Here is a 57,671-nt window from a genome sequence, read left to right on the forward strand (position 1 = left end):
TCGAAGACGCTGCGCAGGCGGGTGCGCGCGGTCTCGGAGTCGTCGGAGGTGCGGATCACCTGGATGACCTCGTCGATGTCGACGATGGCCAGCAGCAGACCCTCCACCAGGTGCAGGCGTTCCTGGCGCTTGGCCAGGCGGTGCTCGCAGCGCCTGCGCACGACGTCCAGGCGGTGGTCCACCCACACCGAGAGCATCTCGCGCAGGCCCATCGTGCGCGGCTGGCCATCGACGAGGGCGACGTTGTTCATGCCGAAGGAGTCCTCCATCGGCGTGTAGCGGAAGAGCTGCTCGAGGACGGCCTCGGGGTTGAAACCGGTCTTGATCTCGATGACCAGGCGCAGGCCGTGGGTGCGGTCGGTGAGGTCGGTGACCGCCGTGATCCCGGAGAGCTTCTTGTTCTGGACGCCCTCCTTGATCTTCTCGATGACCTTCTCCGGGCCCACCAGGTACGGCAGCTCGGTGACGATGATGCCCTTGCGCTTGGGCGTGACGTTCTCGATCCGCGTGGTCGCCCGGGTGCGGAAGGAGCCGCGGCCGGTGCGGTAGGCGTCGCGGATGCCCTCCAGGCCGATGATCTTGCCGCCGGTGGGCAGGTCGGGCCCCGGCACGAAGCGCATGAGGTCTTCCAGGTCCGCCGCGGGGTTGGCCACGAGGTGGCGGGCGGCGGCGATGACCTCGATGAGGTTGTGCGGTGCGAGGTTGGTTGCCATCCCGACGGCGATCCCGGACGCGCCGTTGACCAGCAGGTTGGGGATCGCGGCGGGCAGCACCTCAGGCTGGGTCAGCTTGTTGTCGTAGTTCGGGACGAAGTCGACGACGTCCTCGTCCAGGCCGGCCGTCATGGCCAGGGCCGCGGGAGCGAGGCGGGCCTCGGTGTACCGGGGGGCGGCCGGGCCGTCGTCGAGCGAGCCGAAGTTGCCGTGCCCGTCGATCATCGGCAGGCGCAGCGAGAAAGGCTGGGCCATGCGCACGAGGGTGTCGTAGATCGCCGTGTCACCGTGGGGGTGCAGCTTGCCCATGACCTCGCCGACGACGCGCGCGGACTTCACGTGCGCGCGGTCGGGCCGCAGGCCCATGTCTGACATCTGGTAGAGGATGCGGCGGTGGACCGGCTTGAGGCCGTCCCGGGCGTCCGGCAGCGCGCGCGCGTAGATGACCGAGTAGGCGTACTCGAGGAAGGAGCCTTCCATCTCCGCCGAGACGTCGATGTCGACGATCTTCTCGGTGAAGTCCGACGGATCCGTCGTGGGACCGGCGGCGGTCGACTTGCGTGCCATCGGGATCGGCTCCTTGGTGTCGGTGGGCGGGCAGTGTACATATTCCCACGGTTGACGGTGTGCCCCGTCTCCGGTGGCTGCCGGAGGTCATAGCCTGTACGGGTGACCAGCGCAGCGGATGCCCCAGCGAGCCGACCGGCGCCAGGCCGTACGTATCCCCGCGAGTGGGAGGCCGACGTCGTCCTGCGCGACGGCACGACCGCCCGGCTGCGCCCGATCCAGGTGGGCGACCGTGAGGCCCTGCAACGCTTCCACGTCCGCCAGTCCGAGCGGTCCACGTACATGCGGTTCTTCGCCGCGATGGAGCGACTCTCCGCTCGGGACCTCACCCGCTTCACCGTCGTAGACCACCACGACCGGGTCGCGCTGGTCGCCGTGGTCACGGCGACCAGGGAGGAGGGGGACGGTCCCCACGAGGAGATCATCGGAGTCGGACGGTTCGACCGGATCGGCCCCGGCGAGGCGGAGGTCGCCTTCAACATCTCCGACACCCACCAGGGACGCGGGCTGGGGTCGGTGCTCCTCGAGCACCTCGCCGCCGCCGCCCGTGAGGTGGGGGTGCGCCGGTTCACCGCCGAGGTGCTCCCGCAGAACGGCAAGATGCTCACGGTGTTCCGCGAGGCCGGGTACAAGACGTCCCAGCACGTCGACGACGGCATCGTGACCGTGAGCATCGACCTCGACCCCACCGAGCGCTCTCGTCAGGTGATGGCCGACCGCGAGCACCGCGCCGAGGCGCGGAGCATGCGCGGTCTGTTCACCCCGCGCTCGGTGGTCGTGGTCACCTCCGCCGAGGCGGACACTTATCACTCTCAGCTCGCCGACCGCGTGATCGAGTCGCTGCTCAACGCCGTCCCCGCCACGCAGGACAGCGAGCCGGTCGCCCTGACCGTCGTCGGGCGGGCCGCCCCGAGCATCCCCGACGCAGACGTCGCTGCGTACCCTGCCCGCCCTGCCCGACCTGCCCGCCCTGTCACCTACGTCGACTCCCTCGACGCCGTGCCCGGCGCCGCGGACCTCGCGGTGCTGACCGTCCCCGCCTCCGAGGCCGCCGGCGTCGTGCGGGACCTCGCGCGGTTGTCCGTGCGTGGCGTCGTGGTGACCGGCCCCGGCTACGCCGAGACCGGGGAGGACGGCCTCGCGCTGCAGCGGGAGGTGGTGCGCTCGGCGCACGCCGCCGGCATGCGCGTCGTCGGCCCGGGGTCCTACGGGCTGTTCGCCCAGGGCACCGAGGCGACGTTCAACGCCTCCCTCGCCCCGCACCTGCCCCCGCCGGGCCGGGTCGGGCTGTTCTGCCAGTCCGCGCCGATGGCCGTGACGGTGCTGGCCACCGTGGCGCGCCGCGGGCTGGGGATGTCGACCTTCCTGTCTGCGGGCAACCGCGCCGACGTCTCGGGCAACGACCTCATGCAGTTCTGGCAGGACGACGAGTCCACCGACGTGGTGGGGCTGTACCTAGAGTCCATCGGCAACCCTCGTAAGTTCTCCCGGATCGCCCGCCGCCTCGGCATGGTCAAGCCGGTCGTGGTGGTCACCGCCGGCCGGTCCGGGCACATCGTGCCGCCCGGGCACACGGTGCGTACCACCCGCGCACCGCGCCGCACCCTGGAGGAGATGTTCCGGCAGTCCGGGGTGATCCGCGCCGAGAACACCCACGAGATGATCGACATCGTCCAGCTGCTCGCCCACCAGGGGCTGCCGCAGGGCCGGCGGGTCGCGATCGTGGCCAGCTCGGCCCCGCTGGCCGCGGTGGTCGCCGAGGCGGCCGGCTCGGCTGGGCTCGTGGTCACCGGCCGGACCGGCATCATCCAGGACGGCGCGAGCGACGCCGAGGTGCTCGACGCCGTCGACGCCGTCTACGCCGAGGGTGCCTGCGACGTCGTCGTCGCGGTGCACGTGCCCGTGCTGGGGCGCCACGACGACCGGTTCTGCGCGGCGGTCGCCCGGGCTGCCGCCCGTACCGGGCGCCCCACCGTGGCCTCCATCCTGGGCCTGCACGGCCTGGTGCCCCAGCTCACCGCTCCCGGACCGGACGGCACCGACGTCACCGTCCCGGCCTACTCCACCCCCGACGACGCCGTCCAGGCGCTGGGCGCCGTCGTGCGGTATGCGGCCTGGCGCGGCCGGGACCACGGCGAGGCCCTCGTCTACCCGGACGTGGACGTCGCCGGCGCACGGCGGATCATCGAGGGGCACGTGGCGGAGTCCCACCGCAGCGACCTCACCCCCGAGGAGGTCCGGGCGCTGCTGCGCTGCTACGGCATCGACCTGTGGCGCTCGATCCGTGTCTACGACGTGGACGAGGCGGTCGCCGCCGCCACCGAGCTGGGCTGGCCGGTCGCGCTCAAGAGCACCGCGGAGTCGTTGCGCCACCGGGCGGACCTGGGCGGGGTACGCCTGAACATCGCCGACGCGGACGAGCTGCGCGCCGACTACGAGCAGATGCACCAGACGCTCGCCGAGCACCTGCCGCCCGCGCGTACCGGGGACGCCACGGCGCCCTTCGAGGTGCAGCGGATGGCCCCCAGCGGGGTCGCGTGCGTGGTGCGCTCGACCGAGGACGTGCTCTACGGCCCGGTCGTGTCCTTCGGGCTGTCCGGGGACGCCACCGACCTGCTGGGCGACGTCAGCTACGGGGTCCCGCCGCTCACCACGACGGACGTGGCGCAGATGGTCCGGTCCATCCGCGCCGCGCCGCGTCTCTTCGGCTACAAGGGCCTGCCCGAGGCCGACGCCGGCGCGATCGAGGACCTCATCGGACGGGTCTGCGAGCTGGCCGACGACCACCCCGAGGTGCAGTCCCTCGAGCTCTACCCGGTCGTGGTCGCCGAGCACGGCGCCGCGGTGCTCAGCGCCCGGATCACGGTGGGGGCGGCCAACCGCAAGGACGGTCTGCGCCGGGCGCTGCCCGACTGAGCCAGGGTGACGGCGGCGCGTCCGCACGCCGCGCCCTGTGGGCGCGGCCCCCGCGCCGACGGCGGCGCTTACTATGGGTACGTGTCTTCGACCAGCCCTGACCTCCGTACCGACCTGCACCGCCAGCTCAACCGCGCGGGCTACTACCCTGACCTCGTCGCCGATGTCCTCGACGTCGCGCTCGCGGACGAGCCCGTCGAGGGGCATCTCGTCCACGTCGAGACGACGTTCACCACGTCCGAGGTGCGCCGCCACGTCACCGTGCTCGTGCTCACCGCCTCCCGGCTCGTGCTGGCCCACGTCGACGACCACTCCGAGGAGCACTCCGGTGCGCACGAGGGAGACGAGCCCACCGCGGTCCAGTCCAGCGCCGCGGCGACCACCGAGGCCGTCCCGCTCGCCCAGGTGAAGTCCGTGGTGCTCACGCACATGGTGAACTCTCCCGAGAACCACGTCCCTGGCGCGCCTCCCGCCGAGCTCACCCTCGCCGTCGGCTGGGGCGCGGTCTCCCGCATCGACCTCGAGCCAGCTCAGTGCCCCGACCCGCAGTGCGAGGCCGACCACGGCCTGACCGGCTCCCTCGCCAACGACGACGTCCTGGTGCGGATCAGCGCCCAGGCCGAGGGGCAGGAAGCCGTCCGGTCCGCCGTCGCCTTCGCCAAGGCGCTCTCGGCCGCGACCGGGCACGCCGCCCGGGGCGCGGTGCGGTGACCACACCGACCACCACGCAGCTGAGCGAGAGCGCCCAGCGTCTCGGCTTCCTGATCCCCGACACCACCGGACGCAGCCTGTCCTCGGTGCTGCCCGGCGTCGCGGCCAGCCTCGGTGTCCTCGACGAGGCCGGACGCAACGAGGCCGCCCAGCAGGCGCTGGGCCTCGCCCCGGCGGAGCGCGTGTGCGTCGTGCTGGTGGACGGCCTCGGCTTCGAGAACCTCTCCGAGCGCAGTGGCCACGCGCCGTTCCTGCGTTCGCTGCTCTCCGACGACGCCCACCTCACGTGCGGCTTCCCGTCGACGACCGCGGTGTCCATGGGCATCTTCGGGACGGGGAGCTCTCCTGGGCGCACCGGGATGCTCGGTTACACCGTCCGCAACCCCCACACCGGGGTCATCGCCAACATGGTGTCCTGGACCGGCCTCGGGGAGCCCGAGGCGGTCCAGCGTGAGACGACCGTGCTCGAGGAGATCACTGCGGCTGGCGTCGCGGTGACCACGGTGGGACCGGCGCGGTTCGCCCAGTCCGGGATGACCCGTGCGGCGCTGCGTGGTGGCCGGTACTGGGTCGCGGAGTCCCTCGCGGACCGGGTGGACGCCGCGGCATACGAGCTCATCCAGCCCGGTCTGGTCTACCTGTACTGGGGTGACGTGGACAAGGTGGGGCACCACGAGGGCGCGCAGTCCTGGCAGTGGGGCGACGAGCTCGAGGCCGCCGACCGGGAGATCGCACGGCTCGCGCGGATCCTGCCGCCCGGCACCCGCCTTGTGGTCACCGCGGACCACGGCATGATCGACGTCGACTTCTCCCGCCGCTGGGACGTGGCTGCGGTGCCCGGGCTGAGTGAGGGCGTCAAGGTCGTGGCGGGGGAGCCGCGTGCCGTGCACGTGTACTCCCGCAAGGCCAGCGGCGCCGCTGCGGTGGCCAGCCGCTGGCGCGACGTCCTCGGTGACGGCGCCCTGGTGGCCACCCGGGACGAGGTGATCGAGGCTGGATGGTTCGGACCCGTGGCCGACCACGTCGAGGCGTACATCGGTGACGTCATCGTGGCTGCCACCGGAGCCGGGACCATCGTCGACTCCCGGACCCAGAGCGCCGCGTCGCTCACCCTGCGCGGGGTCCACGGGTCGCTCACCCCGCGCGAGATGCGCATCCCGTTCCTCACGCTCACGACCTGATCGCGACCTGGACAGCCGGTGACCGCCTGGATATGCCTCTTCTTCGTCATGTATCTGGTGGTGCTCCTCGTCGACTATCGAAAACGGCGTGCGACCGAGTCGATCACGCGGGTGCTGTTCCGATTGAGTCCGCTGGCATGGGTCGCCACGCTGCTCTTCTGCATCGCGACGATCGTCGCGATCCTGGGTCCAGACACGTTTGCGGCGAGCTCGTGGACGGGCATGGACCTCACGAAGATCGTGGTGGCTTTCGCATCCGGTGCGCTGGGCGCCGTGGCATGGCTGGTCTTTGAGGCACTCAGTCGCAGGAGGGCCGAGGCCGGGCCTGTCGACCCGCTGCACGACCCACCGACGTCGCGCTCGTCAGAATCGGATCTCCCTGCGTTGGTAGGGATGGCCACCGGGGGGATGCTGAAGGGGTATCGGATCGAGATCTGGCCGGCGGAAGTCGAGGGGTGGGACACCTTCTACTTCGCCCCGGACGGAGAACGTCCCGAGTACAACTCCTACGCCGAAGACTGGGCGACGGCTCTCATGCAGAGCGATACGTTCACAGTGGTCTGGCACGGCGGCCTGGAGTGGGACGAAGGCTGGACGCCGGAGGGGCAGACCTGAGCGAACGACGGCGCACCCAGGAATCGTCCTTGGATGCGCCATCCGTGTGAGCTGTTCCGGTTTGCCGGTGGGCTACTCAGGCTTGGCGCCGAAGACGATCTCGTCCCAGCTGGGCACCTTGGACCGGGCCCGGCGGCTCGAGCGGGGCTTGGCCGGGTCGGCGTCAGCCGGGGCAGCCTCGGCGGCTGGCTCGGCCGGCTTCGCGTCTGCTGCGCCGGTGGTGGCGTCGGTCGTGTTCGGGTTCTGCGGCTCGGAGGACCCCGACGTGTCTGGGGCCTGCGGTCCCGCGCCGGTCGCCGGCGCGGTGGTGGCGCCGTCGGCAGGGAGCGCCGGCTGAGCGGGCAGGGAGTACACCCGTGCGTCCCGGTCGTCGCCGCCCGCCGGGTGCGCGCCGGGGACGTCGTCCTCGCGCGCCGGGGGCGTGTCGAGGTTGAAGGTCGACGGCGGGCCGAAGCCCTCGAAGCCGCTCTCCTCGTCGATGTCCATCTGCTGACGGACCCCGCGCCGTCCGCGCAGGTCGTCCAGCAGCGCGGAGGTCTGGTCCAGCGCGGCCTCCCGCGGGTCCGGCGTCACGGGGGCGAGGTCGCGCCGAGACTCCGAACGAGAGTCGACGGCGTCCAGCACGGGGCGGATCGAGCCGTCGGCCTCGACGTCGAACACGGAGGCGCGGACCGAGGCGAGGTGGCGGCGGGGGATCGGCTCGTCGGCGATCTCGGTCTCGGACAGCCAGCGGGCCTCGTCCTCGAGCGCGTGCAAGGAGCGGGCCGGTGCGTCGAAGGTCCAGCGGGCGATCCGCTCGGCGCCGCCCACGAGGAAGGTCACCGTGACGATCCAGCCGTGCCCGTCCGGGCGCGCGGCGTCCCACTCCAGCGTCTCGGTGTCCACGCCACGAGCGGCCAGACGGTCGGTGACGAGGTCACCCAGGCTCGGGGAGCTGTTGTCGCGGCCCACCCGGGTCGCGGCGGCCTGCTGGGCGATGAACGCGCGCTCGGCGAGCACGGGCCCTTCGTAGCGGCGCACCTGGGCGACCGTGATGCCAGACTCCTCTGCGATCTCCTCAGCGCTCTTCCCGGCGCGCACGCGCGCCTGGATCTCACGAGGGGGCAGCGCCCCGGCGCTCTGAGACTTCAGGTGCTCCAGGCGCGGGCGGTCCCCGCGCACCGCAGCGCGCAGCGCGTCGGTGATGGGCAGCTGGAAGCTCTTCCCACCCGGACCCGCCAGCACGAGGTGCTCACCGTCGTCGTGCAGCCCGACGAGCCGTAGTTCACCAGCGTTCAACTCAACCATGTGTGCCAGCGTGCCATCTCGATGGTCTCTCGTGGCGCACGTGACACGGTGCGCCGCACCAGAAGATCACCACTGCCGCCCCTGCCGGGCTCGCTCAGCCGCCGGTTCGCACGGCATTGCGGCAAGATGGGCCCATGACTGACCACCCCGGTGCCCCCGCACCCACTGACGCACCCGCCCTGCCAGACGCCGCGACGCTGGCCGCGTTGCGCGACCTCGCCGAGCGCGTCGCCCTGGCCGCGGCGGACCTCGTGCGGCGCACCCGGCCCGACGAGGTGACGGTCGCGGCCACCAAGTCCTCTCCGGTGGACGTCGTGACAGCGATGGACGCCGCGTCGGAGGCGCTGCTGCGCGAGCTCATCCTTGCCGAGCGTCCCGACGACGCGATCCTGGGCGAGGAGGACGGGCATGTCGACGGCACCAGCGGGCTCACCTGGGTGATCGACCCGATCGACGGGACGGTCAACTACCTCTATGGCATCCCGGCCTACGCCGTGTCCGTCGCGGTCGTGGCCGGGACGGCGGACCCGCTCGAGTGGACGGCCCTCGCCGGGGCCGTCGTCGCGATCGTCGGCGGGTCCGCCTGGACCGCCGCGCGTGGGGGCGGTGCGACCCGCGACGGACAGCCGATCACGGTCAACGCCGCCAAGGAGCTGTCCCAGAGCCTGGTCGGGACGGGCTTCGGCTACGCCAGCGAGCGTCGCGCGGCCCAGGCCCAGGTGCTCGTGCACGTGCTGCCCCAGGTCCGCGACATCCGCCGGATCGGTTCAGCGGCGCTGGACCTGTGCATGGTCGCCGAGGGGACGCTGGACCTCGTCTACGAGCGCGGTCTCAACCCCTGGGACATGGCGGCCGGCGCGCTCATCGTCGAGGAGGCCGGGGGAGTGGCGACGGGGCTGCGCGGGATGGCAGCGAGCCCGACGATGACTGTGGCCGGCCCGCGCGAGTCGGTCGCCGCGCTGGCGGCCCTGCTCGAGCAGCACGGCGCTGACCAGGGTGCCTGAGACACAACGACCAAGGGGGGCGGACTGGGGACGAAGACGCTTTCAGAGGGTAAGGGCGCGAATCCGGCGCGGGTGACCAACGTCATAGGACCGAAGATATGCGATCGGGCCAAAAATGTTGCACAATCCCTTCGCCACCTGGGAACAACCGGAGTGGCTCGAGCATTACATGCGTAAGCAACTGAGTTGCGTCTCACCGAAGGGCCTCAGAGGCCGCCTCGGCACCCACCAATCATCTGCAATGGAGTGTGAGCCCACACATGGCAACCGACTACGACGCCCCCCGCAAGACAGAGGAAGACCTCAGCGAGGACTCCCTCGAAGAGCTCAAGGCGCGTCGCTCTGACAAGAGCTCCGGAGTCGTGGACGAGGACGAGACGGAAGCTGCCGAGGGCTTCGAGCTCCCGGGAGCGGACCTCTCCGGCGAAGAGCTCTCGGTTCGAGTGCTTCCGCGGCAGGCGGACGAGTTCACCTGCTCGAGCTGCTTCCTGGTCCACCACCGCAGCCAGCTGGCCGTCGAGAAGGACGGCAAGCAGATCTGCTCGGAGTGCGCTGCCTGATCCTCAGGCTCGCACTCCCACCCGCAGCACAGCTCCACAGACCACGCACCACCCAGCACCACCCAGCATCACCCCGCGCGATCGTCTGACGGTCGCGCGGTCGCCTACGACGCGGCGGCTGCGACCGACTCCTCACCCCTGGTGGGTGAGAGCAGCCGCCAGGTCGTGGGCGCGCCGGCTGGACACGATCCAGTACGGCGTGGGGTCGCTCGGGTCGACGATCTCGACCCGCACCCCGCCCCCGGCCCACGTGCGCAGGCACGCGAAGGCCCGCGGGTCCCACTGCGTGCCCATCGCCTGGTGCACGCCGTCACGGTCCAGCACCGTGACCTCCCCGAGCAGCTCCAGCGGGATGTGCGCGCTGCCCGCCACCAGCTCGCCGTCGCGCACGGCAACCACCGGCGAGGTCCACCACGCCAGCGCCACGCCCACCACGAGAGCCACCACGGCGCCTACCGCGGCGGTGAGCAGATTGACCACGCTCAACGCGACACCGAGCACCAGCGCGAAGATCACCACACCGAACCACCCACCGACGCCAGGCAGCAGCCGCTCGGTGAACACCGTCCCCCCGGCGCGCGGCGCACCGACGGGGTGTTCAGGACGGCGATCAGGACCAGGACGCGAGGCAGCGGAAGTCATATCTGTCATTCTGCCAGGCGGCGCTGACCCCCAGCCCGCGCCGGGCTAGAGTTTCTCCCCGTGACCACGCACTCCCCAGAGATCCTCATCACCCTGCTCGACGACGGCATCCCCATGCCCGCCTACGCCCACCCCGGCGACGCCGGCGCGGACCTCGTGACGACCGTCGACGTGACCCTCGCGCCGCTGCAGCGCGCCACCGTCCCGACCGGGGTGGCCATCGCCCTGCCCGACGGCTACGCCGCCTTCGTCCACCCGCGGTCCGGGCTCGCCGCCCGCCACGGCCTGACCATCGTCAACGCGCCGGGCACCGTCGACGCCGGCTACCGCGGCGAGATCGCCGTCACGCTGTACAACTCCGACCCCACCGAGACGATCACGCTGTCCCGGGGCGACCGGATCGCCCAGCTCGTCGTGCAGCAGGTGGCACGGGCCCGGTTCGTCCAGGCCGAGCGGCTTCCTGGCTCCGCGCGGGGCGAGGGTGGCTTCGGTTCAAGCGGTGGTTGGTCTCGTTCACCCGTAGCGGAGAACTAGTCCGCCCCCCTGCCCGCGGCCTAGTCTGGTCTCGAGATGGTCACGGACGCCTTAGTGTTGTCCTGCTCACAGGGCGATGCTTGCGCCTACCAGCACAGATCTGAAGGAGACGAACCAGTGGCTCTGTTCCGACGCGGTTCCAAAGAGACCCCTGCACCGACGCAGGACTCCGGGACCGACAGCGAGTCCAGCTCGGACCTCGCACCGGCCGAGCCGGCTTCGTCCAGCTCCACCAGCGCAGACGCCTCCGCCGGTGCGGTCGGCCCGTGGGACGTCTCTGAGGTCCCCGAGCTCGGTCAGCGCATCGACCTGGGCGCCCTGCGCATCCCGGGGATCAACGGCATGGAGCTGCGGATGGAGGTCGACCAGAAGACCAACCGGGTGACCGGCGTCGGTCTCTCGGTCGACGGCTCGGCCCTGCAGGTGCAGGCCTTCGCCGCGCCCCGCTCCGAGGGCATCTGGGACGAGATCCGTGCTGAGATCGCGGAGTCGATCGTCAAGCAGGGCGGGTCCGTCGACGACGTCCCCGGCCCCTACGGCCGCGAGCTCCTCGCCCGGCTGCCCGCCCGCACCCCCGACGGTCGCACCGGGCACCGCCCCGCCCGGTTCATCGGTCACGACGGACCGCGGTGGTTCCTGCGCGGCGTGATCAGCGGGAAGGCCGCCGTCGACGTCGAGGCAGCAGCCACCCTCGAAGAGCTCTTCGGCAAGATCGTCGTCGTGCGCGGTGACGACGCCCGGCCTCCGCGCGACCTGCTCGCGCTCACCCTCCCCACCAGCCCTGCGGTCCCCGGTGCCGCTGCGGCCACGGATGACGGCACCCCGGCCGCTGACGGCGCTGACGGCGCGGCGCCTGCCAAGCACGCCGCGCCCGACTTCGACCCTCTGACCCGCGGCCCCGAGATCACCGAGATCCGCTGATGAACCTGCGGTCGACGCTCAGCCACGTGCTCGCCTCCCAGGAGGAGATCGCGGCCGACGAGGAGCGCACCGACTCCCTCGCGCAGGTCGGCTGCATCGCGGCCGCGACAGCCGGCAACAGGGTGCAGGTCGCGTTGTCCGGCGTCATCCGCTCGGTCATCCTGCGTCCGCGCCAGGGAGTGCAGGCCTTCGAGGCCGAGCTCTTCGACGGCAGCGCCTCGGTGGACCTCGTCTGGCTCGGGCGCCGGCGCATCGCCGGGATCGAGCCCGGACGCCGGGCCCGCATCGAAGGTCTGCTGTGCCAGATCGACGGTCGCCCCACGATCTTCAACCCGCGGTACGAGCTGCGGGTCCGCCCCGGAGAATGAGCGCACGATGACCACCGATCCCGCGGCACCCGCTGCGCAGCCGAGCCCGTCCACGGGCGTGCGCGCCCTCACCGCGCAGGAGTTCTCGCTCAGCGACTCCGTCGGCGGGGTGCGTGGCGCGATCGAGGCCATGCTCCCCGGGCTGGTCTTCGTCGTCGTCTACGTCATCACCCGTGAGCTGTCCCCGGCGCTGTACTCCTCCCTCGGGGTGGCGCTGCTGGCAGTGGCTGCCCGTCTCGTGCAGCGGACCCCGGTGACCCAGGCGTTCAGCGGGCTGCTCGGCGTCGCCATCGGTGTGTTCTGGGCCTGGAAGTCCGGGGACGCGACCGACTACTTCGCCTACGGGCTGTGGACCAACGGTGCGTACCTGGCTGTGCTGCTGGTGACCGTGCTCATCGGCTGGCCGGTCGTGGGCGTCGTCGTGGAGGGGCTCAAGGCGGGCTTCGGCCTGTCGGCCGGCGCCCCCGCCGCTGACCCGCAGACGCCGTCGACGCCGTCGTCGGCAGAGGCTGCCGCGTCGTCGGACACGACCGAGGCGACCACGGACACGGCGCAGGCCGGGTCGCTGTGGTCGACCGCGTGGCGCAAGGACCGCGTCCTCATGCGCCGCTACACGATCGCCACCTGGCTGTGGATCGCGATGTTCGCGCTGCGGCTGGGGGTCCAGCTGCCGCTCTACCTCAACTCGTCGGTGGGGTGGCTGGGGACGGCGCGACTGGTGATGGGGATCCCGCTGTGGGGACTGGTGCTGTGGGCGACGTGGGTGCTGGTGCGCCGACCAGCAGTGCATGCAGCTCAGCCTGCGGGGCATCACGTCCCGTGACGATGAGCAGCTCGTCCCCGACCTCGAGGGTGTCGTCGGGGCTCGGTGCGATGGGCTGAGCGCCCCGCACGATGGTGGCCAGGACGGTGTCCTCGGGCCAGGTGACCTCGCCGACCCGCAGGCCGGTGAGCGGGGAGTGCTCCGGCAGGGTGATCTCCAGGATGTCCGCACCGGACTGGTGGAAGGTGAAGATCTTCACCAGGTCGCCCACCGCCACGGCCTCCTCGACCATCGCGGTCATGATCCGCGGGGTGGAGACGGCGACGTCGACCCCCCAGGACTCGTCGAACATCCACTCGTTCTTCGGGTTGTTGACCCGCGCGACCGTCCTGGGAACCCCGAACTCGGTCTTGGCCAGCAGCGAGATGACGAGGTTGGCCTTGTCGTCGCCGGTCGCGGCGACGATGACGTCGCACTCGTCGACCTTTGCCTCGGTGAGGGTTGACAGCTCGCAGGCGTCGGCGAGCAGCCAGTCCGCCTCAGGGACCTGGGCGACGCGCATCGACGTCGGCTGACGGTCGATGAGGGTGACCTCGTGGTCGGAGACGAGCAGCTCGCGGGCGATCGAGCGTCCGACCGATCCGGCACCTGCGATGACGACGCGCATCAGCTCTCCACCTTCGGGGCGTGGGTCAAGATCCGTTCCATGTCCGAGGACCGGTCGGTGTGCACGAGCATGTGCAGGATGTCGTTCTCCTGGAGCACCATGTCGGTGTGGGCCACGACCCCGTCGCCGTAACGCGTGACGAAGGCCGCGCGCGCTCCGGCAGCTTCTTCGATGCTACGGATCGAGCGTCCGTACCACCCCGCGTGCACGTCGACCTGGCACAGCCTGATCTGACCGGAGGGGTCGCGGTACTCGTCGGTGGCGCCCATGGGCAGCATCCGGCGCAGCACCTGGTCCGCGGTCCATCGCACGGTCGCCACGGTCGAGATGCCCAGGCGCTGGTAGATCTCGGCGCGGTGCGGGTCGTAGATCCGGGCGACGACGTTCTCGATCCCGTACGTCTCTCGGACCACGCGCGCAGCGAGGATGTTGGAGTTGTCTCCGTCCGAGACGGCCGCGAACCCGAAGGTGTCGTCGATGCCTGCCTGGTGGAGGGTGTCGCGGTCGAAGCCGAGGCCCGTGACCTTCTTGCCGCCGAAGTCGGGGCTCAGGCGGCGGAAGGCCTCGGGGTTCTGGTCGATGACCGCGACGGAGTGGCCGTAGTTTTCGAGCGACTGGGCCAGCGTGGCTCCCACGCGCCCACATCCCATGATGACGAAGTGCACAACCGGGAACGCTATACCAGGTTCGGAGAAGTCGATACATGGACGACGACCTGGGGCCGCAAGGGTTCCGTAAAGGTTTCTCCTTCTGCCGGGCGAACCGGCGAAGTAGGCCTAACATTGCTCAACGTGTCGGATATCGCTGATGCCGCCAAGCGCCTGCTGATCGGACGTCCAGTCCGCAGCGACCACTTGGGGCACACCCTCCTCCCGAAGCGCATCGCACTCCCGGTGTTCGCCTCGGATGCCCTCTCGTCCGTCGCCTACGCCCCGGACGAGATCCTGCTCACCCTCGCGATAGCCGGTTTCACCGCCACCACCATCTCTCCATGGGTGGGTCTGGCCGTGGTCCTGGTGATGATCACCGTGGTGGCCTCCTACCGGCAGAACGTACACGCCTACCCCTCCGGGGGCGGGGACTACGAGGTCGCCACGAAGAACCTCGGCAAGAACTCCGGCGTCGCGGTCGCCAGCGCGCTCATGGTCGACTACGTGCTCACCGTGGCCGTGTCGATCTCCTCAGGTGCGCAGTACGCAGCGAGCGCCATCCCGGCGCTGCGCGACCACGAGGCGCAGTTCGCCATCGGTCTCGTGGTGCTCCTGACGGTCGCCAACCTGCGCGGGGTCAAGGAGTCCGGGAAGTTCTTCGCTATCCCGGTCTACCTGTTCATGTTCGCGATCGGGCTGACGGCCGTGGTCGGCTTCCTGCGAAGCATGACCGGCACACTGCCGATGGCCGAGAGTGCGGGCTTCGAGCTCGTCGCCCAGCCCGGCTTCGACGACGGGCTCATGGGCATGGCCGGCGCCTTCCTCATCGCGCGGGCCTTCGCCTCTGGGTGTGCGGCGCTGACCGGTGTGGAGGCGATCAGCAACGGGGTGCCCGCCTTCCAGAAGCCGAAGTCGCGCAACGCCGCCACCACCCTGGCGCTGCTGGGTGGGATCTCCGCGGTCATGATCATGACCATCCTCTTCCTCGCCCGGATGACCGGGGTGCACTACGCCGAGGACCCGCACACCCAGCTCGTGGCGAACGGCCAGCCGCTGCCGGTGGACTACGTCCAGCACCCGGTGATCGGTCAGCTGGCCGAGGCCGTGTTCCGCGGGGTGCCCTTCGTCTTCTACCTCATCTCCGCGATCACCGGCATCATCCTCATCCTTGCGGCCAACACCGCCTTCAACGGCTTCCCGGTGCTCGGCTCCATCCTGGCCAAGGACGGCTACCTGCCCCGCCAGCTGCACACCCGCGGTGACCGGCTCGCCTTCTCCAACGGCATCCTCACCCTGGCCGCCGGCGCCATCGTCCTCATCTGGGCCTTCGACGCCGAGGTCACCCGCCTCATCCAGCTCTACATCGTCGGGGTGTTCGTCTCCTTCACCCTGTCCCAGCTGGGCATGGTGCGGCACTGGACGACGGCGCTGCGCACCGAGACCGACCCGAAGGTCCGGTCCACGATGGGGCGCTCCCGCGTGGTCAACGCGATCGGGCTGGCCATGACCGGCACGGTGCTGATCATCGTGCTGCTGACGAAGTTCACGCACGGCGCGTGGATCGCGCTGCTCGCGATGGCCTTCTTGTTCGTGCTCATGAAGGCCATCCGCAAGCACTACGACATCGTGTCCGCCGAGCTTGAGCTCGGCGAGGACACCTCGCCCTCGCGCGCTCTGCCCAGCCGGGTGCACGCCATCGTCCTGGTCTCCAAGCTTCACAAGCCGACCATGCGAGCGATCTCCTATGCCCGGGCGTCACGACCCAACACCCTGGAGGCCCTCACCGTCGGGGTCGACCCCGAGGACGTGGCACGCCTCACCGCCCAGTGGGAGGCGCTCGACCTGCCGGTGCCGCTGCGCGTGCTGGACTCCCCGTTCCGCGAGATCACCCGGCCGATCCTGTCCTATGTGCGGTCCATCCGCCGGGAGAGCCCGCGCGACCTCGTGGTGGTCTACATCCCCGAGTACGTCGTGGGGCACTGGTGGGAGCAGCTGCTGCACAACCAGAGTGCGCTGCGGCTCAAGGGCCGGCTGCTGTTCACCCCGGGCGTCGTGGTGGCCTCTGTCCCGTGGCAGCTGGCCTCGACCCAGGGCCAGACCGGGCTCGAGGGCACCGGGTACGTGGAGAAGCAGCGCCGCATCGGGTACTGACCTCGGCGGTGAATGCGGAGGCGGTGCGCGGGGGATACTTGAGTGGTGCCTACCAATTCTGAGCCTGCCAACGCTGTGCCTACTGACGTGACCGCAACCGCCGAACAGGCCCCCGCCTCGCTCGTCGAGCTCGAGATCGGCCCGATCGCCCACGGTGGTCACTGCGTCGCCCGTCACGAGGGCCGGGTCGTCTTCGTGCGGCACACCCTGCCCGGTGAGCGGGTCCTGGCGCGCCTGACCGACTCCGGCGAGACGTCGAAGTTCTGGCGTGCCGACGCGGTCGAGATCCTCCAGCCGTCCCCCGACCGGGTGCGCTCGGCATGGCGCCAGGCCGGCGCGGACGGCGTCGGCGGCGGCGAGCTCGCGCACGTCTCCCTCGAGGCCCAGCGCCGCTGGAAGGCGACCGTCGTCGCCGAACAGCTGAGCCGCCTGGCCAAGATCGACCGTGAGGTGGTCGTCGAGGCCGCTCCCGGCGACGACGAGCGCGGTGGCCTCGGCTGGCGCACCCGCATCGACCTGGTGGCCGACGCCGACGGCCGGGCCGGGATGCGCATGTTCCGCTCCCACGACATCATCCCGCTGCACACCATGCCGCTGGCCACCGAGCAGGTGCTGGCCGCCGCGACGGCCGAGAAGGTCTTCACCCGCCGCTGGGCGCCGGGCACCACCATCGAGATCGTCGCGCCCGCCTCGGGCACCGACCCCATCGTGCTGGCCGACGGTGAGGTGGTGCGCGGGGGAGGCCTCGACAAGCGCCCCAACGTCCGTCGCGCCGTGACCGAGACCGTGACTGTCGACGGCGAGGAGATCACCTACCGCGTCGCCGCTGACGGTTTCTGGCAGGTGCACCGCGAGGCTCCGTCGCTGCTCGCCCAGGTGGTGCTGGACGCCGCCCGCGGAGGCGCCGACGGTGACCTGACCGACGCGACCGTCGTCGACCTCTACGCCGGCGCTGGACTGTTCACCGTGCCGCTGGCCAAGGCTGTCGGCCAGGTGGGCCGTGTCGTCTCGATCGAGGGTGACGCCCGCGCCGCCAAGGACGCCCGCCGCAACGCCCACGCGTACGAGCAGGTGGAGATCCACGAGGGCGCGGTGGACCACGTGCTGCGCACCGCCGGGCACGGAGCCATCGGTGGGGCCGACGTCGTCGTCCTCGACCCCCCGCGTACCGGCGCCGGCGCCAAGACCATCCGCGAGATCGTCGCGCTGGACCCGGCCCGGATCGTCTACGTGGCCTGCGACCCCGCCGCCCTGGCGCGAGACATCGCGTACCTGGCCCAGGACGGCTACGAGCTCGAGAGCATCCGTGCCTTCGACCTCTTCCCCATGACGCACCACGTGGAGTGCGTGGCGGTGCTGACGAAGTAGGTCCCTGCGGGGTCTGCGACCGGGAGCGTCCGGCTGGCTTCGGCCAGTCGGACGCTCTTGTCGTCTCCGGCCCCGGCGGGTGAGCCCGCGTGCGCGCAGTCCTACACCCACCGGTATGAACGGTCCGATCGGATATGTGCTGATGCGCTAGCATCCCCAGTGATGGGTGGCGACGCCGCGATGGCGCGGGGTCGGCCCCAGGTAGAGCGAAGCTCGGCAGAACAGAGAACGACCCCCGTGGCGCGGATCACAGACGATCCGCGTCATGCCTGGCCCCTTCGTCGGTCTCTCCTGGTGAGGGCCTCTGGGAGCGCTCCTACGCTCGGGTCCGCACAGCCCGAACGTCACTCTGTCCCGTGTTGAACTCCGGCTCCTGCCGGAACTCGTCCCCAAGGAGACTGCAGCGTGAAGACCGACCGACCACCGCATACCCATTCGCTGCGACGGGCTGCCGTCGCGACGGCCGCAGCAGTAGGGCTCCTGCTGACGAGCGCGACCCTTGCGACGAGCGCTGGCGCGGCGCCGCTACCTGCCGCACCGACGACAGCGATGGTGAACCCCTTCTCTGTCGCGCACGGGTTCACTCTTGTCTCGTTTGGGGACGTCGAGCTGTCCAACGCGGAGCTTGAAGGATCGGTGGCCGCGCGTGGTGACCTGACATGGGCCAAGGGCTCGACGTATCCGATCGTCCACCGCGTCGCCGGTGGCGGGAGCTACACCATCCCAGTGGTCGATGGCCGTGGAGTCCGAGCGCTCGTCGGCGGCCTCGACTTTGCCGGCTCGAACGAGCAGCTTGCAGTCACGTCGGCAGGCTGGGACTCACCTGCCCCGGGCAACTCGCTCAACCGCGGGTGGTTGCTCACCGAGAGCGCCGACTGGACGCACGCGCATGATCGGGCAGGCAGCACGGAGCTCTTCCTCAACGGTGCCTCTGACGTCAACACGACACCCTTGGTCCAGCAGATGTGGAACGGTGGCACCTTCGCCAGCGCGGCGGACGCCGCAGCCGGCCTGGTCGTGCCGGCAGGGACCTTCGACCGTGTCTTCGACGGCTCGCAGGCCCAGGCTGCTGCATGGAGTGAGTCGATGGCGGCGCTCGTCCCGAACGCTTCTGTCCCCGACTGGAGTCAGTCTGAGGTTGACCTCGTCACGACGGCAGCTGCAGGACCGCATGTCCTGCAGCTCACCTCGGCGCAGGTCAAGGCGTGGGGGTCCACGAAGAAGATCCGCGTCGGCGGAGGCTCCACGACGAGCGCTGGTCCTGTCTCCGCGGCGCAGCCGCTCGTGATCAACGTCCTGGTCAAGGATGGCGACGTGCTCGACCTGCCGTCCTTCGCTCACGCCACTGTCTCGAGCACGGGAGCGCCGAACATCTACGCCCCGTACATCCTCTGGAACATCGTGCCGGACACGGCTGGGGCCAGCGTGCAGCTCGGCGCGCAGAAGAGTGCGCTCTCGGGGTCGATCTATGCGCCGACCGTCAACCTGACGACGAACTTTGACCCCAGTGAAGGCCAGGTCGTGGCTGCCAGCCTGACTGGGCTCGCTGGATCGGGCGAGTATCACCACTACGGCTTCATGGGACTCATCGAGCTGCCTCTCGGCGGGCCGACGCCGGTGGGAGGCTTCTCGATCGCCAAGACCGTCGCCGGTGACCCCGGGGCCTCGGTGTCCTCCTTCTCCGGGACATGGACGTGCAGTGCCCCGAACCTGACCGGCGCCTCGTCCGGCACCTGGACCCTGGCTGGCGGTGCGACGACGACGATCGCCGGCTTCCCGGTCGGGACCTCCTGCGCCGTGACCGAGAACCCGGTCACCGGCGAGGCGAACGGCACCTGGACCGCCGCCCTGGACCGCCCGAGCATCACCGTCGTGGCCGGGACGGGTACCGCACCGGCCGACCGCGTCACCGTGACGAACACCTTCACGGCAGCGCCGACGACGGGCCCGGGCACCGGAGGCAATCCGGGTGGCGGCGGCAACGGTGGCGGCAGCACCGGTGGGGGAGGCCCGACCGGCGGTAGCGGCGGCGCCGACCCGGGCACCGGCCCCAGCACCACACCCGGCGCTCCCGGGCCCGGCGGGACGAGCGGCTCCGGATCCACCGGCTCCGGCAACCTGCTGCCCTCCACCGCCGGTGGAACCCCGGGAACCTCCGTCGCCCCTGCAGCAGGCAAGGCCTCGACCTCGGCGTCGAGCACCCTGCCTCTGACTGGCTCCAACCCGATCGGGGTGGTGGCCCTCGCCCTCGCCCTCGTCGCCCTGGGGGCCGGCGCCCTCGGCCTGGCCCGCGTGCGGCGCCGCACCATCGCCTGACCTGCAGGGCGCACATCGCACCACCACCTGGCGCGGGCACCGTAGGACGGTGCCCGCGCCGCCGTGTCGCACCCGCTCCGAGGCCTGCGCAGGGGGTGAACCGCATGTACTGGGTATCTTTGTCCAGGCAGACCACCGCGATGCGCAGGAGCACCATGAACGGATCTTCCACGACCGGGCTCACCAGCGCCGAGGTCGATGAACGGCGGGCCCAGGGCCTGGTCAACACGGTCTCTCACCAGACGTCGCGCACCTTCGCGGACATCCTGCGGGAGAACATCTTCACGCTGTTCAACCTCATCCTGGCGATCGCCCTCGTCCTGGTGCTGTCCACGGGCCGGTGGCCGGACGCGCTCTTCGGCTTCGTCATCATCATCAACGCGGCGATCGGCATCGTCACCGAGTACCGGGCCAAGCGCACCCTGGACAACCTCGCCATCCTCGACGCGCCCTTCGCGCGCGTCTCGCGCGACGGCGACGTCGCCCAGGTGCGCCTGGAGGACATCGTGCGCGACGACGTCGTGCACCTGGGGACCGGGGACCAGGTCCCCGCGGACGGGGAGGTGCTCGTCTCCCGAGGGCTCGAGGTCGACGAGTCGATGCTCACGGGGGAGTCCCGCTCGGTGCACAAGCAGGTCGGCGACGACGTGCTCTCCGGCTCCTCGATCGTGGCCGGCAGCGCCGTGTACCGCGTGACCCGGGTCGGAGCGGAGGGGTACGCCAACCAGATCACCGCCGCCGCCAAGAAGTACTCCACCGTGCAGTCGGACCTGCGCGACGGCGTCAACGCGATCCTGCGCGTCGTCTCCTTCGGGATCGTGCCCATCGCCCTGCTGCTCGCCTGGAGCCAGCTGCGGGCCACCGGTGGCTGGGACACCGCGATGCAGGACGGCAACTGGAAGGACGCGGTCGTGGCCGCGGTGGCCGGCGTGGTGGGGATGATCCCCGAGGGCCTGGTCCTGCTGACCTCACTGAACTTCGCGATCGCCTCGATGCTGCTGGCCCGCCAGAAGGTCCTGGTCCAGGAGCTCGCCGCCGTCGAGGTGCTCGCCCGGGTGGACGTGCTCTGCCTGGACAAGACCGGCACCATCACCGACGGGACGGTCTCCCTGACCGACCTGACCACCATCCACGACCTGCCCGGGGCGATGGCCGCGCTCGCGGCCTTCGCCCGCGACCCCGAGGGCAACGCCACGTCCAAGGCGCTCGCCACGGGAGTGGCCGACGTCACCGCGGCGAGGGTCGACGGCGCCGTCCCCTTCTCCTCGGCTCGCAAGTGGAGCGCGCTGGCCACCCCGGAGGGCGCGTGGGTGATGGGCGCCCCGGAGATCCTGCTCGGCCAGCGCAGCGACGCCGACGCCGAGCAAGCCCGGAGGCTGGTCGCCGCGGCCGCCGACACCGGCGCCCGGGTCCTGCTGCTGGCCTGCAGCCCGCACGGGCTGCCGGCCACCGACGCCCCGCTGCCCAGTGACCTCGACCTAGCCGTGCTGGCAGTGCTGGGGGAGCGGATCCGGCCCGACGCGGCGCAGACCCTCTCCTTCTTCCGCGACCAGGACGTGCACGCCAAGATCATCTCGGGTGACAACCCTGACACGGTCGCGGCCATCGCCACCCGGGTCGGTCTGCGCGGGGAGGGCGTGCTTGTCGAGGGCTTCGACGCCAGGAGGCTGCCGACGGACGACCCAGCGGCGCTCGCGCGCGTGGTCGACGACTACGACGTCTTCGGTCGGGTGACCCCGGAGCAGAAGCGCGAGATCGTCCACGCCTTGCAGGGCCAGGGGCACGTCGTGGCGATGACCGGTGACGGCGTCAACGACGCCCTCGCCCTCAAGGACGCCGACCTGGGCATCGCGATGGGCAACGGGGCAGGGGCCACCAAGGCTGTCGCCCGCATCGTGCTCGTCGACGGTCACTTCGCCACCCTGCCCGGGGTGCTCGCCCAGGGCCGTCGCGTCATGGCGAACATGGAGCGGGTCGCGACCCTCTTCCTGTCCAAGACGACGTACGCGGCGCTGCTCGCCGTCGTCGTGGTGCTGCTGGCGTGGCCGTACCCCTTCCTGCCGCGGCACATGACGATCATCGGGTCGCTGACCATCGGTATCCCGGCCTTCCTGCTCGCCCTGCCGTCCAACAACCAGCGGTACCTGTCCGGCTTCCTACGGCGCTGCCTGTCCTTCGCGATCCCGCTCGGGATCGTCACCGGGTCGTTGGCCCTCATCGTCTTCGCCGTCGTGTGGAACCTCGACTCCCTGGTCCAGGCCCGCACAGCGGTCTACATCGTGCTCATCGTCGTGGGGCTGTGGGTCGTGGGTGTGCTCGCCCGGCCGTGGCAGCCGTGGAAGGTGGCGATGATCGCCGCGCTCGGCCTGGCGGCTGCGGCGACGCTGTGGATCCCGTGGGTGCGTGAGGTCATCGACCTGGAGTATCCGAGCGCGAGCACGGTGCCGGTCATCGTCGGCGCGGTGGTGGTGGGCTGCGTCCTCGTCGAGGTGATCCACCGGTGGCTCAGGCCGTGGTTGGCTGCCTCGCACGAGGCGCGGGTACTGGCCACCGCGTCCGCAGAGCAGAATGTATCTTGACGTCAAGATATATGTTGTATGCTGGTCCTGGATTCGCTGATCGGGTCGCGTGAGCGCCCCGGGCAACAGCCATCACCCGGCGTAGGCTGGGATAAACCCCCCAATGTACAGATGAGGTGCTCGCACAGCGGCCGTCACGGCGCTGCGGCACCCACTCGCCATCGATGAAGGAGCCTACGTGAGCAGCGTGGACACGTTCGGGTCAAAGGGAACTCTTGAGGTCGCAGGCACCTCGTACGAGATCTTCCGGCTCGCAGCAGTACCGGGAACGGCCAAGCTTCCGTTCAGCCTCAAGGTTCTCGCTGAGAACCTTCTCCGCACCGAAGACGGCGCGAACATCACCGCTGATCACGTCACCGCGATCGCGAACTGGGACCCCGACGCCGTGCCGGACACCGAGATCCAGTTCACGCCTGCCCGCGTGATCATGCAGGACTTCACCGGTGTGCCGTGCATCGTCGACCTCGCCACCATGCGCGAGGCTGTCGCCGACCTCGGCGGCAACCCCGAGCGGATCAACCCGCTCGCCCCGGCCGAGCTCGTCATCGACCACTCCGTGCAGATCGACGTCGCCGGTCGCCGCGACGCCTTCGAGCGCAACGTCGAGCTCGAGTACGAGCGCAACCGTGAGCGCTACCAGTTCCTGCGCTGGGGCCAGACGGCCTTCGACGACTTCAAGGTCGTCCCCCCGGGCACCGGGATCGTGCACCAGGTGAACATCGAGTTCCTGGCCCGCACCATCATGACCCGCGAGGTCGACGGCGTGCTCCGCGCCTACCCCGACACCTGCGTCGGCACCGACTCCCACACGACCATGGTCAACGGCCTGGGCGTGCTCGGCTGGGGCGTCGGCGGCATCGAGGCCGAGGCCGCGATGCTCGGACAGCCCGTCTCCATGCTCATCCCGCGCGTGGTCGGCTTCAAGCTCACCGGCCAGATCCCCTCCGGCGTGACGGCGACCGACGTGGTGCTCACCATCACCCAGCAGCTGCGCCAGCACGGCGTGGTCGGCAAGTTCGTCGAGTTCTACGGCGAGGGTGTCGCGGCCGTGCCGCTGGCCAACCGCGCCACCATCGGCAACATGAGCCCGGAGTTCGGCTCCACCGCGGCGATCTTCCCGATCGACGGCGTGACCCTGGACTACCTGCGCCTGACCGGCCGTTCCGAGGAGCAGCTCGCGCTCGTCGAGGCGTACGCCAAGGAGCAGGGCATGTGGCTCGACCCGTCCTCGCCGACGTACGTCGAACCGCAGTTCTCGGAGTACCTCGAGCTCGACCTGTCCACGGTCGTCCCCTCGATCGCCGGACCCAAGCGCCCCCAGGACCGCATCGAGCTGTCCCAGGCAAAGTCCGCCTTCACTCGCGACCTGCCGGTCTACGCCCCTGAGGTCGTCGACGCGGTCGACGAGGCGGAGAAGGAGTCCTTCCCGGCCTCGGACGCCCCGGCCTTCTCCGAGCACACCCACCGCGTGGTCGACGTGACGGACACCCAGGGCCGGTCCTTCGGGCTGTTCCACGGCGCCGTCGCGATCGCCTCCATCACCTCCTGCACCAACACCTCGAACCCCTCGGTCATGATGGCCGCCGGGATCCTGGCGAAGAAGGCCGTCGAGAAGGGCCTCGTGGCCAAGCCGTGGGTCAAGACCTCCATGGCTCCGGGCTCGCAGGTCGTCACGAACTACTACGAGAAGGCGGGCCTGTGGCCCTACCTCGAGAAGCTCGGCTTCCACCTCGTGGGCTACGGCTGCGCAACCTGCATCGGCAACTCCGGTCCGCTCGACGAGAACGTCTCGGCCGCGGTCAACGACCACGACCTCGCCGTGGTGTCCGTGCTCTCCGGAAACCGCAACTTCGAGGGACGCATCAACCCCGACGTGAAGATGAACTACCTCGCCTCCCCGCCGCTGGTCATCGCGTACGCGCTGGCCGGGACGATGGAGTTCGACTTCGAGAGCGAGCCGCTGGGACGCGACGAGGACGGCAAGCCCGTCTTCCTGCGTGACATCTGGCCCACCCCCGAAGAGGTCCAGTCCACGATCGACTCCTCGATCGACCGGGCCATGTTCACCAAGGACTACGCCGACGTCTTCACCGGCGACGAGCGCTGGCGCGCGCTGCCCACCCCGGTGGGCAACACCTTCGACTGGGACCCCACGTCCACCTACGTGCGCAAGCCCCCGTACTTCGAGGGCATGTCCCTGACGCCGTCCCCGGTCAGCGACATCTCCGGGGCCCGCGTGCTCGCCAAGCTCGGCGACTCCGTCACCACCGACCACATCAGCCCCGCTGGTGCGATCAAGCCGGGCACCCCGGCCGCGGAGTACCTGGCAGCCAACGGCGTCGAGCGTCGTGACTACAACTCCTACGGCTCACGCCGCGGGAACCACGAGGTCATGATCCGCGGCACCTTCGCGAACATCCGTCTGCGCAACCAGCTCCTGGAGAACGTCGAGGGTGGCTACACCTTCAACTTCCTCAAGGGTGAGCAGTCCTTCATCTACGACGCCGCGCAGGACTACGCCGAGGCCGGCATCCCGCTCGTCGTCCTGGGTGGCAAGGAGTACGGCTCCGGGTCCTCGCGCGACTGGGCCGCCAAGGGCACCGCGCTGCTGGGCATCAAGGCCGTCATCACCGAGAGCTTCGAGCGGATCCACCGCTCCAACCTCATCGGCATGGGCGTCCTGCCGCTGCAGTTCCCGGCCGGTCAGAACGCCGAGACGCTGGGCCTGGACGGCACCGAGACCTTCGACATCTCCGGTGTCACGGGCCTCAACGAGGGCTTCACCCCGGACACGCTGCACGTGACGGCGACGAAGACCGACGGCTCGGTCGTCGAGTTCGACGCCGACCTGCGCATCGACACCCCGGGCGAGGCGGACTACTACCGCAACGGTGGGATCCTGCAGTACGTGCTCCGCTCGCTGGTCACCTCCTGACCGCAAGCGTCACCCGCAGCACCAGCACTGCCCGACGGCGGGGCGACCACTTCGGTGGGCGCCCCGCCGTCGGCGTCTGGGCAGCGGTGGCAACCACCGTCGTCCTCGGGTTTGAATGGCAGGCATGAACACCGCTGTACATCCCGCTGACCTGCTCGTCTACACCATCGGGCACTCCACGCACCCGATCGAGGAGTTCGTGGAGATGCTCACGCGCAACGGCGTCGACGAGATCGTCGACGTGCGCACCGTGCCCGGGTCCCGGCACAACCCCCAGTTCGGTCAGGAGGCCCTCGCCTCCTCCCTGCAGGCCCACGGCATCGGCTACGAGCGCCTCGCCGAGCTGGGAGGGCTGCGGCACACCCCGGTCAGTGCGCCCTCGATCAACGGAGCGTGGCGCAACGCGAGCTTCCGCAGCTACGCCGACTACATGCAGACCCCCGCCTTCGACGCGGGCATCGACACGCTGCTCGCCCTGGCCGCCCGCGGGCAGGTGGCCATCATGTGTGCCGAGGCAGTCCCGTGGCGCTGCCACCGCTCCCTCATCGCAGACGCCCTGCTCGTCCGCGGCGCGCGGGTCGAGGACATCATGTCGCCCACCTCGACCAAGCCGCACACCATGACGTCCTTCGCCCGCGTCGAGGGCACCCGGGTGTGGTACCCGCCAGAGGAGTCCTAGGCGTCGTCGAGGATCTCGGTGAGCGCGCGGGCACCGAGGATCGCGAAGCGCGGGTCGTCGTCGCTGTGGGTGAGCATCGCGGAGGCCATGACCAACGCCCAGCCGCGCGCGCGGCGCCACGTGGCGGCATCGACCGCGCCGAGGCGTTCCACCTCGGCGCGGAAGGCGCGTCGCCCGGCCGCGTCGAAGGTCAGCCACGCGGTGGCGAGGTCGCAGGCAGGATCGCCGCTGGTCAGGTCGCCGAAGTCGATGAGGGCGCACAGAGTGGCCGGTGTCGATGCCTGCGACGACCCGCTCGGCCGCGTGCTCGGCTGCGTGCTCGGCGGCGCCACGCCTGGCCGGGCGAGCATGTTGAACGGGTGCAGGTCGCCGTGCAGCCACACCGCTGGTCCCTCGTGCACCGGCGCGGCGAGGGCGTCAGCCCACACGCGGCGCGCCTCGTCGGCGCGCGGGACGGCAGGGTCGCACAGGCGGGCGTCGATGTCCGCGGCGCGGTGGGCGAGCGGGACGCCGCGGTAGGGGTTGGCCGGCGCCTCAGGTGGCGCGGGGCGGTGCAGCGCCCTCACACATCGAGCGAGATCGATGGCCAGCGGCGCGCGGTGCGCGATGGGCAGCGCGCCCACCTCGGTGCCCTCGAACCACGGGACGACGCTCCATGCCCACGGGAAGTAGTCGGACGGATGGCCCCGGTGGACGGGCGCCGGGACCGCGACGTCGACGACGGTGGCGAGGCTGGCGGCGAGGGTGGGCAGCCAGTGCTGCTCGTTGACCACCAGCTGTGCGGCCAGCTGGCGGCGGGGGACCCGGACAGCGAGGTCGGCCCCCAGACGCAGCATGACGTTGTCCCACCCTTCGCTGACCTCGGCGAGGTCGAGGTGAGCGAGCGCGGGACACTGGTCGAGCAGCAGCCGTCGGACCAGCGGGACGGTGATCTGGACCTCGGCGGCCGGGCGGTCACCCATGGACGCTGCGCTGATGGGCCAGGACCGCGTCGGCGAAGGTCGAGAACGCGACGAGGGCGCGGGGCACCAGGCTGGTGAACCGGCCACGGGCGTCGGCGGCGATCCGCTCGGCCTCTCCGGGGTGCAGGGCGGCGGTCATCTCGGGCCGAGCCAGCCAGTCGTGCAGCAGTGGGCCGTCGAGCTCGAGGTGGAACTGCAGGCCCACGCTGGTGCAGGCGCGGAAGGCCTGGACGGGTGTCGCGGCGGTGGCGGCGAGCACCAGGGCTCCCGCTGGCGCGTCGACCGTGTCGTTGTGCCAGTGCAGCACGACGGGGTCGGCCCCGGCGTCGACCGCGAGCGGGTAGAGGTACGGGTCACGCAGGCCGTCCCCGGTGAGCTCGACGCCGGCGAAGCCGATCTCTCGCACTGCGCCGGTGCGCAGGGTGGCGCCCAGGGCCACGGCGAGCAGCTGCATGCCCAGGCACACCCCGAGCACCGGGATGCCGGCGGCGTGCGCGCGGGCGAGCAGGTCACGCTCGACCGCCAGGCCCGGGTAGGTGGCGTCGTCGAGGGCGCCCATCGGTCCGCCCATGACCAGCACACCGGCGAGGTCGGTCAGGGCAGGGAGGTCTGGTGCCGGGTCCTCCGCGACCGACCGGACGAGGCAGGTGATGCCACGCTGGTCGAGGGCGCGCTCGATGAGCCCGGGCGTCTCCCAGGCGGCGTGCTGCAGAACCAGGACGGTGGGGGTCATGCCGCCATGCTATCGGCGCTGATCAGGCAGGCGCCTGGGACCGGCCCGTCGGGCAGGGCGTCTCAGAGCGGCACGTCGATGGGACGTGGCTCCCACGGCTGCGTCCACCCGAGCGCGTCGAAGAGCCCGTCGAGCACCAGACCGGTGAAGCCCCACACGATGCGCTCCCCGACCACGAAGGCCGGGCTGTCGAAGACCCGCGCGCCCCGGCGGACGATCGCGGAGCCACGGTTCGCCGGGTCCAGCAGCGTGGCGACCGGGACGCGGAAGACCGCAGCCGACTCTCCCGGGTCCATCACCGAGACCGCCGACGGCGTGTGCCACCACGCCAGCACCGGTGTGACCACGTGGTTGCTCACCGGCAGCGGCAGATCACCCAGCGTGCCGACGACGTCGACGCCGGCCGGGTCCAGTCCCGTCTCCTCCACGCCCTCACGCAGCGCCGCGGCCACCGGTCCGGAGTCACCGGGGTCGATCCGCCCGCCAGGGAAGGCGATCTGCCCCGGGTGGTGGTTGAGGGAGGCAGCCCGCTCGATGAGCAGCACGTCCACGGACGGGGCGTCAGCGTCGCCGAGCCGGTGGGGCTCCAGCAGCACCGCACCCGCCGAGCTCGCCGCCGCACCCGCCGTAACGACACGACCGGTTGGTCCCGCCGGCGTGTCCTCGTCGGCGAACAGCACGAGGACCGCCGCCGCCCGTGCCCGTGCCTGGGCAGGGGAGACCATGCGGTTCCACAGGTTCCCCGACCGCACGAGGGCGTCGAGCTGGGCGCGCACCAGGTGGGTCACAGCGTCACCACCCGGCGGGCAGCGGTCGACCCTCCTCGTAGCCCGCTGCCGACTGGATGCCCACCACGGCCCGCTCGGTGAACTCCGCCAGGCTCGTGGCGCCGGCGTAGGTGCAGGCGCTGCGCAGCCCCGAGGTGATCTCGTCCACGAGGTCCTCCACGCCCGGGCGGGCAGGGTCGAGGTACATCCGCGAGGACGAGATGCCCTCCTCGAAGAGCGCCTTGCGGGCCCGGTCGAAGGGCGACCCGCCTGCGGTGCGAGCGGCCACAGCACGCGCCGAGGCCATCCCGAAGCTCTCCTTGTACAACCGGCCGGAGCCGTCCTCGTGCAGGTCGCCGGGGCTCTCGTGGGTGCCGGCGAACCATGAGCCGACCATCACCTGGGAGGCGCCGGCGGCCAGTGCGAGCGCGACGTCGCGGGGGTGGCGCACCCCGCCGTCGGCCCAGACGTGCTTGCCGAGCTCGGCGGCGCGGGTGGCGCACTCGAGCACCGCGGAGAACTGCGGCCGCCCGACGCCGGTCATCATCCGGGTGGTGCACATGGCGCCCGGGCCCACGCCGACCTTGACGATGTCCGCGCCCGCCTCCACGAGGTCGGTGACTCCCTGTGCGGTGACGACGTTGCCGGCCACGACGGGGACCTGCGGGGACACCGATCGCACCGCTGCCAGCGCCGCGATCATCTTGGCCTGGTGGCCATGGGCGGTGTCCACGACGATGACGTCGACGCCGGCTGCGAGGAGCTCGGCCGTCTTGGCGGCCACGTCACCGTTGATGCCGACCGCGGCAGCCACCCGCAGGCGCCCCTGGGCGTCCACGGCGGGCTCGTAGATGCTCGAGCGCAGCGCGCCGATCCGGGTGAGCACGCCGACCAGCTCGCCGTCGCGCACGACGGGGGCGAGCTTGCGACGCGAGGCGTGCAGCTGGTCGAAGGCCGCGCGCATCCCGGCGGCCCCGGCGCCGTCGAGCATCGCGGCGTCGATGAGCGTGGGGTGGGCGGACATGACGTGGTTGACCTGGGTGAAGCGATCCACCCCGAGGCAGTCCGAGGCAGTCACGATGCCGACCGGGCGCCCCGCCTCCACGACCACGGCGGCTCCGTGGGACCGCTTGCCGATGAGGGAGAGGGCGGTGTGCACGGTGGCGCTGGGGGAGACGATCACCGGGGTCTCGATGACGGGGTCCTTGGACTTGACCGTGGCCACGACGTCCGCGACGACGTCGGTGGGGATGTCCTGGGGGATGACGGCGATCCCGCCGCGGCGGGCGATCGTCTCAGCCATCCGCCGCCCAGACACGGCGGTCATGTTCGCCACGACCAGCGGGATCGTCGTGCCGGTGCCGTCGGTGCTGGAGAGGTCGACGTCGAAGCGGGAGGCGACCTCCGAACGAGCCGGGACGAGGAAGACGTCGCCGTAGGTGAGGTCGGTCGTGGGCTGGTGTCCGTCCAAGAAGCGCATGAGACCAGTGTACGAAGCGCGGTGCCCGCCCGGTGCAGTCATCGCCGGTGGTGTGGATCCTGTGTGCTTCTCTCAAGAGTCCCGCACGATTTCGCCGGTCCGGCCGCCGCCGGGACGCGACGACGCTTCGCGGCCAATAGAGTGGGTCCTTGTGCATACCGCACGACGACGCCGTGCGTGCGCTCGCCCCGCGAGCCGTTGCGGCAGCATAGGAGGCAACGCCATGGGGCTGCTGGAATCGATCCAGTCACCAGATGATCTTCGCCGGCTCACGCCCGCCCAGGCGGAGGAGCTCGCCGCCGAGATCCGCGACTTCCTCGTGCAGTCCGTCTCGCGCACCGGCGGGCACCTGGGCCCCAATCTCGGAGTCGTCGAGCTGACGATCGGCATGCACCGCGTGTTCTCCTCGCCCGCGGACTCCTTCGTCTTCGACACCGGGCACCAGTCCTACGTGCACAAGCTGCTCACCGGCCGGCAGAACTTCGCCGACCTGCGCAAGCGCGAAGGCCTCTCCGGCTACCCCAGCCGCACCGAGTCCACCCACGACATCGTGGAGAACTCCCACGCCTCGACCGCGCTGAGCTGGGCTGACGGGATCGCCAAGGCGAACCTCGTCCGCGGGCTCACCGACCGCAACGTCGTCGCCGTCATGGGCGACGGCGCACTGACCGGCGGCATGGCCTGGGAGGCGCTCAACAACATCGCCGCCGGGCCGGACCGCCGCCTCATCCTCGTCGTCAACGACAACGGGCGTTCCTACGCCCCCACGATCGGCGGCATGGCCCACCACCTCGACACCCTGCGCACCACCCGCGGCTACGAGAACGTGCTGTCCTGGGGCAAGCGCACGCTGCACCGCTCCGGCCCGCCCGGACGCGTGGCCTACGACGCCCTGCACGGGCTGAAGAAGGGCATCAAGGACGTCGTCGCCCCCCAGGGGATGTTCGAGGACCTGGGGATCAAGTACATCGGTCCCGTCGACGGCCACGACATCGCCGGGGTCGAGCGTGCCCTGCGCGCCGCGAAGGCCTTCGGCGGTCCCGTGCTCGTGCACGTCATCACGGAGAAGGGCCGCGGCTACACCCCGGCCGAGCAGGACGTCGCCGACCGCTTCCACGCCGTGGGCCAGATCCACCCCGAGACCGGGCTGCCCGTCGCGCCGTCGCGCTTCGGCTGGACCAAGGTCTTCGCCGACGAGATCGTGTCCATCGGCCACGACCGGCCCGACGTCGTGGCGATCACCGCCGCGATGCTCGCCCCGGTCGGTCTCGCGCCCTTCGAGAAGGCGTTCCCGGAGCGCACCTTCGACGTCGGCATCGCCGAGCAGCACGCGGCCACCAGCGCCGCCGGCATGGCCTTCGCGGGGCTGCACCCCGTCGTCGCGCTCTACGCGACCTTCCTCAACCGCGCCTTCGACCAGGTCCTCATGGACGTGGCGCTGCACAAGGCCGGGGTGACGTTCGTCCTGGACCGCGCCGGCATCACCGGCGACGACGGCGCGAGCCACAACGGCATGTGGGACATGGCCATGCTGCGCATCGTCCCGGGCCTGCACCTGGCCGCCCCGCGCGACGAGCCGACGCTGCGCGCGGCCCTGCGCCGTGCGGTGGACATCGACGACGCCCCGAGCGTGGTGCGCTACCCCAAGGGCGCCATGGGTGAGGCGCTGCCGGCGATCGACTCCCTCGACGGGGTGGACATCCTGGCCCGCGAGGAGCCGGAGACTCCCTCGGTGCGGGTGCTCGTCGTGGGCGTGGGGTCCATGGCCACCACAGCGCTGGAGGTGAGCGAGCTGCTCGCGGCGCACGGGGTGGCCACGACGGTCGCCGCACCGACCTGGGTGCTGCCCATGCCGGACTCCCTCGTCAAGCTCACCGGCGAGCACGACCTCGTGGTGACCATCGAGGACGGGCTGGCCGAGGGCGGCATCGGCGCGCTGCTGGGGGAGCGGGCCGCTCGCGCGGACCTGCGCACCCGGGTCCACACGGTCGGTCTGCCCACCGCCTTCCTCGATCACGCCACCCGGGCGCAGATCGTCGAGGCGAACCGGCTGGGCGCGGCGGACATCGCCCGCGACGTCCTCGACGCACTGGCTCGCTGAGGTCACGTCCGCTGAGGTCTCGTCCGCTCGCAACCTGACCGGACCGGTCCTGTCGCGACCGGTCCGCGGACAGGGGTCATCGGCGCTCGCGGGCGGCCCTATGCTGTGCGGGTGATCACTCACAGCGTGCGCCTCTGGTGGCCGACCCGGTAACGGTCGGCCCCTCAAGCGTGCGCGGACCTTGCCCAACGACGGGTGGTCCCGCGGCCTTCGAGGCGGGGAGTAGCCCGCCGGCGAACCCGCGAGAGAAGGACCCCTATGAGCACCTCTGCGATCTCACGTTCCCTCGAGCCCCTCGGCTTCTCCATCCCGGCGAACGTGCCCACGCACTGGTACAACCTCAACGCCGACCTGCCCTCGCCGGTGCCCCCGCACCTGCACCCGGGCACGCGCGAGCCGCTGACCCCGGAGGACCTGGCGCCGCTGTTCCCGATGGCGCTCATCGCCCAGGAGGTCTCGACCGAGCGGTACATCGAGATCCCGCAGGTGGTCCGAGAGATCTACGCGCAGTGGCGGCCGGCGCCGCTGGTGCGTGCCCACCGCCTCGAGCGGGAGCTGGGCACGGCGGCGCGGATCTACTACAAGTACGAGGGCGTGAGCCCGGTCGGTTCCCACAAGCCCAACACCGCCGTCGCGCAGGTGTACTACAACGCGATCGAGGGCATCACCCGGCTCACCACGGAGACCGGTGCGGGCCAGTGGGGTGCCTCGTTGTCGATGGCCTGCTCGATGCTCGGCCTGACTTGCGAGGTGTGGCAGGTGCGGGCCTCCTACGAGTCCAAGCCCTACCGCCGCATGCAGATGGAGACCTACGGCAGCGTGTGCCACTCCTCGCCGTCAGAGCTCACCGAGGCCGGCCGGGCGATCCTCGCCGAGACCGCGGACACCACCGGTTCCCTCGGGATGGCGATCAGCGAGGCCGTCGAGGTCGCCGTCGGTGACCCGAACGCCCACTACTCCCTGGGCAGCGTGCTCAACCACGTGATGCTGCACCAGTCGGTCATCGGGATCGAGGCCCTCGACCAGCTCGACCAGGCGGGGGAGACCCAGGCCGACGTCGTCTTCGGCTGCGCGGGCGGCGGGTCCAACCTTGCCGGGCTGTCCTTCCCGTTCATCGGCAAGAACCTGCGTGAGGGCACCACGACCCGGGTGGTGGCCTGCGAGCCGGCTGCCTGCCCCTCCCTCACCCAGGGGGAGTACCGCTACGACCACGGTGACGTCGCGGGCCTGACGCCGTTGATGAAGATGTACACCCTGGGCACCGAGTTCGTCCCGCCGGCCATCCACGCCGGCGGGCTGCGGTACCACGGGATGGCGCCGATGGTCTCGCACACCGTCAACCTCGGCCTCATGGAGGCGGTGGCGATCGAGCAGGAGGACGCCTTCGCCGCCGGGGTGCTCTTCGCCCGGGTCGAGGGCATCGTGCCGGCGCCGGAGTCCACGCACGCGGTCGCCGCGGCGATCGCCTACGCACGCACCGTCACCGAGCCGGAGGTCATCGTCATCGGCCTGTCCGGCAACGGCGCCCTCGACCTCCCGGCCTACGCCGAGTACGTCTGAGCGTGCTGCGGCCCGGCCCGGTCACTCCCGGGCCGGGTCGCACCGTGCACGGCGCCCGACCGGTCGCAAGGGACGTTGGACCCGAGTCGCGGGAGAGCCCTTGCGACTCGCTGACCTGCGGGCGGACGTTGCATACCGGGCGGACAGAGGAGATGATCGAGGTCATGCCTGCTGAAACCACCCAGATCCTGTTCCTCGGGGGCGCTGCAGGCGTCGGCAAGACCAGCGTGTCTGTCGAAGTCAGCGCGGTGCTGCGGCGCTCGCGCGTCGCGCACGCCCTCGTCGACGGTGACAACCTCGACGCGAGCTATCCCGGTCCGCTGGACTCCGGGCGCCCGTGGCTGTCGTTGACCAACCTGACGAAGCTGTGGGGCACCTACCAGGCGGCCGGTCAGCACCGGCTGGTCTACGTCAACACCGTCAGCGTCCTGGAGGTCGAGGAGTTGCGCAGCGCGGTGGATCCGCAGGCCAGCGTCACCGCGGTGCTCCTGGAGGCCGAGCCGGACGCGCTCACTGACCGGCTCCGTCGGCGCGAGCGTGGCTCCGAGCTTGACGAGCACCTCTCGCGCAGCGCGCGGTGGGCCGCTGACCTGCGCTCACGCGCCCCGGAATGGGTCACGCGGCTCGACACCACCGGAGCATCGGTCTCGGCCGTCGCGGAGGCCGTCGTGGCCCTCACAGGATGGGTCCAGCCGCAGGCCAGGGCAGCGGCGGAAGGAGGTCGAGACGTTCCTCGCTGGGTGTGACGCACACCTCAGCACTCTGACGGCTTGAGGGCCTTAGGTCCCAAGTCGTCCCATCAATATCTTCCTAGTGTGGAAGACAAGATCAACAGGTCGAGGGATTCCCCAAGGAGACGGCGATGACCACCACAGCAGATGGCACGATGAACACCACCGGTGCCAGCACTCCCCAGCCATGGCGCGGGTTCAGCGAAGGCGCATGGACCGCGGACGTCGACGTCCGGGACTTCATCCAGCGCAACTACCGTCCCTACGAGGGCGACGCCTCCTTCCTGGAGGGGGCCACCGCGAAGACCCTCGCCGTGTGGGACACCCTGGAGAAGGACTACCTCTCCGTCGAGCGCGCCAAGCGCGTCTACGACGTCGACACGCACACCCCCGCTGACATCGACGCCTTCCCGGCCGGCTACATCAGCTCCGACGACGACGTCATCGTCGGTCTGCAGACCGACGTCCCGCTCAAGCGCGCGATGATGCCCTACGGCGGATGGCGCATGGTGGAGACCGCGATCAAGGAGGCCGGGCTGGAGCCTGACCCCCACGTCAAGGAGATCTTCACCAAGTACCGCAAGACCCACAACGAAGGGGTCTTCGACATCTACACCCCGCGCATCCGCGCGGCCCGCTCCTCCCACATCATCACCGGCCTGCCTGACTCCTACGGCCGCGGCCGCATCATCGGTGACTACCGCCGGGTGGCGCTCTACGGCGTGGACTTCCTCATCGAGGCCAAGATGAAGGACAAGGACGCCGTCGCCGACCAGCCGTTCTCTGAGAACTGGGCACGCTACCGCGAAGAGCACTCCGAGCAGATCCGGGCGCTGAAGAAGCTCAAGAACCTCGGTGAGCAGTACGGCTTCGACCTGGGACGCCCCGCGGCCAACGCCAAGGAAGCCATCCAGTGGACCTACTTCGGCTACCTCGCCGCGGTGAAGTCCCAGGACGGCGCGGCCATGAGCTTCGGTCGCCTCTCCGCCTTCTTCGACGTCTACATCGAGCGTGACCTCGCCGAGGGCACGATCACCGAGGTCGAGGCCCAGGAGTACATCGACCAGCTGGTGCTCAAGCTCCGCATCGTGCGGTTCCTGCGCACCATCGACTACGACCAGATCTTCTCCGGCGACCCCTACTGGGCCACCTGGTCCGACGCCGGCTTCGGCGACGACGGGCGCACCCTGGTCACCAAGACCTCGTTCCGCCTGCTGCAGACCCTGCGCAACCTCGGCCCGGCTCCCGAGCCGAACATCACCATCTTCTGGGACGACAAGCTGCCCCAGGGCTACAAGGACTTCTGCGCCGCGATCAGCATCGAGACCTCGGCCGTGCAGTACGAGTCCGACGCCCAGATCCGCCAGCACTGGGGTGACGACGCCGCGATCGCCTGCTGCGTCTCGCCCATGCGGGTCGGCAAGCAGATGCAGTTCTTCGGTGCTCGCGTCAACGCCGCGAAGAGCCTGCTCTACGCGATCAACGGTGGCCGTGACGAGATGTCCGGCAAGCAGGTCGTCACCGGCTTCGAGCCCATCACCTCCGACGAGCCCCTCGACTTCGACGAGGTCTGGGCCAAGTACGACGCGATGCTGGACTGGGTCGTCCAGACCTACGTCGAGGCGCTGAACATCATCCACTACAGCCACGACAAGTACGCCTACGAGGCGATCGAGATGGCTCTGCACGACAACGAGATCGTGCGGACCCTCGGGTGCGGCATCGCGGGCCTCTCGATCGTCGCGGACAGCCTCTCGGCGATCAAGTACGCCAAGGTCACCCCGGTCCGTGACGAGTCCGGCCTGGTCGTGGACTACATCACCGAGGGCGAGTTCCCGGTGTACGGCAACGACGACGACCGTGCCGACGAGATCGCGAAGCTCGTCGTCAAGACCGTCATGGACAAGATCCGTGCGCTGCCCACCTACCGTGACGCCCTGCCGACGCAGTCGGTCCTGACGATCACCTCGAACGTCGTCTACGGCAAGTCGACCGGGAACTTCCCCTCCGGTCACCGCGCCGGGACCCCCTTCGCCCCGGGCGCCAACCCGGAGAACGGGATGGACACCCACGGGATGGTCGCCTCGATGCTCTCGGTCGGCAAGCTCGACTACGTGGACGCGCTCGACGGCATCTCGCTGACGAACACGATCACCCCGAGCGGGCTGGGACGCACCAAGGAGGAGCAGGTCGCCAACCTCGTCGGTATCCTCGACGCAGGCATGAGCGAGGGCCTGTTCCACGCGAACATCAACGTCCTCAACCGCGAGACCCTCGAGGACGCCATCGAGCACCCGGAGAACTACCCCAACCTCACGGTGCGGGTCTCTGGTTACGCTGTGAACTTCGTCAAGCTCACGCGTGAGCAGCAGCTCGACGTCCTCACCCGGACGTTCCACCAGTCCGCGTGAGACCACACCTCCGACGGAGGTGAACCGGTCGGCGTCCCCCTCGCGGGGGACGCCGACCACCACAGCACGCTCGACCCGAGCACGGAAGGCACCCACCATGAGCACAACCTCACCGACGCAGCCGGTCACCGCACCGGACGCGCCCACCTCGTGCCAGCTCGGGATGCCCACCGTCCGCCTCGCCGACACAGACGCCAGCGACGCAGCTGGCGACGGTGGGGCGCTCGGCGACAAAGACTTTGCTGCCCCGACCCGCCGCGCGAGTGGCGTGGGGACCGGCGGCCTCGAGGTCAGCGACCTCGACCGCGGCTCCAAGCTCGAGCAGATGCGCAACGGCACGCTCGGGTCGATCCACTCCTGGGAGCTGGTGACCGCTGTCGACGGGCCCGGCACGCGCATGACCATCTTCTTCGCCGGCTGCCCGCTGCGCTGCCTGTACTGCCACAACCCCGACACGATGAAGATGAAGAACGGCGAGTCGGTCACCTCCGAGGAGCTGTTGCGCCGGATCAAGCGCTACAAGTCGGTGTTCAAGGCGACTGGCGGCGGCCTGACGATCTCCGGCGGCGAGGTGCTCATGCAGCCCGCCTTCGCGGCCACCCTCCTGGCCGGCGCCAAGGAGCACGGGATCCACACGGCGATCGACACCTCCGGGTTCCTCGGCGCCGCCTGCACCGATGCCATGCTCGAGAACGTCGACCTGGTGCTGCTCGACGTGAAGTCGGGCGACCCTGACACGTACAAGAAGGTCACCGGACGCGAGCTGCAGCCCACCCTCGACTTCGGCCGCCGGCTGGCGGACAAGGGCGTGGAGATCTGGCTGCGCTTCGTCCTGGTCCCGGGCCTCACCGACGACCCGGCGAACGTCGAGACGATCGCCGAGTACGCCGCCTCCCTCTCCTCTGTCTCACGCGTGGAGGTCCTGCCCTTCCACCAGATGGGCCGAGACAAGTGGTCCGCCCTCGGCATGGCCTACGAGCTCGAGGACACCCCTCCTCCCACGGTCGACGAGGTGGAGCGCGTGCGAGAGCAGTTCCGCGCACGAGGGCTCACCGTCTACTGAGCCGCTCCGCCGGCTCAGCCCGGACCGCTCAGCCGGGCCGCTCAGCCCGTCAGGCCGTGCTGTAGGCGACAGCCACGTCCAGCACCCACGTCACGCCGAAGCGGTCCGTGAGCATCCCGTAGGCAGGGGAGAACGCCGACGGCGCGAGGGCGTCCACGATGGTCGACCCCTGCGCCAGCCGGTCCCACAGCTGGCTGATCTCCGCCGCCGAGTCGCCACGCACGGAGACGAAGAGCGCCTTGTCGCCCTGGTCGTAGGACGCGCTGGACGGCACGTCGTAGGCCATGATCTGGAAGCCGCTGTCGGCGACGACCTGGCCGAACTTCACCTGCTCGGCCTCCTCGGGGATCTCGACGGAGTGAGCGTCGGCGTTGGTGAGGATGATCTTCTGTCCGCCGAAGACCGAGTGGTAGAAGTCCAGGGCTGCTCCGGCGTCGCCGCGGAAGTTCAGGTGAGGGGTGGTGATGACAGTCATGGCTGCTCCTTGCGATGAGGTCCAGGAGGTCTCCCGGACTGCTTCCACTCTCTCCGGCGTCTAGGACAGCCACGGTCCTCTTCTCGCCCTAGCATCGACGCATGGCGCCCCCGACGATCTCGACGACAGCCCGGCTCCTGCTGCTGCTCTCCCTCCTGCAGGCCCGGCGGGACTGGCCCGGGCAGGTGCTGGCCGAGCGGCTGGACGTCAGCCACCGGACCGTGCGCCGCGACGTCGACCGGCTGCGCGAGATGGGCTACAGCATCCAGGCGACGAAGGGTCCCGGCGCCGGGTACCGCCTCCAGGCCGGTGCCGACCTCCCACCGCTGCTCTTCGACGACGACCAGGTGATCGCCCTCGCAGTGGCCCTGCAGACGGTCTCCGGGGCCGGTGCTGGTCTGGAGGAGGCGGCCGAGCGCGCCCTGGCGGCGATCCGCCTCGTCATGCCGTCCCGGCTGCGTCACCGTCTCGATGCTCTCCGCTTCACCGCCCTTCCTGGGCGGGCGTCCACGGAGCCGGCGCGGCCGGACGTCCTCGTGGACCTGAGCGCTGCGGTGCGCGCGCGAGAGGTGCTGCGCCTGGACTACACGAGCCGGCTCCCCGATGGCGACGACGGTGGCGACGGCGTCACCACGACGGTGCGCAGGCGCGTCGAGCCCCACCACCTCGTCGCATCCCAGGGCCGCTGGTACCTCGTGGCGTGGGACCTGGACGTGGGCGACTGGCGCCTCCTGCGCGCCGACCGCGTCTCCCCGAGGACGCCGGCCGGTCCCCGCTTCACCCCGCGCGAGGTCCCCGGCGTGAGCGTGGCGGCCTTCGTCGCAGCACGGTTCAAGGGCTCAGCGCAGGAGGATCGCTGGCCGTGCCGCGGCAGCGTGGTTCTCGCTCTGGGAGCCGACGCCGTGCTTCCCTTCGCCGGCGACGCGGTCGTGGCGTCCCTAGGACCGGGCAGATGCCGTCTCGAGGCCGGCTCGTGGTCGTGGGTGGCTCTGGCCGCCTCCCTCGGGCGGTTCGACGCCGACATCGTCGAGGCAGCACCGGCTGAGCTGGCGGGTGCCTTCGGCCTCCTTGCTGACCGGTTCGCGACGGCGGCGGGCCGGTCCCCGAAGCCGACCGACCCGGGCCCAGGACGCGGGATCGAGCTGTAGAGACACCGAAGGCGTACGAGCCCAGGTCATCGATTTCCCCCCCGGGATCGACCTCGGACTCGCACGCCCTCGGAATGCGGACAGTACTACGAGAGCACCAGCTCCGCACGGTTGACGCCCACAGCGGCGGTGATCTCACCCCTGGTGTAGCCCTTGGGGGAGAGAGCGCGAAGCTCCCAGGCCCCGGGGGCGGCGTAAAAACGGAAGCTGCCCTCGGGGCTGGAGACCACCTCGGCGGTGAACTCCCCGGTGGCATCGTGCAGGCGCACGTAGGCGCCGCTGACCGGGGAGCCGGCCTGGCTGATGGTTCCCTCGATGAGGGTCGCCCCGGCGGCCACCACGGCGGGAAGGCTCTGGTCCGGTGCCCCGCAGGAGGTCACTTGGCGTCGACCTCGATCGGCACGCCGACGAGGGAGCCGTACTCGACCCACGAGCCGTCGTAGTTCTTCACGTCGGCCTGGCCCAGGAGCTGGCTGAGCACGAACCAGCTGTGGCTGGAGCGCTCGCCGATGCGGCAGTAGGCGATGGTCGGCTTGGAGGTGTCCAGGCCGGCCGCTCCGTAGAGGGCCGCGAGCTCGTCGTCGGACTTGAAGGTGCCGTCGTCGTTGGCTGCCTTGGACCAGGGGATGTTGATGGCGGAGGGCACGTGCCCGCCCTTCTGGGCGTGCTCCTGGGGCAGGTGCGCCGGGCCGAGGATGGTGCCGGCGAACTCCTCGGGCGAGCGCACGTCGACGAGGTTCTTCTCACCGATCGAGGCGACGACCTCGTCGCGGAAGGCGCGGATGGACAGGTCCTGGTCCTGCGCCACGTAGGTGGTCGCCGGGCGGGTGACCGTCTCGTCGCTGAGGGTGCGGGAGTCGAGCTCCCACTTCTTGCGACCGCCGTCGATGAGCTTGACGGAGGTGTGGCCGTAGAGGGTGAAGTACCAGAAGGCGTAGGCGGCGAACCAGTTGTTGTTGCCGCCGTAGAGCACGACGGTGTCGTCGTTGCTGATGCCCTTGGCCGAGAGCAGAGCCTCGAACTGCTCCTTGTTGACGAAGTCACGGCGGACCGGGTCCTGCAGGTCGGTCTTCCAGTCGAGCTTGATCGCCCCGGGCAGGTGGCCCTTGTCGTAGGCGGAGGTGTCTTCGTCGACCTCGACGAACACGAGCCCCGGTGCGGTGAGGTTCGTCTCGGCCCAGTCGGCGGAGACGAGGACGTCGTTGCGTGCCATGTGCAGATTTCTCCTCGGTGCAGTCCGCAGCGCTGGGCTGGGGATCGTGTCGGTCATGATGGCGCTGATGACGCTAATCGAGCGAATGGGATGGCATAGTCAGCGTCTCACTGGCTGAGCAGAGCGGCGCTCCCTGCGCGCCGTAATGCGACGTATGCGCCTCGCTGCACCGTATATCCGTCTTGCTGGATGAGACCGCTGCGCCTGCGAAAGGGAGAAGTCGGGCTCGGGGCGGCACCGCAGAAGCCTGCGGTGCCGCCCCGAGAGATCGGCGTCAGGCGGGGACGTTGGCCACCCCGTCCGGCAGCAGGCGACGCCCCAGCACCCGCTGGGAGTACCCGGTGCGGTCCAGGTACGGGCTGATGCCGCCGGCGCTGAAGGGCCACCCGGCACCGAGGATCATGCACAGGTCGATCTGCGACGGCCCGGACACCACGCCCTCGTCGAGCATGAGGCCGATCTCGGTGGCCAGCGCCGTCAGCACCCGGTCCAGCACACCCGCCTCGTCAAGCACCGCCGGCTGCGGGGCGCCGGGCCGGTCGAACACCTCCTGCAGCGCCGGGTCCACCTCCGCGGGGACCCCGCGCTCGGTGGAGGCCAGCACCACCGGGACCTTCTCCGCGACGACGCGCTCCAGCCCCGGTGAGGCAGGGAAACGCTCGCCCAGGTCCTCGCGCAGCGACGTCAGGACATGCAGCCCCACCGCCGGTCCCACGAGGTCGAAGAGTGCGAAGGGTCCCATCGGCAGGCCCAGCGGGCGCAGCGCGCGGTCGGCGACCACCACCGGGGTGCCCTCCTCCACGGCGCCGACGATCTCCCCGAGCAGCAGCACGAGCAGCCTGTTGACCACGAAGCCCGGCCGGTCGGTGACCCGCACCGCGGTCTTGCGCAGCGTCTTGGCCACGGCGAAGGCCGTGGCGAGCGCGGCGTCGTCGGTGCGGTCGGCGTCGATCACCTCCACGAGCGGCATCTGCGCCACCGGGTTGAAGAAGTGCAGCCCCACCACCCGCTCGGGGTGCGCCAGGCCCTCGGCCATGGCCGAGACCGACAGGGCGGAGGTGTTGGTGGCCAGGATCGTGGTGGGGGAGACGATCTGCTCGAGCTCGGCGAAGACCCGCTTCTTCAGCGACAGCACCTCCGTCACCGCCTCGATCACGAAGTCGCAGGAGGCCAGGTCCCCGATCTCGGTGGTCCCGCGGACCGCGGCCACCAGCTGGGCACCTGCCTCGGCCCCCATCCGGCCGCTCGCCACGAGCTTGTCGACGGTCGTGCGGACCGAGGCGAGGCCGTGCTCGACCCGTTCGTCGTCCAGGTCCCGCATGACCACCGGGACCCCCAGGCGCTGAGCGAAGAGCAGCGCGAGCTGGGCGGCCATGAGACCTGCCCCCACGATCCCTACCCGGGTGACCGGGCGCGCCAGGGCGGGGTCAGGTGCCCCAGCAGGTCGCTTGCCCCCGGTGACCAGGTGGAAGGCGTAGATGCTGGCCCGCATCTCGTCGCTCATGATGAGGTCGGCCAGGGCGTCGTCCTCGGCCGCGAAGGCGGTCGTCATGTCGCTGTCGCGGGCGGCGGCCAGCAGGTCCAGCGCCCGGTAGGGCGCCGGTCGGGACCCGTGCACCACGGCGTCGACCCGCTCCCGCGCGACTGCCACCGTGGCGCTCCACGCCTCGGGGGAGGCGAGCGGAGGTCGCTCGACCACGATCTCGCCGCGCACCACGGCGTCCGCCCACGCGACGGACTCCTCGAGGAAGTCGGCTGCGTCCAGCAGGGCGTCGGCGAGACCGATCTGGAAGGCCTCGCCAGCGCGGTAGGGCTTGTTCGCGGCGGGACGGGTGAGGATCACCTCGACAGCGCGCTCGATCCCGACGATCCGTGGCAGCAGGTAGCTCCCGCCCCAGCCGGGGATGAGCCCGAGGGAGGTCTCGGGCAGCGCCACGGCCGGGACGTCGGTCGAGATCGTGCGGTAGGTGCAGGCCAGCGCCAGCTCCAGGCCGCCGCCCAGGGCCACGCCGTTGATGAAGGCGAAGGTCGGCACAGCCATCTCGGTGAGCATCCGGTAGGCGCGGTGGCCGGCCTCGCCCAGCGCACGGGCGGCTGCGTGGGAGGTGACGGCGCTCGCTGCTGTGAGGTCGGCGCCGGCGGCCAGGAAGTACGGCTTGCCGGTGACCGCCGCGGCGGCGATCTCGCCGTCGTCGGCGCGGCGCGACACCGTGAGCAGCGCGGCCTCGAGCTCGGCGAGGCCGAGCGGACCGAGGGTGGTGGGCTTGGTGTGGTCGAGCCCGTTGTCCACGGTGATGAGGGCGAGCGTGCCTCCGGAGGGCAGGGCGACGTCGCGGACGAGGGCGTGGGTGACGCGTTCGGCCAGATCGGGGCGGGTCGTGGTCATGTCGGCTCCCTGTCAGTTCTCGGTCGGTGCGGCGGCGGTCGTGTGGCCGGAGTAGTCGGCGTGGTGCGGGTTCTCCCAGATGACGGTGCCGCCCATGCCCAGGCCGACGCACATCGTCGTCAGCCCGTAGCGGACCTCGGGGTGCTCGGCGAACTGCCGGGCGAGCTGGGTCATGAGTCGCACACCGGAGGAGGCGAGCGGGTGGCCCACGGCGATCGCGCCGCCGTAGAGGTTGACCCGCGGGTCGTCGTCGGGCATGGCGAAGTGGTCGAGGAAGGCCAGCACCTGGACGGCGAAGGCCTCGTTGATCTCGAAGAGCCCGATGTCCTCGATGCTCAGGCCGGCGTTCGCCAGTGCGCGCTCGGTGGCCGGGATCGGGCCGATGCTCATGACCTCCGGCGGCACCCCGGCATAGGCGAAGGACACCAGGCGCATCCGGGCCGGCAGTCCTAGCTCGGCGACGGTGTCGCCGTCGGCGAGCAGGCAGACGGCCGCGCCGTCGGTGAGCGGGGAGGCGTTGCCGGCGGTGACCCGCCCGCCGGGCCGGAAGGGGGTCTTGAGGTCGGCGATGTCCTCGAGGGTGGTCCCGGGCCGGGCGAGCTCGTCGGCGGTGGCCAGGCCCCAGCCGAGCTCGGGGGAGCGGACGGCGACGGGGGCGAGGTCGGCGGTGATCTGACCGGCGGCCAGGGCCGCGGCGTACTTGGCCTGGCTGGCGACGCCGTAGGCGTCAGCCCGTTCCTTGGTCAGGTGCGGGTGGCGGTCGTGGATGTTCTCCGCGGTCGCGCCCATGACCAAGGCGGAGGAGTCGACGAGCTTCTCCGAGACGAAGCGCGGGTTGGGGTCGGCGTCGAAGCCCATCGGGTGGTGCCCCATGTGCTCCAGGCCGCCGGCCAGGGTGACGTCCTGCTGCCCGAACCCGATCGCCGAGGCGGTCGTGGTGACCGCGGTCATCGCGCCCGCGCACATCCGGTCGATCGCGAAACCCGGCACCGTGAGCGGCAGCCCGGCCAGCACGGCGACCGAGCGGCCCAGGGTCAGGCCCTGGTCTCCGGTCTGGGTGGTCGCGGCGAGGGCGACCTCGTCGATCCGCTCGGTGGGCAGCTCGGGACGACGGCGCAGCAGCTCGCGCACGGCCTTGACGGCGAGGTCGTCGGAACGGGTGTGGGCGTAGAGGCCATCGGGTCGGGCCTTGCCGAACGGGGTGCGGACCCCTTCGACGAAGACCACGTCACGGACGGCGCGGCGTTGGGCCGAGATGGGCATGAGAGCTCCTGACTGACGGACGACGGTGTCCTGGGCGCTGGTCTGGGACCGGCGCGACGGGTACAGGCTACCGGGAGTCTCAGGAAAATGCACTGGACTGCTCGGGCAGGGCTCGGGGCGGGCGGTGCCGTCGTGGCCGGCCCGCCACCCTTAGAGTGTTCGCGTCCGGGGTGCGGACCGATCCCGCACCTGCTCAGCCGGACCCGGCGCAACGAAAGAAGACCGCTGGTGGATCAGATGAGATTCCGTGATCTCTTCCGTGGGGCCGTCGCGATGTGGATCGTCGTAGGCCTGCTCGGCGGGCCGTCCCTCCTGCTCGTGGCGGCAGCCGCCTTCACCGCGACCGGCCCGTTCGCCCCGCACAGCACCGTGACCACCGACGCGCAGTTCTCGCCGGGGGAGGAGATCACTGTCCGCGGCACGGGCGGCGTGGGTATCCGGCCGGGAGACTTCGTCATCCTGGCCGCGCCCGCCACGGTGGACCCGGCCGCGGTGACGTGCGAGTGGAAGAGCCGCGTGTACAGCACCGGCGAGCAGCGGTCGGGGACCGTCGAGCCCGTTGCCGCAGAGGACCTGAAGGCCGTCGTGACAGACAGCCGCAGCGGCGTGGAGTACCGACCGGTCATGACCACGGCTCGAGGGACGGGCTGGATGGAGATCGACCACCTGACGTGCCGCGGGGAGGGGGTCGAGACCTTCGCCGTCACCGAGAGCGGGGGCATGTCCGCCTCCGACCGCTCGACGGCGGGAGCCGTGGCAGCGGTGTTCGGGATCGTCATGATCGTCACGGGGTTCATCGCCCTGCACCTCACCCGGCGTCACGGACGCCAGCGCACGGTGCCACCACAGCTCGCCTCTGGTCCTCCCGGACCGTACGGCACCGGCCCAGGTGCGTACCCGCGCAACGGCCGGCGGTGACTGCGGCGCCGTGTCGCCGGGTCGTCGCGGCGCGTCGCCCATAGTCTCGTAACCATGACGTCCACCCCGCCGTCGTCGGCGCCGGCTCCGGCTGGCCCGGCTCCTGTCGCTGCGACGCCGGCCGCTCCAGCGCCGGCCACCAGCACCTGGCGGCGCGGACTCGCGCGGCTGGCGGGCGGCCCGGGCCGCCTCACCGGCCTCGACGTCGCGCGCGGCCTCGCGGTGCTCGGCATGTTCGTCGCCCACCTGTACACCCCTGACCCGGTGACGGGCGCAGACCCGATGTCGTGGAGCTGGGTGTTCGACGGGCGGTCCTCGATCCTCTTCGCCACGCTCGCCGGGGTGTCGCTGGCGATCATGTCCGGGCGGACGCGTCCGCTCGAGGGGGTCCCCGCGCTCCAGGCGCGGATGCGTATCCTCGTGCGCGCCCTGCTCATCTTCACCCTCGGCGAGATCCTCACGATGCTCGGCACACCGGTGGCGATCATCCTGCAGGCCTACGCCGTGCTCTTCGTGCTGGCGCTGCCGTTCCTGCGCTGGTCCGCACGCCGGCTGTTCGTGCTGGCGGCAGCCAGCGCAGTGGTCATGCCCGTCCTCACCCCGCTGGTCGCCTCGACTCTCGCGTGGGCTCAGCTGGGCTCCGTCCCGCTCACCGGGTTGCTGGTCACCGGCATGTACCCGGGGATGATCTGGTTCACCTTCATCGTCCTCGGGCTCGCCATCGGACGGTGCCAGTTGTCCGGCACCGATGTCAAGCTGCGGCTCGTGGCGGTCGGTGCGGCGGTCTCCACCCTCGCCTACTCCATCGCCGCGATCGCGGACGGCGCACCGCCGACGGACCCGATGGGCGGAGGGTCGATGGTCACCGAGGGGCGTCCTGCCTTCGTGCTGCCTGACCTCGCCGCCCTGGCTCGCACCGCCGAGCCCCACTCGGGCGGCGTGGCCGAGGTGGTCGGGTCGGGCGCCTTCGCGATGGCGGTGATCGGGCTGTGCCTGCTCGCCGTGCAGGGCGGCCGGTGGCTGCGCGCGCTGCTCACCCCGATCGCGGCCGTCGGGTCGATGGCGCTGACCGCCTACACCATCCACATCGTCGCGCTGTGGCGGGTCGGTGACGCCTACTGGCAGGAGACCGGCCTGCAGCTCCTCGTGCCCTTCGTCGAGGTCACCCTCATCGGGTGCACCCTCTGGCGGTTCTTCCTCGGCCGCGGTCCGCTCGAACGCCTGCTGACGTGGGTCTCGTGGAAGGCGGCGGGCGTCACGCCCGCCGCCCGTGGCCGCGCAGCGACCTGAGGATCAGCGGCGCACCTTGCGCACGATCTTCTTCGCCGCCGGCAGTGCGCGGTTCCACGTCGAGTACCAGTACGAGAACGGCACGTCGATGGATCCCACGAGCTCGTCGGTGTGCTGGGAGAAGCTCCGCTTGAACTCCGAGATCCCATCGTTGAGCAGGCCGTTCATGTCGTACCGCGTGAGCCCGGCGGACTTGGCCTCCAGGATCGAGGCCCACTTGACCGCTGCGTTGGCGCGGAGCTTGCGGCCGGCGTCGTTGACCCCGCCGTACAGCTCGAAGGACGTGGTCGCGGAGTTGACGCACCACACGAAGGACACCGGCCGGTCGCCGTCGAAGGCGGCCGTGAGGACCGAGTGCTCCCCGAGCAGGCGGTGCAGGTCGAGGTAGTAGGCGTCGGAGTGCAGCGCGAAGCCGGCCCGCTCGGCCGTCTCGCGGTAGACCTCCAGGACCGCCGTCACCGTCTCGACGTCGCGCACCCGGCGTACCTCGAGACCGGTGCGGGTGGCCTTGCGGATGTCATAGCGCGTCGACTTGGACATCGCGGCCTGGAGCTCGTCCTCGGTCTGGGTGAGGTCGAGGATCAAGGTGGTGGGGTAGAGGATCGGGTTGGTCGCCAGCCGTGCACCGGTGATCGGCAGCGGCTCGGTGGTCTGCTCCCAGTCCGGCTCGAAGGTGATCCCGACGCCGCGCACCTCACGGCGGCAGTACTCGGCGACCGCGTCGCACACCGGACCGCGCTCGGCGGGGTCGGGGACGGACGGTCCGCGTGGGACGTAGCTGAGCGCCCGGAACACCCCCGGCAGCGGGCGGACGAGAACCTGGGCGGCTCCCACCCGGCGTCCGCCGTCGCTGACCAGCAGGCGCAGGGCCCGCCAGCCGTGGGCGGCCTTGAGCTCACCCCATCCCCAGAGCTGGAGCGGGTGGCCTTCCAGGGCGAGCACGTGCTCGTCCCAGGCAGCAGGATCGGTGATGACGTCGATACTGAGCATTTCTCAGACCCTACCGTGACGCGGGCGCACCGGAGGGCTGCGTCGGCTGCGGGGGCCGTGCAGTCGACAGGGCGGTCGCCAGATCAGCGGCCAGCAGCTCGACCTGCCACGGACGCGCACCGCGCGAGCGCAGCTGCTCGGCGACGGTCTGCTCGGTGATCTCCTTCGGAGGCGTCCAGCACAGCCGGCGCAGGGCGTCGGGCTGCAGCAGGTTCTCCACCGGGATGTGGTGGACCGTGGCCAGGTGCCCGACGACGGCACGAGCGGCCTCCAGCCGCGCCGCGGCCGCCGGGTCGCGGTCCGCCCATGCCCGGGGGGACGGCGGTGCGTCGGTGCGCGGGGCGTTGAGCGAGGGCAGCTGGTCGGCGGGCAGGGCGAGCGCCCGGTCGATGGCGGACTGCCACAGCACCGCCCGGCGCTGGGTGGCCTTGCCCGAGAACGCCGGCAGCGCGGTGAGCGCCGGGACGGACCGGGGCATGGCCTGGGCGGCGGCGATGATGGCGCGGTCGGGCAGCACCCGTCCGGGTGCCACGTCGCGGCGTCGGGCGTTGTCGTCGCGGGCGAGCCACAGCTCGCGCACGACGGCGAGCTGGCGGGCCTGGCGCAGGGTGTGCGAGCCCGACACGCGGCGCCACGGGTCCACCCGCGGGGCGGGCGGGGGAGCGAGGCGGACGGCCTCGAACTCCTGGCGGGCCCACTCGGCCTTGCCGGCGGCCTCCAGGCGGGCGGCCATCTTCTCCCGCAGCTCGACAAGCACCTCCACGTCCAGGGCGGCGTACCGCAGCCACTCCTCGGGCAGGGGGCGGGTGGACCAGTCCACGGCCGAGTGCTCCTTGGCTAGCCCCAGACCGAGCACCTCGGCGACGACGGCGGCCAGGCCGACCCGTTCCATGCCCAGGATCCGGGCGGCGAGCTCGGTGTCGAAGATCGAGGACGGGACAAGCTTCTGCTCGGCGAGGCCGGGCAGGTCCTGGGAGGCGGCGTGCAGCACCCACTCGACGCCGTCCAGGGCCTGGCTCAGCGAGGAGAGGTCCGGCAGGGCGATCGGGTCGATGAGCGCGGTGCCCGCACCGGCGCGGCGCAGCTGGACGAGGTAGGTGCTCTGGCCGTAGCGGTAGCCGGAGGCGCGCTCGGCGTCCACGGCCACCGGGCCGGTGCCGGCCGCGAAGGCGGCGACGGTGCGGGCCAGCGCCGCGGGGGTCTCCACGACGGCGGGGACGCCGTCAGCGGGGACCGTGAGGGGGGTCACGACCGGGCCGGGCGGCGTCTGTGGTGCGGCGTCGGACGCCGGGTGCGGTGCGCAGGGATCGGTCAGTGCGGGGTCAGTGGTGGCCGGGCCGCCGGCCGGTGCTGGTGAGCTCATGGGCCAACGGTATTCCTCGCAGGACCTGATCGCGGTATCGCCGCCCCGGCGGGCACGGGGTGAGGGCGGGTGAGATCAGCGGAACGGGCGGAGCGTGCGCACGCCGTCGGGCATGCGGGGGACGCCGGCGACGGCGGCGAGCATCTGCTCCCAGGCCAGCAGATGAGCGCCCAGATCGGTGGTGCGCGGGGTCCACGAGGCACGGATCTCGATCTCCACGCGGTCGCCGCGCCCGGCCATCGCTCCGAAGGTCTGGCTGACCACCCGGGTGACTGTGCCGCCGAGCACATCGACGTCGCCCACCTGGTCGGCGATGGAGTCCAGGGTCCAGGTCCAGGCGACCTCGTTGAGCATCGGGTCGGAGCCCATGTCGGCGTCGACGTCACCGCGCACGAGGGTCACCACGCGGAAGGTGCCCTCCCACTCGTCCTGACCGGCTGGGTCGTGCAGCACGATGAACCGGCCGTCTGCGAGCTCGTCCTCGTCCTGCGCCGCAGATCCTGGCCGCAGCAGGCTACCGGTCAGCGCCGCGGCGTAGGGAGCCACACGTGCTGGTCCGGGGACCTCGCTCAGGCGCAGGTCGGGGCGCACGGGCGTGGCGCGCAAGGAGGCCAGGGCGCGCACGAAGGCGTCGGGCGCGTCGTCGGCAGCGGTGATCACAGTCGCACTGTAGGTCGGACATGGGACAAAAACGCCGAGGCACGCCATCGTCACCGGGTGAGATGGGAGGAAGGGGGTGAGCCGTCACGGCTATTCTGTGGGGGAACCGAGTTCGAAGCCACGAAGGAGAACCTTGATGTCTGCACGCGCACAGATCGGCGTCACCGGCCTTGCGGTCATGGGCCGCAACCTCGCGAGGAACTTCGCCCGGCACGGATACACCGTCGCCGTCCACAACCGGTCCTACGCCAAGACTGCGTCGCTCATCGCAGACCACGGCTCCGACGGCGACTTCATCCCGTCCGAGTCCATGGCGGACTTCGTCGCCTCGCTGGCTCAGCCGCGCAAGGTCGTCATCATGGTCAAGGCCGGCGCTCCGACCGACGCCGTGATCGCCGAGCTCGTGCCGCTGCTGGACGAGGGCGACATCGTCATCGACGCAGGCAACGCCCACTTCCCTGACACCATCCGCCGCGAGGCTGCGCTCAAGGAGGTCGGGCTGCACTTCGTGGGGACCGGCGTCTCCGGCGGCGAGGAGGGCGCCCTCAACGGCCCCTCGATCATGCCCGGCGGCTCTGCGGAGTCCTACCAGTGGCTCGGCCCGATCCTCGAGGACATCTCGGCCAAGGTCGATGGCGTCCCCTGCTGCACCTACGTCGGCCCCAACGGCGCCGGCCACTTCGTCAAGATGGTCCACAACGGCATCGAGTACGCCGACATGCAGCTCATCGCCGAGGCCTACGACCTGCTCAAGCAGGGTCTGGGTGCCACCGCGCCGGAGATCGGCGAGATCTTCGCCGAGTGGAACAAGGGCGACCTGGAGTCCTTCCTCATCGAGATCACCGCCGATGTGCTCCAGCACACCGACGCTGAGACCGGCAAGCCCTTCGTCGACATCATCCTCGACCGCGCCGAGCAGAAGGGCACCGGCCGCTGGACGGTCCAGAACGCCCTCGACCTCGGTGTGCCGATCACCGGTATCGCCGAGGCGACCTTCGCCCGCGCGCTGTCCGGCTCCGTGCCTCAGCGCACCGCTGCCGCCGGCGTGCTCGTCGGCGATGCCGGCGCGTGGGAGGTCACCGACCGCGAGGCCTTCATCGAGGACGTCCGCCTCGCGCTCTACGCCTCCAAGGTCGTCGCCTACTCCCAGGGCTTCGACCAGATCGCCGCCGCCTCCGAGGAGTTCGGCTGGAACATCGACCGCGGCGCCATGGCACGCATCTGGCGCGGTGGCTGCATCATCCGGGCCCGTTTCCTCAACCGCATCACCGAGGCCTACGAGCGCGACGAGAACCTCGCGCTGCTGCTCGCTGACCCGTACTTCACCGAGAAGGTCGGCGAGGGTGTCTCGGCATGGCGCCGGATCGTCTCCCTCGCCGCGCTCAACGGCGTCCCCACCCCGGCCTTCGCCTCCTCGCTGTCCTACTACGACGGTGTCCGCGCCGAGCGTCTGCCGGCCAACCTCATCCAGGCCCAGCGTGACTTCTTCGGCGCGCACACCTACCAGCGTGTCGACAAGCCTGGCGTCTTCCACACCGAGTGGTCCCTGGACCGCAGCGAGACGCAAGAGTCCTGAATGACTGAGTTCCTCCCTGTCGGTGTCGGCGGCGACATCGGCGTGTATGCGCTGCTGCGGGCGTTCCACGAGCAGTACGGGACCCCCGCGGTAGCGCTGTCCTCGGTCGCCACCCGGGCCATGACCGACTCGACCTTCGTCACGAACGTCGTGGTCCCTGGGATCGACGACGCGGCCGTCCTGGTCACGGCGCTGGAGGAGGTGGCCGCGGCGCACCCTGGGGTGCGCCTGGTGCTGCTGACCAACGCCGACTGGTACGTGCGGGCGATCATCGAGAACCGCGAGCGGCTGGAGAAGCACTACCTCGTGCCGTTCTGCTCCCTCGACGTCCTCGACGTGGTCTCCAGCAAGGAGTCCTTCGCCGCCGTGTGCGCGCGGCTGGACATCCCGACCCCGCGGGAGGTGCCGGTCGACGTCGCCGACCTCACCGCCCGCGGTGGGCGGGAGCGGATCGCCGAGCTCGAGGTGGACCTGGACTTCCCGGTCGTGGCCAAGCCGTCCTCGAGCGCGGAGTACCACTACATATCGTTCCCGGGGAAGCGCAAGATCCACCACGTGGCCACCCGCGCGGAGCTCGACGAGCTGCTCGGCCACCTCGTCGACGCCGGGTACACCGGCACCTTCCTGGTGCAGGAGTTCATCCCCGGCGACGAGACGCAGATGCGGTCGCTGACCGCCTACCGCGACTCCCACGGAGACATCACGCTGCTGGCCACGGGCCGGGTGCTGCTCGAGGAGCACACCCCCGGCACGCTGGGCATCCCTGCGGCGATCCTCACCGAGCAGTACGAGGACGCGATGGAGGCAGCGAGCCGGTTCTTGGACGAGGTCGGCTATCTCGGCTTCGCCAACTTCGACTACAAGTGGGACCCGCGCACCGGGCGTCACGTGTACTTCGAGATGAACCCGCGGATCGGGCGCAACAACTACTACGTCACCGCGGCCGGGGCCAACCCGGCGCGGGTGCTCGTGGAGGACCAGGTGCACGGCAACCGGATCAAGCCGGTGCGTGCCTCGGGCGAGGTGCTCTACACGGTCGTCCCGGTGCGTCTGCTCATGCGCTACATCCTTGAGCCGGGGCTCCGGTCGCGCCTGCGCGCGGTCGTGCGCCGCGGCGCCGTGGTGAACCCGCTGAGCTACTCCCGCGACGGCGGGCTGCGGCGTCGGGCCACGGTGTGGGCGATGACGATGAACTTCTACCGCAAGTACAAGACGTACTACCCCAAGCCCACAGAGACCGGTTACTGACCGGCTTCTGACAGGCTCTGAGCCCAGGCACGACGACGGCCGCTGACCCAGCAGGGTCAGCGGCCGTCGTCGTACGCGGGTGTGGTGCGGGTCGGTGACCGGCTGAGGTCAGCCGATCTCGCTGGTGCCGGAGTACAGGTGCAGCACGGGCACGTGCAGCTCCTCGCGGGCGCGGGAGGCCCAGTCGCGGTGGAAGGTGTCCTCGACGAGGTGGGGGTAGGTCACCACGACGACGTCGCGGACGGCCTCGCCGCCCTCGGCGATCGCGTGCCGCAGGGCGGGCAGCGGGTCTTCGTCGACGAGCGTGCCGGAGGCGGTGCACCCGGCCGCCTGGAACTCCTTGATGCTCTCGGCCAGACGCTCGCTGGCTTCGGTGCGGGCCTCGGTCCGGGACGGCACTCCCTCGGTGGCGTCCTCCCAGGCCTGCTTGAACTGCCCGGAGTCCAGGTGCTCGAAGAGCGCCCCGAGCAGGCTCTGGTGGGTGTCGGCGGGGACGAGGACCCGGTAGGTGAGATCGTCGTCGCCGTACAGGCCGACGATCTTCGCGACGTCGGCGGTGAGCAGGGTGTCTTCGGTCAGGACGAGGATGATGTCAGTCACAGTGGACACCTTACTGCTGGTCACCGGCGAGGACCCAGCGTGCGAGCAGAGAGCCGTCACTGACCAGCAGGTGCCCCAGGCGCGCCGTGGGCACCGGGTCCAGGTACCACTGCGTGCGCACGATGCGCTCTGCCAGGCCTCCCACGAGCATCGGGCTCGTGGTCACGCACAGCTCGTCCACCAGGGACGCGGCCACGAGGTCGCCGAGCAGGGTGGGTCCGCCCTCGCACAGCACCCGCGACAGCCCGCGACCGGCCAGCGCCGCCAGTGCCGCAGCGAGGTCCACGCCACCGTCACCGGTGACGATCAGCCGGTCGGTGGGGACGCGCTCGTGGAGCACCTGGGCGCCGGCGGAGGTGGTCAGCACGAGCGTGGTCGCCGCACCGGGGGAGTCCAAGAACGACTCCGGCAGGTCCCCGGACCGCGTGACGACCGCAGTGACCAGAGTGGGTGCCAGACCCGCCGCGGCGCGCGTGGCCGCCAGGTCCGCCGGCACCTGCAGCGGGGTGTACCCCTCGGCGCGCACCGTCCCGGCGCCCACGAGCACGACGTCGGCCATCGCGCGCATCGCGCAGAACGCGCGGAAGTCCGCGGAGCTGTTGATCGACGCCGAGCGTCCGGTGGCCCCCCACGCGGAGCCGTCGAGGGTGGTCACCATGTTCGCGCGCAGCCAGGGGCGGTCGGTGGGCGCGGGGTGTGCGTACAGCGCGCACAGCGCGCGCTCGGCCGGGTCCGGGGCGATCCGGTCACCCGCTGCGGGGGTGGGACGCTCACCGGCACCGGCCACCGGACCCGAGCCGGCCACCGGACCCGCAGCGGGGCCGGTGGCGACCAGGACGTCCAGGTGCGGGACGGGCGCCTCCTCAGGCACCGGTCGCTCCCGGGCGCAGCCGCGCGAGCTGGTCGTGCACCTGACGCTGGATGCGGCCCTGCAGCGAGGCCATGCCGCCCAGTCGCAGCGGGCTGATGAGCGCGTCCAGCCCCAGCCGGGAAGGCAGGTCGGTCGGGACGGCGAGGACCTCGTCCGCGGTCAGCCCGGCCAGGCCTTCGCTGAGCACCCCGGCGAAGCCGCGCGTGGTGGGGGCCTCGGCGGGCGCGCTGATGTGGATCACCGTCGGGTGCGGGGCCTGCGCTGCGACCTCGGCGGCGACGTAGACGGGGGACTGGCACTCGGTGACCTGCTCCATGAGCGTGAGATCGCTCGCATAGGGCTCAGGGAGGTCGGGGACCTCAGCGCCCATCTCGACGAGCATCTCGAGGCGCTGCGCCGGGGCGAGCGCCCCGAAGTCCTCGATCAGCTCGGCGAGGGCCGAGGGGAGGGCAGCGGAACCGGGGGTGGATGCAGTGGTGATGGACACAGTTCCAGCCTAGGCCGTTCTCGCCTGGGCCGTCGCCGGTAAACTCGAGACTCGTGACTGCCGCTACGACGCACCTGACCCAGGTCCGTCCCCACGTCCCGACCCAACGACTCCTGGCTGACCTCGTTCCGCCGCGACACTTCGCCGGAGCGTCCTTCGCCTCCTACCGCTCCAACCCGCGCTACCCGAGCCAGCAGGCGGCCGTCGATCGTCTCGCCGAGGTCGCCGAGACCCTGACCGGCGGATCGAGCGGCTGGTTGCGACGCCTGCGCGGGGCACCCAAGAAGGCCCCTGCGGTCTACCTCGACGGCGGTTTCGGCGTGGGCAAGACCCACCTGCTGACCTCCCTGGCCCACGCGGTGGGCTCCGAGCAGGCGTACTACGGCACCTTCGTGGAGTACACCAACCTCGTGGGGGCCCTCGGCTTCGCCACGACGGTCGAGGCGCTGTCGACGAAGAAGCTCGTCTGCATCGACGAGTTCGAGCTCGACGACCCGGGTGACACGGTGCTCATGTCCCGTCTGCTGCGCGAGCTCGCCGACCGCGGCGTGGCGCTCGCCGCGACGTCGAACACGCTGCCGGACTCCCTCGGGGAGGGGCGCTTCGCCGCGGAGGACTTCCTCCGCGAGATCCAGGCGCTCGCTGCGCGTTTCGAGATCATGCGGGTGGACGGCGAGGACTACCGCCAGCGAGCGATCGTCCTGGACTCCCTCGGCATGCCCGACGACGCCGTCGTCGAGGCGGTCGCCGACCGCAGCGGTGCGATGATCGACGACTTCGACGAGCTGCTCGCTTACCTGTCCCGCGTGCACCCCAGCAAGTACGGCGCCCTGCTCGACGAGGTCACGCTGCTCGGGATGACCGGGGTGCACCCGGTGATCGACCAGTCGACCGGGCTGCGCCTCGTGGTGCTCATCGACCGTCTCTACGACCGTGACGTCCCGGTGCTGCTGGGCGGGTCCGGGCTGACCGACCTGTTCAGCGAGCAGATGCTCACCGGCGGCTACCGCAAGAAGTACTTCCGTGCGCTGTCACGCCTGGGCTCCCTCGCCCAGGACGGTCAGACCCTCGCCGAGACGGCTGCGTAGCGGCTCACCTCATGGGCGTCGCGTCGTGGCGCGCGGTGGTCACGCTCACGACTGCTCCAGGCGGGCGCGCTCGGCGGCGACGTCGAAGGTGGGCAGCGGCCAGGTGAGGTCCAGCCCCGTGAGGGCGTCCAGCAGGAGCTGGGACACCGCCAGCCGGGCGTACCACTTCCGGTCGGCCGGGATCACGTGCCAGGGCGCGACGTCGGTGCTCGTGCGGTCCAGCACGGCCTGGTAGGCCTGGCGGAAGTCGGCCCACCGGCGTCGGTCGTCGACGTCGGAGGGGTGGTACTTCCACAGCTTGTCCTCCCGCTCGAGCCGCGTGAGCAGGCGCTTCTTCTGCTCCTCGGGGGAGATGACGAGGACGACCTTGATGATCTGAGTGCCAGCGGCGGCGACCTTGGCCTCGAAGGCGTTGATCTCGTCGTAGCGCTTGCCCCACACCTCGGGCGTCACGAGCCCGTGCACCCGCGCGATGAGCACGTCCTCGTAGTGGGAGCGGTCGAAGACACCGAGATAGCCCGGCTGGGGCAGCGCGTTGCGCACCCGCCACAGGAAGTGGTGCTTGAGCTCGGCTGCGGTGGGCACCCCGAAGGAGGTGTGCATCACCCCTTGCGGGTCCACCTGGCCGACGACGTGGCGGACCACGCCTCCCTTGCCCGAGGTGTCCATACCCTGCAGGATGAGCAGCACCGAGCGGGTCCCGCCCGAGCGCCCGTCGGCGAAGAGCTTCTCCTGCAGCTCGGAGAGGCGCTCTCCGTTGGCCGCGAGCTGAGCCTCTGCCGCTGTGCGGTCGCCCGCCCAGCCGGGAGTCGAGGAGCAGTCCAGGGCGTCGAGGTCGCCGGGGCGCAGGGCCTCGGCGGCCGGTTCGATCCAGCCGACCGGGTGCTGAGCGGTCTTCCCCGACGCCTTCGAGGACTTGGACGCCTTCGCCGACTTCTTGGCTGCCTTTTTCGCCTTCTTCGCCAGCGCCTTCAGCTCGGCCTTCTCAGCCTTCTTGGCTTTCTTCGACTTCTTGCCCTTGCCCGCACCTTTGCCCTTGTTCTTGGCCGCAGGCGGGGCGGACGTGGCGGACCGCGGGGATGTGGACGTGGACATCATGCCTCCGGACGGCGTCCGTCTGCGACGACGGACGCGCTGAGTGCGCTGGGCTGCTGCGGGTGCCGCGGTGGGTGCCTCTGTCTGTGCGATGCTAGCCGACCACCGCGACGCCGCGACCTGGGACGGTGAGCACGGCGTCGGCCACGGTGGACTCGCCCCACGACGCCAGGATGTCACCGCCGGCGGGCAGCGGGGTGCGCTGGGCGGACGGGGCGAGGTTCACCGCGACGGTCACGGGTCCGCGCTCCACGATCAGCAGGCCCTCCCCGGGACCCGCGTGCACCCGCACCGTGCCGCGATCACCGCTCGACAGGGCGGGCACGGTCCGGCGCAGCTCGACGAGCCGCCGGTGCCAGCTGAGCAGCTGCGCGTGGCGGGGGTCGTCCGGCTCGGACCAGTCCAGCCGGCTGCGCTCGAAGGTGAGCGGGTCCTGGGGGTCGGGGACGTCCGCGGTGGCCCAGCCGTGCGCCGCGAACTCCGCGCGCCGTCCGTGGGTGACCGCGCGGGCCAGGTCCGGGTCGGGGAAGTCGGCGAAGAACAGCCACGGGGTGGACGCACCCCACTCCTCGCCCATGAAGAGCATGGGGGTGAAGGCGGAGGTCAGCACGAGGGCCGCGGCAGCCGCGGCGAGGTCGAGGTCGCGGCCCCCGGCCTCGTGCGCGGCTGACCCGGGCCGGTCACCCAGCGCCCGGTTGCCGACCTGGTCGTGGTCGCAGGAGAAGACCACGAACCGGTGCCCGTCGATGTGCTCGGGGACCGGGTGGCCCCACGGGCGCCCGCGGAAGGTGGACCAGCCGCCGTCGTGGACGAAGGCGCCGGTCAGCGCGCGGGCGAGCACGTCTACCTCGCCGAAGTCCGCGTAGTAGCCCTGGCGCTCGCCCGTGAGCAGAGCGTGGATGGCATGGTGGACGTCGTCGGCCCACTGGGCGGTCATGCCGAGCCCGCCCTCGGCGACCGGGGTGACCGTGGCCGGGTCGTTCGCGTCCGACTCGGCGATCAGGGCGAGCGGCCGCCCGATCGTGCTGGACAGCTCGGCCACCGCGCTCGAGAGCTCGGCGAGCA

The 57,671-nt window shown here is 70.9% G+C and carries 48 protein-coding genes and 1 pseudogene (2 of these 49 cut by a window edge); 27 read left to right on the top strand and 22 right to left on the bottom strand.

What is annotated here, in order from left to right:
• A protein-coding gene (locus SS2_RS06430) for a DNA gyrase/topoisomerase IV subunit A (RefSeq protein ID WP_066462178.1) crosses the window boundary here: on the bottom strand, positions 1–1,280 show its 5' portion. It extends 1,195 nt beyond the left edge of the window; the window shows 1,280 of its 2,475 coding nt (coding positions 1–1,280); its start codon is at positions 1,278–1,280; its stop codon lies beyond the left edge, outside the window.
• Between the two features lie 102 nt (positions 1,281–1,382).
• Here SS2_RS06430 and SS2_RS06435 point away from each other — a divergent pair, with 102 nt between their 5' ends.
• The 4 genes from SS2_RS06435 (at position 1,383) to SS2_RS06450 (ending at position 6,703) form a co-directional block, all read left to right on the top strand.
• Positions 1,383–4,196 carry a bifunctional acetate--CoA ligase family protein/GNAT family N-acetyltransferase gene (locus tag SS2_RS06435; RefSeq protein ID WP_066462180.1) on the top strand — a complete coding sequence of 938 codons (2,814 nt, stop codon included), beginning with the start codon at positions 1,383–1,385 and terminating at the stop codon, positions 4,194–4,196.
• Positions 4,197–4,277: 81 nt separating this feature from the next.
• Positions 4,278–4,907 (top strand): DUF5998 family protein, encoded by a 630-nt coding sequence (locus SS2_RS06440; RefSeq protein WP_066462182.1) that lies wholly within the window; start codon positions 4,278–4,280, stop codon positions 4,905–4,907.
• On the top strand, positions 4,904–6,088 hold the full coding sequence (locus tag SS2_RS06445) for an alkaline phosphatase family protein (protein WP_083941850.1): 1,185 nt from the start codon (positions 4,904–4,906) through the stop codon (positions 6,086–6,088). The genes SS2_RS06440 and SS2_RS06445 overlap by 4 nt, the downstream gene beginning before the upstream one ends.
• 18 nt (positions 6,089–6,106) lie before the next feature.
• Positions 6,107–6,703, top strand: a complete 597-nt coding sequence (locus tag SS2_RS06450; RefSeq protein WP_066462183.1) for a hypothetical protein — start codon at positions 6,107–6,109, stop codon at positions 6,701–6,703.
• 72 nt (positions 6,704–6,775) lie between these two features.
• On the opposite strand, the gene sepH is transcribed toward SS2_RS06450, so the two are convergent.
• Positions 6,776–7,990 (bottom strand): septation protein SepH, encoded by a 1,215-nt coding sequence (sepH, locus tag SS2_RS06455; protein WP_066462184.1) that lies wholly within the window; start codon positions 7,988–7,990, stop codon positions 6,776–6,778.
• A gap of 134 nt (positions 7,991–8,124) precedes the next feature.
• Between sepH and SS2_RS06460 the strand changes: the two genes are divergently transcribed.
• Both SS2_RS06460 and SS2_RS06465 read left to right on the top strand, forming a co-directional pair.
• The gene (locus SS2_RS06460; RefSeq protein WP_066462187.1) at positions 8,125–8,994 is read left to right on the top strand and encodes an inositol monophosphatase family protein; all 870 of its coding nucleotides are present in this window, start codon (positions 8,125–8,127) and stop codon (positions 8,992–8,994) included.
• 260 nt (positions 8,995–9,254) lie between these two features.
• Entirely contained in the window at positions 9,255–9,554 is a 300-nt protein-coding gene (locus tag SS2_RS06465; protein WP_066462189.1) for a DUF4193 domain-containing protein, read from the top strand.
• A gap of 132 nt (positions 9,555–9,686) precedes the next feature.
• Here the strand turns inward: SS2_RS06465 and SS2_RS06470 are convergent, their stop codons facing one another.
• Positions 9,687–10,196 carry a DUF3093 domain-containing protein gene (locus SS2_RS06470; RefSeq protein ID WP_083941852.1) on the bottom strand — a complete coding sequence of 170 codons (510 nt, stop codon included), beginning with the start codon at positions 10,194–10,196 and terminating at the stop codon, positions 9,687–9,689.
• Between the two features lie 60 nt (positions 10,197–10,256).
• Between SS2_RS06470 and dut the strand changes: the two genes are divergently transcribed.
• The 4 genes and pseudogenes from dut to SS2_RS06490 all read left to right on the top strand — a co-directional run.
• A complete protein-coding gene (gene dut, locus SS2_RS06475) occupies positions 10,257–10,730 on the top strand; it encodes a dUTP diphosphatase (protein ID WP_066462196.1) in 474 nt (157 codons plus the stop codon).
• Between the two features lie 117 nt (positions 10,731–10,847).
• Complete coding sequence (locus SS2_RS06480) at positions 10,848–11,651, top strand: DUF3710 domain-containing protein (protein ID WP_066462198.1); 804 nt, start codon at positions 10,848–10,850, stop codon at positions 11,649–11,651.
• Positions 11,651–12,019 (top strand): OB-fold nucleic acid binding domain-containing protein, encoded by a 369-nt coding sequence (locus tag SS2_RS06485; protein ID WP_066462200.1) that lies wholly within the window; start codon positions 11,651–11,653, stop codon positions 12,017–12,019. The genes SS2_RS06480 and SS2_RS06485 overlap by 1 nt, the downstream gene beginning before the upstream one ends.
• 130 nt (positions 12,020–12,149) lie before the next feature.
• Positions 12,150–12,743: pseudogene (locus tag SS2_RS06490) on the top strand (DUF3159 domain-containing protein); the annotation flags it as partial.
• Here SS2_RS06490 and SS2_RS16960 read toward each other — a convergent pair.
• A complete protein-coding gene (locus tag SS2_RS16960; RefSeq protein ID WP_083941854.1) occupies positions 12,700–13,449 on the bottom strand; it encodes an NAD-binding protein in 750 nt (249 codons plus the stop codon). The pseudogene SS2_RS06490 and the gene SS2_RS16960 overlap by 44 nt on opposite strands.
• Positions 13,449–14,099 (bottom strand): potassium channel family protein, encoded by a 651-nt coding sequence (locus SS2_RS06495; protein WP_066462484.1) that lies wholly within the window; start codon positions 14,097–14,099, stop codon positions 13,449–13,451. The genes SS2_RS16960 and SS2_RS06495 overlap by 1 nt, the downstream gene beginning before the upstream one ends.
• Positions 14,100–14,240: 141 nt before the next feature.
• Here SS2_RS06495 and SS2_RS06500 point away from each other — a divergent pair, with 141 nt between their 5' ends.
• The 6 genes from SS2_RS06500 (at position 14,241) to SS2_RS06525 (ending at position 26,127) form a co-directional block, all read left to right on the top strand.
• Positions 14,241–16,250 carry an APC family permease gene (locus tag SS2_RS06500; protein WP_066462487.1) on the top strand — a complete coding sequence of 670 codons (2,010 nt, stop codon included), beginning with the start codon at positions 14,241–14,243 and terminating at the stop codon, positions 16,248–16,250.
• An 87-nt stretch (positions 16,251–16,337) separates the two neighbouring features.
• The gene (locus SS2_RS06505) at positions 16,338–17,618 is read left to right on the top strand and encodes a class I SAM-dependent RNA methyltransferase (RefSeq protein WP_066462204.1); all 1,281 of its coding nucleotides are present in this window, start codon (positions 16,338–16,340) and stop codon (positions 17,616–17,618) included.
• Between the two features lie 552 nt (positions 17,619–18,170).
• Positions 18,171–19,934, top strand: coding sequence for a collagen-binding domain-containing protein (locus tag SS2_RS06510; protein ID WP_169796264.1), 1,764 nt, complete (start codon positions 18,171–18,173; stop codon positions 19,932–19,934).
• Between the two features lie 155 nt (positions 19,935–20,089).
• Positions 20,090–22,513, top strand: a complete 2,424-nt coding sequence (locus SS2_RS06515; protein ID WP_066462212.1) for an HAD-IC family P-type ATPase — start codon at positions 20,090–20,092, stop codon at positions 22,511–22,513.
• A gap of 178 nt (positions 22,514–22,691) precedes the next feature.
• Positions 22,692–25,448: an aconitate hydratase AcnA gene (gene acnA, locus SS2_RS06520; RefSeq protein WP_066462213.1), complete on the top strand. Its 2,757-nt coding sequence runs from the start codon at positions 22,692–22,694 to the stop codon at positions 25,446–25,448.
• A 124-nt stretch (positions 25,449–25,572) separates the two neighbouring features.
• Entirely contained in the window at positions 25,573–26,127 is a 555-nt protein-coding gene (locus SS2_RS06525; RefSeq protein ID WP_066462215.1) for a DUF488 domain-containing protein, read from the top strand.
• On the opposite strand, the gene SS2_RS06530 is transcribed toward SS2_RS06525, so the two are convergent.
• The 4 genes from SS2_RS06530 to SS2_RS06545 form a co-directional block, all read right to left on the bottom strand.
• On the bottom strand, positions 26,124–27,089 hold the full coding sequence (locus SS2_RS06530; protein WP_066462220.1) for an aminoglycoside phosphotransferase family protein: 966 nt from the start codon (positions 27,087–27,089) through the stop codon (positions 26,124–26,126). The two genes, SS2_RS06525 and SS2_RS06530, sit on opposite strands and share 4 nt — an antisense overlap.
• A complete protein-coding gene (locus tag SS2_RS06535; protein WP_066462223.1) occupies positions 27,082–27,822 on the bottom strand; it encodes a type 1 glutamine amidotransferase in 741 nt (246 codons plus the stop codon). The genes SS2_RS06530 and SS2_RS06535 overlap by 8 nt, the downstream gene beginning before the upstream one ends.
• 62 nt (positions 27,823–27,884) lie before the next feature.
• The gene (locus tag SS2_RS06540; RefSeq protein ID WP_066462227.1) at positions 27,885–28,610 is read right to left on the bottom strand and encodes an NUDIX hydrolase; all 726 of its coding nucleotides are present in this window, start codon (positions 28,608–28,610) and stop codon (positions 27,885–27,887) included.
• 4 nt (positions 28,611–28,614) lie between these two features.
• A complete protein-coding gene (locus SS2_RS06545) occupies positions 28,615–30,069 on the bottom strand; it encodes a GuaB1 family IMP dehydrogenase-related protein (protein WP_066462229.1) in 1,455 nt (484 codons plus the stop codon).
• 223 nt (positions 30,070–30,292) lie between these two features.
• Between SS2_RS06545 and dxs the strand changes: the two genes are divergently transcribed.
• The 5 genes from dxs (at position 30,293) to pflA (ending at position 37,935) form a co-directional block, all read left to right on the top strand.
• A complete protein-coding gene (gene dxs / locus SS2_RS06550) occupies positions 30,293–32,170 on the top strand; it encodes a 1-deoxy-D-xylulose-5-phosphate synthase (protein WP_066462231.1) in 1,878 nt (625 codons plus the stop codon).
• Positions 32,171–32,428: 258 nt separating this feature from the next.
• Positions 32,429–33,730: a TrpB-like pyridoxal phosphate-dependent enzyme gene (locus tag SS2_RS06555; RefSeq protein ID WP_066462233.1), complete on the top strand. Its 1,302-nt coding sequence runs from the start codon at positions 32,429–32,431 to the stop codon at positions 33,728–33,730.
• A gap of 164 nt (positions 33,731–33,894) precedes the next feature.
• The gene (locus SS2_RS06560; protein WP_157607207.1) at positions 33,895–34,476 is read left to right on the top strand and encodes a P-loop NTPase family protein; all 582 of its coding nucleotides are present in this window, start codon (positions 33,895–33,897) and stop codon (positions 34,474–34,476) included.
• Positions 34,477–34,592: 116 nt separating this feature from the next.
• Positions 34,593–36,872 carry a formate C-acetyltransferase gene (gene pflB, locus SS2_RS06565; RefSeq protein WP_066462236.1) on the top strand — a complete coding sequence of 760 codons (2,280 nt, stop codon included), beginning with the start codon at positions 34,593–34,595 and terminating at the stop codon, positions 36,870–36,872.
• A gap of 97 nt (positions 36,873–36,969) precedes the next feature.
• Entirely contained in the window at positions 36,970–37,935 is a 966-nt protein-coding gene (pflA, locus tag SS2_RS06570) for a pyruvate formate-lyase-activating protein (protein ID WP_245643386.1), read from the top strand.
• A 49-nt stretch (positions 37,936–37,984) separates the two neighbouring features.
• Here pflA and SS2_RS06575 read toward each other — a convergent pair whose 3' ends face one another.
• Entirely contained in the window at positions 37,985–38,410 is a 426-nt protein-coding gene (locus SS2_RS06575; protein ID WP_066462240.1) for a VOC family protein, read from the bottom strand.
• Positions 38,411–38,511: 101 nt separating this feature from the next.
• Here SS2_RS06575 and SS2_RS06580 point away from each other — a divergent pair, with 101 nt between their 5' ends.
• Positions 38,512–39,558: a helix-turn-helix transcriptional regulator gene (locus SS2_RS06580; RefSeq protein WP_066462242.1), complete on the top strand. Its 1,047-nt coding sequence runs from the start codon at positions 38,512–38,514 to the stop codon at positions 39,556–39,558.
• Positions 39,559–39,644: 86 nt separating this feature from the next.
• Here SS2_RS06580 and SS2_RS06585 read toward each other — a convergent pair whose 3' ends face one another.
• The 4 genes from SS2_RS06585 to SS2_RS06600 form a co-directional block, all read right to left on the bottom strand.
• On the bottom strand, positions 39,645–39,938 hold the full coding sequence (locus SS2_RS06585; RefSeq protein ID WP_066462244.1) for a DUF1416 domain-containing protein: 294 nt from the start codon (positions 39,936–39,938) through the stop codon (positions 39,645–39,647).
• Positions 39,935–40,771, bottom strand: a complete 837-nt coding sequence (locus SS2_RS06590; RefSeq protein ID WP_066462246.1) for a sulfurtransferase — start codon at positions 40,769–40,771, stop codon at positions 39,935–39,937. Before SS2_RS06590 ends, SS2_RS06585 begins: the two co-directional genes overlap by 4 nt.
• Positions 40,772–41,045: 274 nt before the next feature.
• Positions 41,046–43,157: a 3-hydroxyacyl-CoA dehydrogenase NAD-binding domain-containing protein gene (locus SS2_RS06595; RefSeq protein WP_066462248.1), complete on the bottom strand. Its 2,112-nt coding sequence runs from the start codon at positions 43,155–43,157 to the stop codon at positions 41,046–41,048.
• A 12-nt stretch (positions 43,158–43,169) separates the two neighbouring features.
• Complete coding sequence (locus SS2_RS06600) at positions 43,170–44,420, bottom strand: thiolase family protein (RefSeq protein ID WP_066462249.1); 1,251 nt, start codon at positions 44,418–44,420, stop codon at positions 43,170–43,172.
• A gap of 237 nt (positions 44,421–44,657) precedes the next feature.
• Here SS2_RS06600 and SS2_RS06605 point away from each other — a divergent pair, with 237 nt between their 5' ends.
• Together SS2_RS06605 and SS2_RS06610 are read left to right on the top strand one after the other, a co-directional pair.
• Positions 44,658–45,338: a hypothetical protein gene (locus SS2_RS06605; RefSeq protein ID WP_169796265.1), complete on the top strand. Its 681-nt coding sequence runs from the start codon at positions 44,658–44,660 to the stop codon at positions 45,336–45,338.
• Between the two features lie 54 nt (positions 45,339–45,392).
• Positions 45,393–46,628: a heparan-alpha-glucosaminide N-acetyltransferase domain-containing protein gene (locus SS2_RS06610; RefSeq protein WP_066462258.1), complete on the top strand. Its 1,236-nt coding sequence runs from the start codon at positions 45,393–45,395 to the stop codon at positions 46,626–46,628.
• Positions 46,629–46,631: 3 nt separating this feature from the next.
• On the opposite strand, the gene SS2_RS06615 is transcribed toward SS2_RS06610, so the two are convergent.
• The 3 genes from SS2_RS06615 to SS2_RS06625 form a co-directional block, all read right to left on the bottom strand.
• Positions 46,632–47,618 (bottom strand): lipid II:glycine glycyltransferase FemX, encoded by a 987-nt coding sequence (locus SS2_RS06615; RefSeq protein WP_066462261.1) that lies wholly within the window; start codon positions 47,616–47,618, stop codon positions 46,632–46,634.
• Between the two features lie 10 nt (positions 47,619–47,628).
• Positions 47,629–48,981 carry an HRDC domain-containing protein gene (locus SS2_RS06620; protein ID WP_083941859.1) on the bottom strand — a complete coding sequence of 451 codons (1,353 nt, stop codon included), beginning with the start codon at positions 48,979–48,981 and terminating at the stop codon, positions 47,629–47,631.
• A 75-nt stretch (positions 48,982–49,056) separates the two neighbouring features.
• Positions 49,057–49,641 (bottom strand): DUF3000 domain-containing protein, encoded by a 585-nt coding sequence (locus SS2_RS06625; protein WP_369405201.1) that lies wholly within the window; start codon positions 49,639–49,641, stop codon positions 49,057–49,059.
• A gap of 136 nt (positions 49,642–49,777) precedes the next feature.
• Between SS2_RS06625 and gnd the strand changes: the two genes are divergently transcribed.
• Positions 49,778–51,217: an NADP-dependent phosphogluconate dehydrogenase gene (gene gnd, locus SS2_RS06630; RefSeq protein WP_066462263.1), complete on the top strand. Its 1,440-nt coding sequence runs from the start codon at positions 49,778–49,780 to the stop codon at positions 51,215–51,217.
• Positions 51,218–52,465 (top strand): carboxylate--amine ligase, encoded by a 1,248-nt coding sequence (locus SS2_RS06635; RefSeq protein WP_066462266.1) that lies wholly within the window; start codon positions 51,218–51,220, stop codon positions 52,463–52,465.
• Positions 52,466–52,573: 108 nt separating this feature from the next.
• Here SS2_RS06635 and SS2_RS06640 read toward each other — a convergent pair whose 3' ends face one another.
• Genes SS2_RS06640 through SS2_RS06650 form a run of 3 tightly spaced genes read right to left on the bottom strand, consistent with a single transcriptional unit; the run spans position 52,574 to position 54,423 of the window.
• Positions 52,574–53,065 (bottom strand): hypothetical protein, encoded by a 492-nt coding sequence (locus SS2_RS06640; protein ID WP_066462268.1) that lies wholly within the window; start codon positions 53,063–53,065, stop codon positions 52,574–52,576.
• Between the two features lie 10 nt (positions 53,066–53,075).
• Positions 53,076–53,936 carry a dihydrofolate reductase family protein gene (locus SS2_RS06645; protein ID WP_245643387.1) on the bottom strand — a complete coding sequence of 287 codons (861 nt, stop codon included), beginning with the start codon at positions 53,934–53,936 and terminating at the stop codon, positions 53,076–53,078.
• Entirely contained in the window at positions 53,929–54,423 is a 495-nt protein-coding gene (locus SS2_RS06650) for a SufE family protein (RefSeq protein WP_245643388.1), read from the bottom strand. Before SS2_RS06650 ends, SS2_RS06645 begins: the two co-directional genes overlap by 8 nt.
• Before the next feature lie 53 nt (positions 54,424–54,476).
• Between SS2_RS06650 and zapE the strand changes: the two genes are divergently transcribed.
• Complete coding sequence (gene zapE / locus SS2_RS06655; RefSeq protein ID WP_066462270.1) at positions 54,477–55,511, top strand: cell division protein ZapE; 1,035 nt, start codon at positions 54,477–54,479, stop codon at positions 55,509–55,511.
• 45 nt (positions 55,512–55,556) lie between these two features.
• Here the strand turns inward: zapE and SS2_RS06660 are convergent, their stop codons facing one another.
• Both SS2_RS06660 and treZ read right to left on the bottom strand, forming a co-directional pair.
• Positions 55,557–56,606: a PPK2 family polyphosphate kinase gene (locus SS2_RS06660; protein ID WP_083941906.1), complete on the bottom strand. Its 1,050-nt coding sequence runs from the start codon at positions 56,604–56,606 to the stop codon at positions 55,557–55,559.
• 94 nt (positions 56,607–56,700) lie between these two features.
• Positions 56,701–57,671: the 3' portion of a malto-oligosyltrehalose trehalohydrolase gene (gene treZ / locus SS2_RS06665; protein ID WP_066462272.1), read on the bottom strand. Its footprint extends 817 nt past the window's final position; the window shows 971 of its 1,788 coding nt (coding positions 818–1,788); the start codon falls outside the window, past its right edge; it ends in the stop codon at positions 56,701–56,703.

It is taken from the genome of Sanguibacter suarezii NBRC 16159, assembly GCF_001552735.1.
Taxonomy (GTDB): Bacteria; Actinomycetota; Actinomycetes; order Actinomycetales; family Cellulomonadaceae; genus Sanguibacter; species Sanguibacter suarezii.

Coding starts and splice junctions, on each gene's coding strand:
- sepH (WP_066462184.1), bottom strand. CDS start 7,990: ATGGTTGAGTTGAACGCTGGTGAACTACGGCTCGTCGGGCTGCACGAC.
- SS2_RS06460 (WP_066462187.1), top strand. CDS start 8,125: ATGACTGACCACCCCGGTGCCCCCGCACCCACTGACGCACCCGCCCTG.
- SS2_RS06465 (WP_066462189.1), top strand. CDS start 9,255: ATGGCAACCGACTACGACGCCCCCCGCAAGACAGAGGAAGACCTCAGC.
- SS2_RS06470 (WP_083941852.1), bottom strand. CDS start 10,196: ATGACTTCCGCTGCCTCGCGTCCTGGTCCTGATCGCCGTCCTGAACAC.
- SS2_RS06485 (WP_066462200.1), top strand. CDS start 11,651: ATGAACCTGCGGTCGACGCTCAGCCACGTGCTCGCCTCCCAGGAGGAG.
- SS2_RS16960 (WP_083941854.1), bottom strand. CDS start 13,449: ATGCGCGTCGTCATCGCAGGTGCCGGATCGGTCGGACGCTCGATCGCC.
- SS2_RS06495 (WP_066462484.1), bottom strand. CDS start 14,099: ATGGGATGTGGGCGCGTGGGAGCCACGCTGGCCCAGTCGCTCGAAAAC.
- SS2_RS06515 (WP_066462212.1), top strand. CDS start 20,090: ATGAACGGATCTTCCACGACCGGGCTCACCAGCGCCGAGGTCGATGAA.
- SS2_RS06525 (WP_066462215.1), top strand. CDS start 25,573: ATGAACACCGCTGTACATCCCGCTGACCTGCTCGTCTACACCATCGGG.
- SS2_RS06530 (WP_066462220.1), bottom strand. CDS start 27,089: ATGGGTGACCGCCCGGCCGCCGAGGTCCAGATCACCGTCCCGCTGGTC.
- SS2_RS06535 (WP_066462223.1), bottom strand. CDS start 27,822: ATGACCCCCACCGTCCTGGTTCTGCAGCACGCCGCCTGGGAGACGCCC.
- SS2_RS06545 (WP_066462229.1), bottom strand. CDS start 30,069: ATGCGCTTCTTGGACGGACACCAGCCCACGACCGACCTCACCTACGGC.
- dxs (WP_066462231.1), top strand. CDS start 30,293: ATGGGGCTGCTGGAATCGATCCAGTCACCAGATGATCTTCGCCGGCTC.
- SS2_RS06555 (WP_066462233.1), top strand. CDS start 32,429: ATGAGCACCTCTGCGATCTCACGTTCCCTCGAGCCCCTCGGCTTCTCC.
- SS2_RS06560 (WP_157607207.1), top strand. CDS start 33,895: ATGCCTGCTGAAACCACCCAGATCCTGTTCCTCGGGGGCGCTGCAGGC.
- pflB (WP_066462236.1), top strand. CDS start 34,593: ATGACCACCACAGCAGATGGCACGATGAACACCACCGGTGCCAGCACT.
- pflA (WP_245643386.1), top strand. CDS start 36,970: ATGAGCACAACCTCACCGACGCAGCCGGTCACCGCACCGGACGCGCCC.
- SS2_RS06575 (WP_066462240.1), bottom strand. CDS start 38,410: ATGACTGTCATCACCACCCCTCACCTGAACTTCCGCGGCGACGCCGGA.
- SS2_RS06580 (WP_066462242.1), top strand. CDS start 38,512: ATGGCGCCCCCGACGATCTCGACGACAGCCCGGCTCCTGCTGCTGCTC.
- SS2_RS06590 (WP_066462246.1), bottom strand. CDS start 40,771: ATGGCACGCAACGACGTCCTCGTCTCCGCCGACTGGGCCGAGACGAAC.
- SS2_RS06595 (WP_066462248.1), bottom strand. CDS start 43,157: ATGACCACGACCCGCCCCGATCTGGCCGAACGCGTCACCCACGCCCTC.
- SS2_RS06600 (WP_066462249.1), bottom strand. CDS start 44,420: ATGCCCATCTCGGCCCAACGCCGCGCCGTCCGTGACGTGGTCTTCGTC.
- SS2_RS06605 (WP_169796265.1), top strand. CDS start 44,658: ATGAGATTCCGTGATCTCTTCCGTGGGGCCGTCGCGATGTGGATCGTC.
- SS2_RS06610 (WP_066462258.1), top strand. CDS start 45,393: ATGACGTCCACCCCGCCGTCGTCGGCGCCGGCTCCGGCTGGCCCGGCT.
- SS2_RS06615 (WP_066462261.1), bottom strand. CDS start 47,618: ATGCTCAGTATCGACGTCATCACCGATCCTGCTGCCTGGGACGAGCAC.
- SS2_RS06620 (WP_083941859.1), bottom strand. CDS start 48,981: ATGAGCTCACCAGCACCGGCCGGCGGCCCGGCCACCACTGACCCCGCA.
- gnd (WP_066462263.1), top strand. CDS start 49,778: ATGTCTGCACGCGCACAGATCGGCGTCACCGGCCTTGCGGTCATGGGC.
- SS2_RS06635 (WP_066462266.1), top strand. CDS start 51,218: ATGACTGAGTTCCTCCCTGTCGGTGTCGGCGGCGACATCGGCGTGTAT.
- SS2_RS06660 (WP_083941906.1), bottom strand. CDS start 56,606: ATGTCCACGTCCACATCCCCGCGGTCCGCCACGTCCGCCCCGCCTGCG.